Genomic DNA, 57671 nt, shown 5'->3' on the forward strand with positions numbered 1-57671 from the left:
AGAAGGCATTTAAGAGAAGACGGAAGCTCGCTCGGAGCGGGACCGGCCTACTTTTTATCGATGGTGAGAGGCGAACCGGAAGCTTAGTGAATCCGGGAAGCTCCGCTCCGGCAGCTGCCGGACTGGAGATCACCCGGCTGAACTTAGCTTTCGGGAGCTGACACCTGAAGATAAAAATAAGCCTTGCGTTTTCTGTTTCGTCTTTGGGGCAAGCCAAAGATGAAAACCCGTCCGGTAGGACAAAGTTCCTCTTTGATCAAAAGTAGAATAGAAAAAGCAGTAGGGATTGGAACAACGTTCACCAACACAGGTTTGTTACAAAATGAGCCTTTGCTTCAGGTTCGAGCTGAATCGCAATTGAAGGCATCCCCGATGCGGTTGGAAACCGCATCACCCGAAGGGACTTTCAGAAAAGCAAGGTGCATTTATGGGGCCGTATCATAAGCACCCGCCATTACAGCCCGATCTCAAATCGTGCGCGGATACCAAACTGAGGTGCATCGATAACCGATTGGGGTTGTACCCGCCACAGGGCTTCAATCCGGAACATGCTCAGAATATTTTCAACCCCGGCACCAAGCTCAATGTAGGGCTTGCCCATTTGGGAGATCGGATCCGGAAAGCTGATAATCTCCTGATGTTTATCGCTCAGCGAACCCACCAATGCTTTGGCGGATAGGACTTCCCGGAGGTTCGCTCGTTTTAGCAGCGGCACGCGACGGAAAAAGAAACCGTTTAAATGATATTCCAGGTAAGCATGCAGATACTTGTCGTGGACGTACTCCAGGTAATTCAACAAGTTGAAGTCGTAGCTGTACAAGCCAAAGGTTTCGTTTCCACGGGGGATGTCGAGCATGGTGTAGGGGAGTTTCCCGAAGTAGGCACCCGCCTCAATGGCATAGTCAAAACGGGTCATTCCCATATAAACTTCCTGCTTGATGGTCGAGGCCACACGTCCGTAGTACGAGCGTTGGTCGTTGTAATAAATCTGACCAGCCCCAAGGGTCAGGTGAATGATCGGAAATTCGGTTCCCATATAGAGTCGTAAAAAGCCCTTGTCGATCAGCTTTTCCTCGTGCGAGAAGCGTGTGTCCAGGTTGATCTCGGTGGCCGACACAGCCCCGACGGGCGATCCATTGCGCAGAAACGGGTAAAACTCGGGCGAATAATGTCGGGTGTAGGCGAGGGTTAATTTATTCGATAAGCCCGGGTACCATTCGTATTCGTATTGTGCGCGGACTTTTTCTTCCCGGTAAATTTCATCCAGCGGATCGTGTTGAAGCAGTTGGGAAACCAGGTTGTTTTCGGTTGCCGTAAAGGCGTTTTCGTATAAATACAGAATCTTTTCATTTTCCCCGTGGCGAATCATCTTGTCCTCGTAGTCCAGCTTCACCACCTGGCGGTTGATGGTTTTGAACCGATAACCCACGCCAAGCATCCCCGAAACTTTCCGGATGCGGGTACTGTAGCCCAGGCCTCCCCAGACCATCAGGTTTTTGCTGATTTCCTCGCTGGTGCGGGCTCCCATAAATACTTTGCTTCCTTCAACTTTGTTGGTGTTATAGAAGCTGGTAAACGGACCAATTTCAAACTTGCCCAAGTCGTAGTAGCTGGTCATCGACATGCGTGCCAGGTTGTTCAGAATATTAATCTGCCTGATATTGCTGATGGAGTCGACAACCTGCGCGAACATGATTTGCTTGTCGGTAAGTTGCGCCATGCGGTGTTCAGCCCAATAGGCCGAATCCCGATCGTAGGCATCGGGCAGGCTGATGGTTTCGTATTTCGACTTCGGTGCGCTTAGTTTTATTTCGTCCTTCGGGTTAATAACGACATCCTTAATTGTGGCGTTTTGCGTGTAGTATAGCGAAACCCGTTTGGTATCTTTCTTTGGCGTTTTAAACGGAATATAGTCGAACAGCGCGTCAATCTGGTTGCGTTTGTAAAAGGGAGTTGAGTCGTTTACAAAGTAATAATTGCTGTTTAGGTGAAGTCGTTTCAAAAAGTTCAGGTTGCTGGTCGACGACAGCTCTCCGTCGATCTCAACAATCGAATAGTATTTGTTTTCGGAAATAAAATAACCCTTAAAGGTATTTTCTCCTGCTCGCCGCGGCTGAAAATGAACCCGGTAGTGCATTACGCCATCTACCTTCGAGCTGTCGGCCAGGAAGTACTTATAATAATACCATCCGTTGTCGGCCAGTGGACTGACGAAGTTCTGTGTGAAAATGTTGATGAAGTTGTCGTAGAAATTCACCTCCATATCGAGTGCGCTGGTGTAGCCCGATATTTCCAGTTCATTCAGAATGCCCACACCATTTGTTCGGTCGGCCAACACGGTCGATTTTTTTTTGGCCGGTTCTTTCTGAATCTCGTTAAACACCAACTGTTCCGAGAAATAGAGTGGTAGAAACCGCGTGCTGTCCTCAGCGGTCTTAATAACATTGGGATTTTTACGAAAGGCTTTCGATTCGAGAATCTTGTCGCCCAGGTTCGTGATTTGGTACTCCCATTGCGAATATTTTTGATACGAATACTTATTGTACTGATCCGGATTGTTTGCTTTCTTCCGCTCCATGATGTGTCGGAAAAGCTCCCGCATGGGGCCTTCGTCGGGCGCAACCTGTACTTCGCTTATGTCGAATGTTTCCGGCTTTAGGGTAACCCCAATACGCAGCATATCCTCGCGCGGAAGAAGTTTGCTGACAGGGCTGTACCCGATTGCCGTGAAGTACAGCGTATCGGTTAGCGTGGGGAAACGCAAACTGAAGTTTCCCAATGTGTCGGTTGTCGTTCCCGTTGTGCTGTGTTTAATAACGATATTCACAAAAGGAATTGGCTGGCCTGTTTCCAAATCGGTAACAGTGCCCTTAAGCAATTTTTGCTGGCCATAGGCCTGACTCACAAGTATTGATGTGAACAGCAATAGTAGTACGAACGAGTAGCCCGACTTCGTTGTTTGTTTTAACATGTTCTGTTTTCTGTATCAGGTAATATCCTCCCGTACGACCGCTGCACTCATGGCTAAAGGTGAGCGATCGAAAATAAACGGTTTGTAAAAATGATCAAAAATTGGCTACGATCTCAGGTTTACTTATTTTTTTTGCTTTATAAGGACGAAAAATAACCAACAGAACAGAGGCTCGCAGCTTCGCGGCAGGTCGCAGAGTGCTTGCCGGTAACCGGTTCTGGCTGCGGATAAAAACCGATGCCGCGAAGGCGTTTGCTGTTGATTTTAAGTCGATTTGGTAATAATGTAGCACTTTGTTAAAGAGATTTTCCCGATATGATTTTTAGCATCTTATTTATTGCGTGAGTTTTTTTAAATTGGAGTATAATAATTTAGCTCTATGAGAATTGTACTGGAGAATATCAAGGAATTGGTGCAGGTTGCGGGCTGTGGTGTCCGTTTTAAAGCCGGAAAAGAGATGGCATCCTTGTCGGTGCTCAGAAATGCCTACCTGGTTATGCGCGACGGAATAATTGAGGGCTTCGGACCAATGAAAGATCTGAACGACGAAACATTGGATAATGATGTGCTGATTGAACTGGATTGCAGCAACCGGGTTGTCATGCCTTCTTTTTGCGATTCGCACACGCATCTGGTGTATGCCGCCTCGCGTGAACAAGAATTTACCGACCGGATAAAAGGCCTCAGTTACGAAGAAATAGCCAAGCGGGGAGGAGGAATTTTAAACAGTGCCGAAGCGATGGCTCGTGTTTCGGAAGAGGAACTGTACGACTCGGCCATGCGGCGCTTGCACGAAATAGCGATGCAGGGAACCGGAGCTGTGGAGATTAAAAGTGGCTATGGCTTAAGTACAGCAACGGAATTGAAAATGCTGCGTGTTATCCGTCGCCTGAAAAAAGATAGCCCGATGGTCATCAAAGCGACTTTTCTGGGTGCTCATGCCGTTCCTGAGAAATATGGCGACGACCGCTCGAAATATATCGGGAAGATTATTCATGAGATGTTGCCCGTAATTGCCGCAGAAGATTTAGCAGATTATATCGATGTGTTCTGCGACCAGGGATTTTTTACCCCCCTGGAGTCGGAGCAAATCCTGATGGCCGGCATGAAGCACGGCCTCAGGCCCAAGGTGCATGCCAACGAACTGGGTAGGACCGGAGGTGTGCAGGTGGGGGTGAAATACAATGCGCTGTCGGTCGATCATCTGGAGCATATCGGGGCTGATGAGATTGAAGCCCTCAAGGGACGGGAAACCATGCCAACCGTACTTCCCGGAGCCGCTTTTTTTCTAAATTTGCCTTATTCGCCCGTGCGCGAAATGATTGATTCCGGTCTGCCGGTCGCTTTAGCTTCCGACTATAATCCCGGTTCATCGCCATCGGGAAATATGAGTTTCATGGCGGCTATGGGCTGTATCAAATACAACATGAGCCCGGAGGAAGTGATCAATGCAACCACCATTAACAGTGCCTATGCCATGGGTGTAGATGGAATATGCGGGAGCATCTGTGCCGGGAAAATGGGGAACGTGTTTATCACCAAAGAAATTCCCTCGTACAGCAGCATACCCTATCACTATGCCACCAATTTAATTGAAACCGTAATCCTTGACGGACAAATTATATAAGTAAAAGCGATTTATGAGCCAATTGATAGAATGTGTCCCCAATTTCAGCGAAGGGCAGGACCTGAATGTAATTAAACAGATAACTGATGTAATAACCTGTATTGATGGCGTTAAACTGCTCAATGTAGATCCCGGAAAAGCGACCAACCGAACGGTTGTTACTTTTGTGGGGCAACCCGATGCGGTTGTTGAAGCGGCTTTTCAGGCCGTGAAAAAGGCTTCCGAAGTGATTGATATGCGTAAGCACCATGGCGAGCATCCTCGTTTTGGAGCGACCGATGTGTGTCCGCTAGTGCCGGTTGCCAACATAAGCATGGACGAAACAGTTGTTTATGCGCGGAAGCTGGCTCAACGTATTGGCGAAGAGTTAAACATCGCTGTTTATTGTTACGAGTTTGCTGCTTTCTCGGACGAACGTAAAAGTTTGGCTTCTTGTCGTTCGGGAGAGTATGAAGGCCTGCCGCAAAAGTTGAAGGATCCGAAGTGGAAGCCTGACTACGGTCCGGTTGAGTTCAATGTGCGGGCAGGAGCGACTGCTGTAAGTGCCCGTAACTTTCTGATAGCCTATAATGTGAACTTAAATACGACCTCTGTTCGGCGCGCTAATGCCATTGCCTTTGATGTTCGCGAGTCGGGGAGACTATTGAGAGAGGGTGATCCAATTACCGGTAAAATCGTGAAAGATCAGCAGGGACTGCCGGTTCGTATTCCAGGCTCGCTGCGAAAAGTCCGGGCTATCGGTTGGTATATTGAAGAATACGGAATTGCCCAGATCTCGATGAACTTGACCGATATCACGGTGACTTCGCTGCATCAGGCTTTCGAGGCTGTTTGTCGCAGTGCGCACGATCGCGGGATGCGGGTGACCGGATCAGAATTGGTTGGACTAATTCCCCTGAAGGCCATGTTGGATGCCGGCAAGTATTTTCTGAGGAAGCAGCAACGCTCTGTCGGCATTTCGGATGCGGAGATTATTAAAATCGCCATCAAGTCGATGGGCTTAGATGAACTGGGGCCATTCGATCCCCGAGAGCGAATTATTGAATATCGGCTTGAACAAGACAAAAAGCGGCTTACCGACACGAGCCTGTCCGATTTTATGTATGCGACGGCTTCTGAATCGGCAGCTCCCGGGGGCGGATCTGTTGCCGCTTATCTGGGGGCCTTGGGGGCTGCTCTGGGCGGCATGGTGGCCAACCTTTCGGCACATAAGAGAGGCTGGGATAACCGATGGGGTGATTTTTCGAATTGGGCAGATCAGGCGAAGGGCTATCAAACAACATTACTTCAACTGGTTGATGAAGATACAAAGGCCTTTAACCAGGTGATGGATGCTTATGCCATGCCCAAGTCGACAGAAGAAGAAAAGGCGTTGAGGAACGAGGCTATTCGCAAGGCCACTATTTGCGCTATTGAAAGCCCTTTGGCAGTGATGGAAGCTGCTTGTGCGTCGTTTGATGTGATCGCAGAGATGGCTGAACATGGGAATCCAAACTCCGTGTCCGATGCTGGTGTAGCTGCGCTTTGTGCCAAAACCGCGGTCCATGGTGCCTACCTTAATGTTTTAATCAATCTGAAAGAACTGAAAGATCAGTCGCTTTCCGAAAGCTATAAGCACCGGGCCGAAAAGCTGTTCTATCAGGCAGAGCTAAAGGAGCAGGAGATCTTACAAATTGTATACGGCAAGATTGGATTGTGAGCCACAACGCTTTTCACGAAATAGCGGGTTGTCTTTGTTGCCTTGTAATCTTTGTTGTCGTGGTTGTTACAAGTTGTCGTGGTTGTCACAAGTTTTCGGGTTGGCGCTTAAAACGCCATCAACTAGCCAGAAGGTCTTTTGATCAATGCCAAAAAGTCGGGAGTCGGTTGGCTTGGTTTATCAAGCATTACAGCCGATCTATAAACACATCGAAATCCCGGAGGGATGCAATTTGGGTAGCTTAGCGACGACAGGGGCAAAATTCCGTCCCATACGGGAAGGGAGAATCTCTTGTGTGGACGACATACGTGCTACTGATATCCTGTTGTCTTGGTTGTTACAAGTTGTTGCGTTGGCGCTCAAACAACATCAAAATCTTCTGGAGATCTGGCCTTTTGATGTTTGTTGATTTTCACAGGAAACCGCATAGCGCGGTGTCTTCTGAGGCATTAGCAGCGACATAAAAAAACCGCCCAAGCGACTTGGACGGTTCTTTATATCTGATATCTTCAAAAGCATCTGCCTGATAGCTCAGGATTTAGGCTTTCAATATTAGTTTTCTTCTTTCTTTGTTAATTTCTCTACGGTAGAAACTTCAAGGAAAGTTGAACCACCACCGATACCGAAGCTACCACCAACGTAAACGATTTGATCGTCACCTTGCAGGGTACCGTTTCCGGTGAGGGCTTTTAAACAACTGCGAACCATTTTGAATTTGTCTTTTTTAGGCTCGATTACATCCGCGTAAACACCATACGACAACGAAAGAATACGGGCAACGTGAGCTTCGTAGCACTGAGCATAAACTGGTTTTGTACCGCGGAAAGCAGCCAAATAGCGAGCCGTTCTACCTGTTTTGGTATTGGTAACGATCGCTTTTGTAGGAAGCTCATTTGATGCGTTAATCGCAGCTTCGGCCAAGAAAGCAGCAACTTCGTTTTCCACCAACGGAACAGTGATGTCGTTACGCTTGTCTTTGCTATGCTCAACTTCATTGGCAATGCTGTTCATTACTCTTACAGCTTCAATAGGGTAGTTACCATAAGCCGTTTCACCGCTAAGCATAATCGCATCGGCACGAGAGAAAATGGCATTGGCCACGTCACTAACTTCGGCACGAGTTGGACGAGGGTTGTCGATCATGGTGTGTAACATCTGTGTTGCTACGATAACCGGCTTCTTGCGTTCAACACATTTTTTGATCAAATGGCGTTGGATGCCAGGAATCTTTTGAGCAGGGATTTCAATACCCAGGTCACCACGGGCAACCATCACACCGTAAGCATGATCTAAAATTTCATCGATATTTTCTACACCATCCAGGTTTTCGATTTTAGCGATGATTTTGATCGGGCTATTATATTCATCCAGGATTTTTTGAACGGCTAACACATCAGCTGCATTACGCACAAATGAGTGGGCAATGAAGTCAACACCCAGTTCGGCAGAGAATTTGATGAATGCTTCATCTTTGGCCGAAATAGATGGTAATTGAACCGTAAATCCAGGTGTATTTACACTTTTTCTATTTTTGATTTTACCTTTGTTTTCAACGCGACAAAGCACAAAATCAGCTCCTTTTTCAACAACAGTCATGGCTGTTTCACCATCGTCAATCAAGATTTGTTTTCCGACAGGAATTTCAACGTGCATTTTGTCATAAGAAACGCTGAAAAAGGGGCGTCCTGCTTCGCTCTTTTCACGAAGAATACCAGACACTTCAACCATGTCGCCTTCTGCAAGCTCGATTGGTTCTTCGATGCCCATTGTTCTGATTTCCGGCCCTTTGGTATCTACCAAAATGGCAATTTTATCAGATACTGCGCGTACGTTGTCGATAAGTGGTTTGGCCGAATCAGGCGTCATGTGAGCTGTGTTCATACGAACAACGTTCATGCCCGATTCGTGCAGGGTTTTTAAAAACTCCTGATCACATCTTAGATCAGAGATTGTAGCTACGATTTTTGTATGTTTCATTTTTCGAACGATATAAATATATGGGGCCTCAAAAGTAGCATTTTTATTGAAGTGTTCTAAAACATTTTTGAATGGATGCAAGAATTAACGCAAACGTTAATTTTTAATAAAGCTTTCGATTCCCAAACGGTAGGAGTCCAGTCCAAAACCCATGATGCTTCCCCGGCATACCGGACCAATTATGGATTCGTGTCTGAAATTCTCGCGGGTAAGTGTGTTGGAAATATGAACCTCGACAACCGGAGTTGTTACCCCGGCAATGGCATCGCGGATGGCCACCGAGGTATGGGTATAGGCTCCGGCATTGAAAACAATGCCGTCATAATTATAACCAACTGCGTGAATTTTGTCAATCAGCTCGCCCTCAATGTTCGATTGGTAGTATTCCAATTCAATATGCGGATATCTGCTTACTAATTCTTTGTAATATGTTTCGAAACATGTATCGCCGTAAATCCCTCTCTCTCTCTTGCCCAGAAGGTTTAAATTTGGCCCATTCATTAACAATATTTTCATATTTATTTCACTTATTTAAAAAATATAGTAACTTTATGCTGTCGACACCGTATTGAAAATTATGTAATCTTGGGGAAGAAACTATTTTTCAATCGGTGCTGATTGAAAGACTTTTCTTTTTGAAGGTCGAAAGTATTGTATTTTGTTCTTACAAAAAAATTAATTTTTTTATTATGAAATGGGAAGATAGTAAAAAAGGTTTTGAAACTTTTCTGAGATTGGAGAAATCACTCTCTCAGAACTCAATCGCTGCTTACATCAACGATATCAATAAGTTGATGGCTTATTTGGATGAAAACTACAAGCGGTTAACGCCCGAAAAAGTGCGTATTAACCACCTGCGTGGTTTTATTGAGTACATTAACGATCGGGGTGTTAGTCCTCGTACGCAAGCCCGTACAATCTCCGGTATCAAGTCTTTCTTCAAGTATTTGCTGATGGAAGGAAAAATTAACAGTGATCCGACCACCTTGCTGGAGTCTCCGAAGATTGGCCGTAAGCTTCCGGATGTATTAACCATGGAGGAAATCGATCTGATTATTGACGGCGTTGATCTGAATAAAGCGGAAGGCCAGCGTAACAAGGCAATGCTCGAAACATTGTACAGCTGTGGCTTGCGCGTATCCGAGCTGGTTAACCTGAAGGTTACCAACTTGTTTTTCGATCAGGGATTTATTAAAGTAGAAGGGAAAGCCGAGAAGGAACGCCTGGTTCCGGTAAGCTCAAAGGCTATCGAAGAAATTACCAAGTACCTGCATGGTTACCGTAAGACTTTGAAAATTAGCCCGGAAAGTGAAAACGTATTGTTCCTGAACAGACGCGGTAAAAAATTGAGCCGGGTGATGATTTTTACCATTATTAAAAACCTGGCCGAAAAAGTTGGTTTGAATAAGAAGATCAGCCCGCATACTTTCCGTCACTCTTTTGCCACTCACCTGATTTCGGGAGGAGCCGATTTGAGAGCCGTTCAGGAAATGCTCGGTCACGAGTCGATCCTGACAACGGAAATCTATACGCACCTGGATCGTGATTACTTGAAAAACACAATCACTCACTTCCATCCACGTTCTTAATATTCTGTAATTTGCCCCGTTTCAAGCGGTGAAATAACATCTGAATATATGTTCTTTAAGACAGCATTTTTTTGAAAATGCTGTCTTTTTTTTTGTAGCTTGCCTAAGACTCTGGTAAACAGGCCGTGTTTTAGATTGATCGTTGATAGACCAAAAATATAGCACCCTGGTGGTGTTCTTTACCAATTAATAACTCAATCAATATGAAAAATCCGGATTTATCAAATTATGGAATTCAAAATGTAAAGGAGATTATTTATAACCCATCGTACGAATTGCTGTTTGAGGAAGAGACAAAAGCAGGTTTGACTGGTTTTGAAAAGGGACAGCTGACAGAGTTAGGAGCGGTTAATGTGATGACGGGTGTTTTTACGGGAAGGTCTCCCAAGGATAAGTATATCGTTTTGGACGATACTACCAAAGATTCAATATGGTGGACAAGCGAGGAAGTCCCGAACGACAATAAACCGGTGTCGCCTGCGGTATGGAAAGATCTGAAGCAGCTGGTGGCCGAGCAACTATCGGGCAAACGGCTTTTTGTGATGGATGCCTTTTGCGGTGCGAATCCGGATAGCCGGTTGAAAGTTCGTTTTGTTGTTGAAGTAGCCTGGCAGGCTCACTTTGTAAAGAACATGTTTATCCGACCCAGCGACCAAGAGTTGGCCAATTACGGGGAGCCTGACTTTGTTGTGCTTACCGGATCAAAAGCCACCAACCCCAACTGGCAAAAGCAGGGCCTCCATTCGGAGAACTTTACGGTATTTAATTTAACCGAGAAGATGCAGGTGATTGGCGGTACCTGGTATGGCGGAGAGATGAAAAAAGGTATTTTTTCGATGATGAATTATTATCTTCCATTACGAGGGATAGCCTCAATGCACTGTTCGGCCAATGTGGGCTACGATGGTGATACGGCAATTTTCTTCGGACTGTCGGGAACCGGAAAAACGACCTTGTCGACCGATCCGCACCGCAAACTGATTGGAGACGATGAGCATGGCTGGGACGATGAAGGTGTTTTCAACTTCGAAGGGGGCTGCTACGCCAAAACAATTCGTCTGGATAAAGAGTCGGAACCCGATATTTACCACGCCATAAAGCGGAATGCCTTGCTCGAAAATGTGACTGTTGACAAAGATGGTAAAATCGATTTCAACGACTCATCGGTTACCGAGAACACGCGGGTTTCGTATCCGATCTATCACATCGACAATATTGTAAAGCCGGTATCCAAAGGAGGCCCGGCACATAAGGTTATCTTTTTATCGGCCGATGCATTTGGTGTTCTGCCTCCGGTATCGAAACTAACACCCGAGCAGACTAAATATCATTTTCTTTCGGGTTTCACAGCGAAGTTAGCCGGTACCGAGTGCGGCATTGATGATCCGCTTCCCACATTTTCGGCTTGTTTTGGTTCGGCTTTCCTGAGTCTTCACCCCACAAAATACGGCGAAGAGTTGGTTAAGCGGATGGAGCAGAACCAGGCTAAAGCTTACCTGGTAAATACGGGCTGGAATGGAAGTGGAAAACGGATCTCGATTAAAGACACCCGTGCGATTATTGATGCCATATTAGACGGATCGATTGAGAACGCCGAAACACGAACTATTCCGATATTCAATCTGGAAGTTCCCGTTGCACTTCACGATGTGAATCCGGCGATACTCGATCCGCGTGATACGTACCCGCATTCGGACGATTGGCAGGAAAAGGCAATCCACCTGGCCGAATTATTTATCACAAACTTTAAAGACTATACGGATACCGAAGAAGGGAAGAAGTTAGTGAAAGCGGGGCCGCAGGTCGAATTGGTGAAATAGAAACCTGAGTTTTCAATATAACGTCTGCATAGCCGACGTTCGCTTTTTTTCGGAGGGCAAAAAATCGTTGGGCTACTTTCGGCAATTGTTAAAACAAAACCCTATCGCCAGGCTCGCTAAGGAGCCGAGCTCTCCGAAAGAAAAAACGAGCTTCCTGAAAAGGAAGCTCGTTTGTAATATATAGAATCGGATGTCCGATTACATTAAGAAGCTCAGCAAGATACCTGCCGCAATGGCCGAACCGATTACACCGGCTACATTGGGCCCCATGGCATGCATCAGTAAGTAGTTGGTTTTGTCGTATTCCAAACCAACAACCTGCGACACCCGGGCACTGTCGGGAACGGCCGATACACCGGAGTTACCAATAAGCGGGTTGATTTTGTTTCCGTCTTTCAGGAACAGGTTGATCAGTTTTACAAACAACACCCCGGCAGTGGTTGCTATCACAAACGAGAAAGCCCCCAGCAGGAAGATCCCGACTGATTTGATTGTCAGGAAGGTGGTGGCCTGTGTTGATGCACCAACGGTTAAGCCTAAAAGAATGGTAACAATATCAATCATCGGGCCTTTTGCAGTGTCGGCCAGACGCTTGGTAACGCCGCTTTCTTTCAGTAAGTTACCAAAGAAAAGCATCCCCAGTAGAGGTAAGCCGCTGGGCACAATAAAGGTGGTGAGCAGCATTCCCGAGATGGCAAAAATCAGCTTTTCCTTTTTGGAAACAGCACGTGGCGGCTTCATGCGGATGACACGTTCCTTTTTGGTCGTCAATAAGCGCATAATTGGCGGTTGGATGACAGGAACCAAGGCCATGTATGAATAAGCCGAGATGGCAATTGCCCCCATCAGGTCGGGCGCCAGTTTTGACGATATGAAGATCGCTGTCGGACCATCGGCACCACCAATAATGCCAATAGCACCTGCTTCAGTAGGGCTGAAACCCAGGGCTAATGCAATACAGTAGGCTCCGAAAATACCGAACTGGGCCGCTGCCCCAATCAGAATCAGCTTGGGGTTCGATATGAGCGCCGAAAAGTCGGTCATAGCACCAATACCCAGAAAGATCAGGGGAGGGTATACGCCTTGTGCGACGCCAAAGTAGAGATAATTCAGCACACTGCCGGACTCGTAGATACCAATTTTGAATCCGGGAGAGAAGGCAATGTTACCAACCAGAATACCAAATCCGATCGGAATTAACAGCATGGGCTCAAATTCTTTTGCAATAGCCAGGTAGATGAAGCCTAATCCAACAGCGATCATAATGAGGTGACCTACTGTCAGGTTCGCAAAAGCTGTAAATTGCAGAAATTGCCCAAGGTGCTCGATGATGAAATCCAGAAAAGATGTCTCCATGATTAACCTCCTTATTATTCAATGGTGATTAAGATGTCGCCTTCCATCACTGAGTCACCTTTTTGCTTATGGATCGCCGCAATCTTACCTGATTTGTCGGCCTCGATGTTGTTTTCCATTTTCATGGCTTCCAACATCAATACTTTCTGACCGCGCTGCACTTGATCTCCTTCTTTCACAAAAACATCGAGGATGGTGCCCGGAAGCGGTGATTTGATCGTACCCGAACCTTTGGGAGCAGTAGGACTGCTTGTTTTGGCAACCGAAGGATGCACGTCGGTTGACGGAACTGCTTTCTGACGAATCAGTTTCGGGGTTTTTTGTGTTTTGATTTCCTGGCTAAGTTCTACTTTATAGAGCGAACCGTTTACTTCAATTTCAGCGATATTATCTTCGAAGTTCAGGATTTCTGTCTCGTATTCGTTGCCGTTTATGGTAAATTTATATTTTTTCATAAGATGGGTTTATTGACGTGGATGTTTTCTTAGCGTATAAATTTTCGAACTCCAGGGTGAATAAGGTCTTGCGACCTTTTTGATGGTCAGAACTGTATTTTCAAAATCGTGCTGTTCGGCAAAGTGTAAGTGTAAGGCCATCGCAATTGCGGCATTAACTTCACCTGAAAGATGTTCTTCAGGGGCCTGCTTATGCTCGCCGGCAGCAGATTTGGCTTTCTTTTTGGCCTTGAATTTTCTGCCGACAAGTAAGTAAAATAAGAACAGAATGGCGAGTGCTGAGAATACAACCGACATGGCAACGATAACCATTCCAACCCCGATGGGGTCGTGTTCAACAAACCGTTCACCGGCTGACGCTTTATGACTGTGGTCATTGTCGGAGCGGGGAGTGGATTGGGCGGATGTAGCCCACTGGTCTGAGTCTATCGACTGGCGGTAGTACACCAGGTCGGGGGCCAGAACGTCGGGCAGTGTCACCTGGTCGACCAGCGTGCGCCCGTTTGCATCGTACAGATAGATTGATTTTCCAGCTTCCAGGTGAAAGTTGAGGTGGAAAATTCCGCGCGATGGTTTTCCATCAGCAAAGAAAACGATAAATCCACGAGGGGAGATAACAGTTTCCTGCGAGTTGTTTGGAATCCAGTATTTTTTCGGATTTTTCTGATCATCGGTTAAATAACATCCTCCGATGTTAACCTTACTGTAGGAAGAGTTCACAATCTCCAACCAGGAACTTCGTTGGCCATATTCGTCCATGAAGTTCGACTCGTTGTTTAACAGGATTTCATTAAACTTCAAATTCGTAGCCCCCTGCGCATAAAGCGCATGGGAGAAGGCTACGAATAGTAAAACAAAAATCCCGGCAAATAAAGCTTTGGATTTTCTTTGCATGATTTTGTTTTATAATGGAATATTGGTGTGCTTTTTCGGCGGCATCATGTCCTTTTTAGTTGCTAACGACTGCAAGGCACGGATAATCCGGAAACGTGTATTGCGCGGTTCAATAACATCATCAATATAGCCGTATTGAGCTGCATTGTATGGGTTCGCAAATTTATCTTTGTATTCCGCTTCCGCTTCGGCGATAAACTTAGCGCGTTCTGCCGGATCTTCGATTTCGCGAATTTTCTTGCTTTGAAGAACTTCAATAGCACCTTTAGGACCCATTACGGCGATCTCGCCTGTTGGCCATGAGTAGTTCAGGTCGCCGCGCAGGTGTTTCGAGCTCATCACACAATAAGCACCACCGTACGATTTACGCAGGATGATGGTCACTTTGGGAACTGTTGCTTCGCCATAGGCGAACAGCAATTTAGCCCCGTGTGTGATGATGCCGCCATATTCCTGTGCTGTTCCGGGCAAGAATCCGGGAACATCAACCAAGGTTACCAAGGGGATGTTGAAGGCATCGCAGAAGCGAACAAAGCGAGCTGCTTTACGCGACGCGTTAATGTCTAACACACCAGCCAGGTAGTTGGGTTGGTTGGCTACAATACCAACAGAAATACCGTTGAAGCGAGCGAAACCAACAACAATGTTTTGTGCATAGTTGCGGTGTACTTCCAGGAATTCGCCGTTGTCAACAATGGTGTGGATCACGTCTTTAACGTCGTAAGGCTTGTTGGGGTTGTCCGGGATTACCTCGTTCAGCGAGTCGTCCAAACGGTCGATCGGATCGTCGCAAGGCATGATCGGAGCATCCTCCAGGTTGTTTTGCGGCAGGTAGCTCAGCAACTTGCGGATCAGAGCGATACCTTCCTGTTCGTCGTCGGCGATAAAGTGTGAAACGCCCGATTTAGAGCCGTGCACGGTAGCACCTCCCAGTTGAGCGTCGGTTACGACTTCGCCGGTTACTGTTTTAACCACTTTGGGGCCGGTAACGAACATGTACGACTGTTCTTTGGTCATCATGATGAAGTCGGTCAGGGCAGGAGAGTATACTGCACCACCGGCACAAGGACCGAAGATGGCCGATATTTGAGGGATCACACCCGAAGCCATGATGTTACGCTGGAAAATTTCGGTATAACCCGACAGTGCTGTAACACCTTCCTGAATACGAGCGCCGCCCGAGTCGTTGATACCGATAACCGGAGCACCCATTTTCATGGCCATATCCATGATTTTGCAAATTTTTGCAGCGAATGTTTCCGACAAGGATCCACCGAAAACAGTGAAGTCTTGTGCAAACACGTAAACCAAACGACCATCGATTGTTCCCTGGCCGGTTACAACACCATCGCCCAGGAACTTGTTTTTTTCCATGCCGAAGTTGGTGCAACGGTGTTTCACGAACATGTCAAATTCTTCGAAACTACCTTCGTCCATCAACATTTCGATGCGTTCACGAGCGGTGAATTTACCTTTCTCGTGTTGCTTTTCAATTCTTTTTTCACCACCACCAAGCTTCGCTTCGTTGCGAAGTTCGATGAGTTGTTTTATTTTATCCTGATTGTTCATTGCTATTTCATTCAAAGATTAAGGAATCCGGAAATTATTCGCAGCAAAATTCAGTTAATACACCTAAGGTTGATTTTGGGTGCAAGAAACCGATGTTCAATCCTTCAGCACCTTTGCGGGCTGTTTTGTCGATTGTTGCCACCCCGTTTGCTTCAACTTCTGTCAATGCTTCGTTTACATTGTCAACGGCAAAAGCGAGGTGGTGAATACCTTGTCCTTTTTTCTCAACAAATTTACCGATTGGGCCTGCCGGATCGGTTGATTCCAGTAATTCAATTTTTACTTCTCCAACTTTGAAGAAAGCTGTTTTTACTTTCTGATCAGCTACTTCTTCGATGTTATAGCATTTCAAGCCTAACACTTTTTCGTAGTAAGGGATTGCCTCGTCCAGGCTTTTTACTGCGATTCCGATGTGTTCAATGTGAGATATTTTCATTTTTATTGAATAATTATGTGAATAATATTGAAATAGATATTCTAGCTAATTCGCTGTAATTGAAAGGCAAGCATCCGGGGAGTGCTTGCCTTTTCAAATACTAGTATTCTTTTTTCACAAAGTGGAAATGTGATCCGAAACGTTCAAAGGCTGCCTGATCCAAAGACTCCCGATGGTCGGGGTGGGCAATTGAAGTCAGCAGTTTGGCACGTTCCTGCAATGTTTTTCCGTACAGGTTAACCGCTCCAAATTCGGTCACCACCCAGTGCATGTTCGAACGGGTACTTACCACACCGGATCCGGGTAATAAGATGGGGGAGATTTTGGAAACTCCTTTGGCCGTTACCGAAGGCAAGGCGATAATTGGTTTACCACCTTTGGAATAACCGGCACCACGGATAAAGTCGATCTGGCCACCAACACCTGAATAGTGTTTAATACCGATTGAGTCGGCACAAACCTGACCGGTCAGGTCGATTGCCAGGGCTGAGTTGATCGCTGTCAGTTTGTCCAACTGACGGATCACGCTAACGCTGTTGGTATAGCCAACATCCATCATGGCAACACGAGGGTTGTCGTCGATGAAGTCGTACAATTTTTTGGTACCCATCAGGAACGAAGCAACCATTTTGCCTTTGTCCAGTTGTTTGCGTTTTCCGGTAACAACCCCTTTTTCAACCAACGGAAGGATTCCGTCAGCGAACATTTCGGTGTGTACACCCAAGTCTTTGTGGTTACCCAATTGGGCCAATACAGCATTGGGGATACCACCGATACCCATTTGCAAACAAGCACCGTCTTCCACCAGCTCGGCAACGTTTTTACCAATCTGGATATCGGTTTCCGATAACTCGGCCATTCCGTGCGCGTACAGTTCAATATCATCTTCAACAAAGATGTCGATGTCGTCGATGTTGATCATGGCATCACCGAAAGCACGGGGAACGTTCGGGTTTACCGCTGCGATAACAACGTCGGCAGTTTCGATAGCAGCCAATGTGGCGTCAACCGAAGTTCCTAACGATACATAACCATGTTTGTCGGGTACCGAACACATGATCATGGCGACGTTTACTTTGCAGTATCCTTCGCGGATCAGTTTTTGCGTTTCGCTCAGGAATACCGGAATATAATCGGCGTAACCGGCTTGAGTTTGTTTACGCAAGTTTGCACCAACGAAGAATTGCTCGGATACGAAAATCCCTTCAAACTCAGGATTCGCATATTCCAGGTTTCCTTCAACGTGGATGTGCTGAATTTTAACATCGTAAAGTTCTCCGTTACGACCGCGTTCTACCATCGGTTTAATAAGTGTGTGCGGAGTAACAGCCACACTACTAAGATGAACACGATCGCCGGATTTTATAACTTTTACAGCCTCTTCAGGCGTAACGTATTTGATATGTTTCATAATAAGGAAATAGTATATTTTGCTCTGAAATTTCGTCCGTAAAGATAAAAAATAACCGAGCTGGCTCGGGGAAAACAAGCTTATTTAAACCCGTTTTAATCAAGGATTGCTCGTATTTAAACTAAATGTTAAGAAATTGACGACGGATAGCGCAAAATAAAAGACGACGATATCTTTTATGCGTATTTTTTTATGACTTTCGACACTTTTTGTAGCTGTTGCGGGAAAATCAGTGGCAATTTTTCCCGATTGGTCGGTTCGGATCTGCTGGCTGAAGCCGGATCAATCATGCACATTGCTGTTGGAAGGAAATGGATGCACTGCAGTTTTGGGAGGAAGCAGTACCGATCGAATCGGGCGGAGCGACCCGATCGGTGTTTATCTTATTGGCACATTGTTAGGATTGTTTTCACCACATTACGGGCACCGATTTCAATCTGGTCGATGGTGGTGTCTAGCATGTAGCAGGGCGTTGTTACTACCCGGTAGTTACGGTCGATCACAATTTCGCCATCTGTTGTGCGGATGTGTTTTCCGCCCATCTTTTCAATGGCTTTGGCTGTCTGGGGATCGTCGCCGATGGTGACATCCACATTGCTTAAGATGCGGGTAATCACTGCCGGGGCAATGCACAAGGCGCCGATTGGTTTTCCGGCTTTAGCGGTTGCTTTTACTGCTTTTGTCACATCTTCGTTAACCGTACAGTTGGGGCCGTCGAAAGCGAAGGTGCTGAGGTTTTTGGCAGCACCAAAGCCACCGGGGAAGATGATCGCATCGAAGTTGGCCGGATTGTAGTCTTTCAGGTCCGATATTTGTCCCCGGGCAATTCGGGCCGATTCAACCAGCACGTTGCGGGTTTCCGGCATTTCCTGACCGGTGAGGTGATTGATTACATGATGTTGCGTGGTGTTTGGGGCAAACAGGGTATAGCTCGCTCCTTGTTTGGCGATGGCGAGCATGGTCAGCGTTGCCTCGTGAATTTCAGCACCGTCGTATACGCCGCAGCCCGACAAAACAACGGCAATTTTTTTCTGATTTGTCATTCCGGAAGATTTTAGTTTTGATTTAAAATTAGCGATTTTTTGGTCAATCGCTATAAGTTCCCCATGTCATCTACGATTCGGAAGTGGCAGCAACTGCAATTGAGGGGCGGTTTCCTATTCCTTTCGCCACAATTGGCTGCTCATGCCATGAGGACGAAAATGTTGCACAACAATTGGGCGCTCATGCCATGGGGACGAAAATGTTGCACAACAATTGGCTGCTCATGCCATGGGGACGAAAATGTTGCACAACAATTGGCTGCTCATGCCGTGGGGACGAAAATGTTACACAACAATTGGGCGCTCATGCCATGAGCACGAAAAAAACACCTCTGGATTGCTTCCCCACGCCATGAGCGCCGCCTACGATACCAATTGTTTTTCAACTTGAACGCTGAAAGGTAAAAAGCAAACCGAAAAGCTTCCGGCAATCCCGGAGGGATGCTATTTGGGTAGCATAACGACGACAGGGAGAAATTCCGTCCCGTACGGGACAATCTTCGTATTGACATACGTGCTTCGGATATGCTGTTGGCGTTGTTGTCAAGAGTTGTCGGGTTGTCGTTCCTCATCTAATGAAAACCAGTTGTTGATATTGCGCCTTAGCACCTTTGCGTGGTAGACTTTCAGAAAACCCACACACATGATTCCGGGGAATCACCAACAGGGATGAAAGTGGTGGAAGACAGCAGAAGGCATTTAAGAGAAGACGGAAGCTCGCTCGGAGCGGGACCGGCCTACTTTTTATCGATGGTGAGAGGCGAACCGGAAGCTTAGTGAATCCGGGAAGCTCCGCTCCGGCGGCTGCCGGACTGGAGATCACCCGGCTGAACTTAGCTTTCGGGAGCTGGCACCTGAAGATAAAAATAAGCCTTGAATTTTCTGTTTACTCTTTGGGGCAAGCCAAAGATGAAAACCCGTCCGGTAGGACAAAAGATCCGAATTGAGCAAAAGTAGGCGTGAAAAGCAGCCAGTTTTGGGGTGACTCTCATCAGTGCTGGTTTGCTACAAAAGAAGCTTGGCTACCGGTTGATGCTGAACCCCTGTTCAATACATGCCCGATGCGGTTGGAAACCCTGCCTACCGCAGGCAGGCGCATCACCCGAAGGGACTTTCACAGAAAAAAGCCTGCTTTGGTTGTCAAATCAAGCGAGGCTTTTGTATTTGTTATTGACCGCAGTTGATGCAGCCGATGTTTTATGAATTTCTACCGGATGTCGTCCAGATCGTATGGCGTTTGCTGATAGACGTAATAGTTGAGCCAGTTTGTGAACAGCAGGTCGGCAGCCGATCGCCAGCGAAGAATTGGTTTCTGGCTGGGGTCGTCATCGGGATAATAGTTGGCCGGAATTTCAATGGGAAGCTTTCTCGAGACATCGCGCTTGTACTCATCATCCAGGGTCATTCGCGAATATTCGGCGTGGCCGGTAATAAATATCTGGCGGCCGCCTTTGGCCATCACCATGTTTACGCCCGATATTTCGGAGCTTGCAATAATCTCGAGTCCGTCAACTTTGCTGATATCCTCGGCACGCACCTCGGTGTGGCGCGAATGAGGCACGTAATATTCATCGTCGAAACCACGGAAGATGGGGATCTTCCGATCAGAGATCCGGTGTTTGAATACGCCAAACATTTTTTTGTCGAGCGGGTGTTTGGGGATGCCGTAAAAATGAAATAAGGCCGCCTGCGAGGCCCAGCAAATAAATAAGGTAGAGGTGACATTGGTGACCGACCAATCCATGATTTCACGAATTTCGTCCCAGTAGGTAACTTCTTCAAAAGGAAGATGCTCGACCGGAGCACCGGTGATAATCATGCCGTCGAACTTTCGCGATTTTATTTCGTCGAAAGTTTTGTAAAACATTGCCATGTGCTCAGCCGAGGTGTGCTTGTGTTCGTGATCCTTTATTTTCAGAAACTCAATTTCGATTTGCAGCGGTGAGTTGGACAACACCCGAAGTAAATCCGTTTCCGTTGTAATCTTGAGCGGCATCAGGTTTAAAATCGCAATTCTCAACGGCCGGATATCCTGTTGCGATGCCCGTGTTTGGTCGATTACGAAAATGTTCTCTTTCAGCAGCATTTCAATAGCTGGCAATTTATCCGGAATATTTAACGGCATAATTCATTCCTCAGTTTAAAGATGCCCGGAGTGTGTGTTCCTCCGGGCTATGTGGTCATTCAATTTAAATTTTACCTAATGCCTGATCAAAGTCGGCAATAATATCGTCGATATGCTCCAGTCCCACAGATACGCGCAACAAGGACGGGTAAACGCCCGCGGCCAGCTGTGCTTCGGCTGACAGCTGTTGGTGGGTTGTTGCTGCCGGCTGAATGATCAGTGTTTTGGCATCGCCCACATTCGCCAGGTGGCTTACCAGTTGCAGGTTCTCGACCACCTTTTTGGCTTTTTCAACATCACCCTTAACAAGAAACGAAAGCATACCTCCGGCTCCTTTGGGGAGGTATTTTTGCGCCAGTTTGTAGGAAGGGTTGCCCGGCAGTCCCGGGTAGTTTACACGATCAACCTGCGGGTGGTTTTCCAACCATTCGGCCAGTTTTTGTGCATTTTCAACATGACGTTCCATTCTTAACGACAAGGTTTCCAGGCCCTGTAATAGTAAGAATGAATTGAACGGACTGATGGACGGGCCAAAGTCGCGTAAGCCTTCAACTCGAGCCTTAATAATAAAGGCAATGTTCCCAAACGGGCCGTCAAAGTTAAAAATATCCCAGAACTTTAGGCCGTGGTAGCCTTCCGAAGGCTCTGTGAAGCCCGGAAACTTACCGTTTCCCCAGTTGTAGTTTCCTCCGTCAACAATAACGCCGCCGATGCTTGTGCCATGGCCGCCAATCCATTTAGTAGCCGATTCAACCACAATATTGGCACCATGCTCAATGGGTCGGAATAAGTAGCCGCCACCGGCAAAGGTGTTGTCAACAACCAGTGGGATGTCGTATTTTTTAGCCACCGCGGCAATGGCGTCAAAGTCGGGGATGGCGAAACCGGGATTGCCGATAGTTTCGAAGTAGATCAGTTTTGTTTTTTCGTCGATCAACGCTTCAAACGACTCAGCCTGCAGATCTTTGGTCATGCGTGCCTCCCAGCCAAAGTTTTTGAAGGTTACGTTGAACTGGTTGTAGGTGCCACCATATAAATACGGCGAACTGACAATGTTGTCGCCCTGGCTTAATAAGGTGCTGCAAACCAAAAACTGGGCAGCGTGTCCGGATGCTACCGCCAAGGCAGCTACGCCACCTTCGAGTGCAGCAATGCGTTGCTCGAATACATCCGATGTGGGGTTCATAATTCGGGTGTATATGTTGCCAAACTCCTTCAAGCCAAACAGGTTGGCAGCGTGTTCCGAATCTTTAAACACATAGGAGCTGGTTTGATAGATGGGCACTGCCCGCGAGCCGGTCGTCGGGTCGGCTTGCTGACCTGCATGAAGCTGCAGGGTCTCGAATTTTAAATTTTTGCTTGTCATCGTTTTTTCTTTTTAGGTATTCTGAAAATCTTTTCCGTTCGGTTTAATTGAAGAAAGTCTTATGAATTTCTTTAATGGCTTTAAGTTTGTCGTTTTCGTTGATCACCAAATAGCTCACCAGGTCGGAGGCGCCGGATCCGCTCAGCAATACATTGATCTTATTGTTGGCTACGGCCGAAAAAAGTTGAGCCGAAATACCGTGATGAGCTTGCATGCCGTGACCGACAATGGCAATCAACGATACCTTTTCGTCAATCTCGAACTGATTGACTGATGGTAGCTTCAGCTCTTCGGTGAGTTGTTTAACCGTTTCCACAGCAGTTTTGTCAATGAGTATATTAATGCTGGTTTGTGCTGTGATAACAGATCGGATGTTAATATGGTTCTTATTAAATGCACCGGTTAGTTTAGCTAAGATGCCCGGCTTAAAGCCGACACCCGGGCCATTGAGTTTCAGAATAGCAATATCATCGGTGTAGGCAACGCTTTTGACGATATGGGGCGAAACGATGCTTTTGGAATTAATCCGTGTGCGGAGAATTTTCTGACCGTCTGCCAGATCGTAAACGAGAATCGGAATATGCTCGTTAATCAGGGGTTCAACAATGCGGGGATGAATGCCCGAATAGTTGAAGTAGGACAACTCAGAAGCTTCAGCATAAGTCAGGCTTTCGATGTAGTCGGCATTGTGTACAAATTTCACATCGGCTGTTTTAAAGGGCGTGCGAATTTGCCATAGTTCCAGCCGGTCGGAGTTGAATATGGCAGCCAGGGCAGCAGCCGTATAGTCGGCTGCGCGGTGTCCAACCCGGGCAATCTTCCCTTTTCGGGTTAAGCCAACCGAACCGGGGATCAGGGTGATAAGCCCCAACTGGTGTGCTTTAATGTTTGGCGCCGACTCGTCCATATAAATGCTGGCGTTACCAAATTCGTCGCTGACCAGCAAGCCCAACTCTTCGGGGAAAACAACCTGGTTTTCCAACTGGTTTTTTTGGAGAATAGCCGACAGTAGCAGTGTCGCAATTTTCTCGGCAAACGAAATAACCTGGTCCTGTAAGGCCGGCGAAAAATCACCGGTAAAGTGAATTCCTTTCAGCAGAATGTCCAGTTTGTTGATGGCTTCATTAAGCGGGGCACTTGCTGGTAGCTCGTAGGCCTGCTCAATCTTTTCAATTTCAGCTTTCACCCGGGCGATCAATAATTCGGGATCTCCTGAAGGCAAGCGCAATGGCTCGATTCCTTGAGTTAGTAAATCCTGAATTTCGCGGGGGGACGAAATGACTAACAGGTGTTTCTCGCTGGCATCGGTAAGTAATGTTACCAAGCTTTGAATTATTAGCGGTTCGTTTAAGTTATTACCGCTAAACCGTGCAATACATTCGGGCATAGCCTTCTATTTTTTTTTGAAAATAAAACGATAGAAAAATTGTGAAGAAAAATTTTGAATGCCTTCAATCCGTATTTTCCGAAATACCGAATGAAGGCTATCGCATGCACATGGACATGGATGGCATGAAGACAACAGAAGACATCATGGCGATGATGTTTGCGAAGAGCAGATATGTATGGCTGTTGTTCATCCTTAAAAGTAATATTTCAGCACAAACCTATAAAATAGTTTCAAAAATCGCAATCGATTTGTAAAAAACATTCCGGAGCAGAAAAGGAGCGATTAGAAGGGCGATTGGGATAAGGCTTGTTTTAATTCGTAGCCGGAAATCGGACCTGCTTAAAATCAAACTCCAGTGTTTGCTCGTCTACCGGGATAAAAAGTTTAATATGAGCAGCCTTTGGCGTTGCGGGGAAGAATACTTTGCCGTGCATGGCATAGCCTGTTTCCAGGCTTGTTTTTCGAATGGTGTTATTCTCCCAGGCTTGTTTAAGTTCGTTCAGATCCTGTGCTTCGAAACGCGCCCGGTCGCTGGCGGTAACAGCAGTGGCCATAATGCCTTCGGTAACGGCGTAGCGTAAGCCTTCTTTGTTGGGTTTGTAATCGGTCCCGATAATGGAATTGGCCGCAACGGCAGCACCAACACCGATTAAAACATTGCCCAGGTGGTTTTTCGCAACGGCTTCATCGTGTGCAATATCCATTTCGTATTGCAGAATCATTTTTTCGGGGTCGATGGCCGGAACAGCTTCGGTCGTTAATGGATTCATCAGGGCATCGAAAGCCTGGCTTTTGAAGGTCTCCGGATCGACCAGCAAGGGCATGTTTGAGCGGTTTGTGATGTGAAAATCGAAGAGATAGCAGTCGTCTTGCAGGCGGTCGAAGCCCAGTTCGTAGCTGATGCCGTAAATGGAATCAGTAAGCAGTGCCTGTCCGTAAAGCCATTTGTCGGCTTCTTGTTCCGGTAGCAGTTTGGTGATTGAGCGCGGGCCGGCACACGACTGAAGCAAAAGCATTGTTGTTGCAAACAGGACGCAGAGGATGAGGTTTTTTTTCATGACTTCGATTTTTGTGTTAGCCCGCAACTATTGTACCAGCAGCTAACTTTGACTTAACAGATTTCGGAGAACCACCGAGGCGATATGGCACCCGAACATGGGCGGCATATAGGAAATGGTGCCGACCGCTGATTTTTTATTTCGTCCTTCTTCAATTCGTACGCGCTCTTTATCGACCTCCTCGGGTGAAAAAACAACCTGTACACCTTTGCGAATGCCTAGTTTGTAGAGTCGCTTGCGCAGCATGCGGGCTAGTTTGCAGTTGTACGACTTGGAAATGTCGGCGTTTTGAATTTGTGCCGGGTCAAATTTGCCTCCGGCACCCATTGAGCTTACAATGGGGATGTTGTGCTGAACACTGTGGTAAATCAGGAATACCTTGGGCGATAGGGTATCAATGGCATCAACAACATAATCGTAGTGGTCGGCTTGCAGAATCTCGATCATCCGCTCGTCTTTCAGGTATTCGTTAATAACCGTGAGCTCGATATCGGGATTGATGTCGCGGAATCGTTCACCCATCACTTCAGCCTTAGCTTTGCCATTGTTGCTGAGGAGCGCCGGAAGCTGTCTGTTTCGGTTGGTGGCTTCAACAACATCGCCGTCAACGATGGTCATTTTACCGACTCCTGCGCGGCAAATCTGCTCTGCCGCATAAGCGCCAACACCTCCCAGGCCAACAACCAATACGTGCGCCTTTTTTAATTTCTCCAATCCTTCGTCGCCTAACATGAGTAGGGTACGTTCCTGCCAGTTTATCATCTTTCAAAAATTTGTTGGTAGTTGTTAAACACCTGCTTGCAAAGCGTCGGTAAAGGGATGTTTAACAGCTTGGCGGCAAAAATATAAATACTTTCAATATTTACGCTACTCTCATCGGTTTCGAAGAAGAGCTGCCGGCGGGGAATTGCCGCCAGACTGCGGTTGAGCTTTTCCTGATTTTTCAGCAAGGCCGCACCAATAGCGAAGTGAAAGTTGTACCGGACCAGCTGTTCGGTCGTCTGCTTGTTGCCTTGGTAGCCGTGAAGAATCCATGGGGGGGCGTCGGCTCGTTGCTTTTTTAGCTGAAGCAAGTCGGCATAGCTTCGTACAGCATGTAAAATCATCGGTTTCGAATGTTTCTCGGCAAGCTCGGCTTGCGCCAGGAAAAGCTCGGTTTGTTGGTCGACCGCTGTTTCCAGATGCCGGTCTATGCCGCATTCACCAATCGCCATTACCTGCGGGTGTTGCAACAATTGCTCGAGTTGCAGTAGCCAGCTGGTGCCCTTTATCGCATCCAAATCCCAGGGGTGCAAGCCGACCGAATAAAGCTGTCCTTTTTGAGGGCGAAAGGGAAGCAGGATGGAATGGTTGACCAGCCCAAGTTGGTTCTCGGGCAAACTGAAGTGGCTATGTAGGTTGACGAGTTTCAAGTTCTGATATCCAACGTTCGACGTGTTTGTGTTTACAAATCGGCCCAGATGCGTGCCAGCGAGAAGCCTGGGGCATCGATCTGCAGGTCGAGAAAATAGCCAAAGGGCGTTTGTGCGGTTTCGTATCCTGCATTTTGCAGTCGCTTCTCGGCCCGGTTAAACAGTTCGTGCGTAAAGGGTACCGATGCTTTCGATTCGGAAAGGTGCGCAAAGGAGTGGAGGATGATTCGTTGCGCCTGGTTTTTGCGGGCCGTCCATTTCAGGTGGTTTACCAGCTTTTTCTCGCGGCTGCCAACATCTTTGGCTTCATCTTTTTCTTCAACCTGAATGAAAGCCAGGATGGCATCGGTAAATTCCCGGGCCTCCTCCAGATCTTCGATACTTTCCAGGTTTTTTTCCGCTGTTTTGTAGCGAAAACGATTGACGTACATGACCAATACTTTCATATTCCTCAAAAATAAGGAAAGAAAAATGTTATTCGCATAATTTTTCCGGAACAAATCCGATTGTTTCTGCCCCGTTGGGGTGTGTTCTGCATGCCTTGTGAGCTAGCGACGGGTGGGGAGGGCAATTTGTGACGAAGGAGATGAACTAATCCGACTGATTTTTCTATTTTTGATAAAACCCATCACGATACTATGTTTGCCAAGTACCTCCCTCTGCTTTTTTTGTTGTTGACTGTAGTACCCGCCGCGGGACAACTGTCGCATGGCGGAAAGCCCGTTTCTGTTCCAACGGTTAAATCAGCGCGAACTGATGCTTTTCGCGAGTTGACCATCCCGGACGAAGAGTTGGAACTGGTCAGGCAGCTGCAGGCACAACAGAACTCGTTAAAAGCTTTTCGGTTTGCCTATGCCATTCCTGTTGATATGAATCTGCAAAATTCCGGTGAGTGGTTTACGGTCGGGAATCTTCGCGTTTGGCAGTTGCGTTTGTCGTCGCCGGGAGCTTTGTCGCTGAATGTGATTTTTGATCGCTATCGGTTGCCCCAGGGAGCACGGTTATTTCTTTTTTCGGAGGACCAAAACGACTTGATAGGTGCTTTCACCAGTGCAAACAACAAGGCCAATGGTCAGTTGGCAACCATGCCTGTGGCCGGCGATCGGTTGGTTGTTCAGTACGAAGAGCCTGTTGATGCTGAATTTTCAGGCGAGCTGCAGCTGAAATCGGTGAATCATGATTTTGTGGGGTTGAAGGCAGCAAACGGGGGGCGTCGTCCTTTGGGCGAGTCCGGCTCGTGTAATGTTAATGTGAATTGCGATTATCTGCAAGACTATCGGCAGGCTGCCAATGCGGTGTGCCGGATTTTGATTGATGGTACGGAGTTGTGCACCGGCAGTTTGCTGAATAATACCGATCGGGACGGAACGCCCTACGTTTATACAGCTCATCATTGTATTGTTGATGCCGATGAGGCAGCTGTGAGTGTTTTCCTGTTCAATTACGAATCGCCGTATTGCGGGAATATTGATGGCGAAGTTCAAAACTCGCTGAGCGGCAGTCTGCTGAAGGCCACCTCCGATGAGCTGGACTTTTCGTTGGTGGAGCTGTCGGTGGCCCCGCCCAAGAGCTTTCAGCCGTATTATCTGGGCTGGGATCACTCTTCGAAAGTGCCGGACTCAACGGTTGCCATTCATCATCCACTGGGCGACATCAAAAAGCTGGCTGTTGACCGCGATGCCCCAATCAGGGATTCATATACCAGGGATTATGTGGATGGTGCTTTCTGGAGAATTGCCGCCTGGGACGAAGGAACGACCGAAGCGGGTTCGTCGGGGGCAGCGTTGATTGATCCCACCATGCATGTTCGCGGATCGTTGGTGGGCGGCGATGCTACTTGTTCGAGCCCGGTTGACGATTATTTTTCGCAGTTCGCGTATGCCTGGGATTATTATGCGGAGAGCAGCCGGCAGTTGAAGGCTTGGCTCGATCCGTCGGGGACGGGCACGAGCGCTTTGTCGGGCTATAATCCGTATATTTCAGCCGATCAGTGCACCATGGTTACGAACTTATCCGATGAGGACGAGCTGGACGATGGATTGATTGATGCCGACGACGGCTATTACAGCGGAACGAACAGCTATGGTTTTTCAGCTTTCGCCGAGGCGTTTCGCTTTACTGATACCTGCAAAGTTCAGGGGCTGGCTCTGGGAATAAGCCGGGCGGTGATATCGTCCAATAATGCCCGGCTGACGCTCTCGGTGTATGCCGGAGAGAGCTTCCCGGAGGGCTTGCTTTACAGTCAGGATTTTGACCTTAGCGGCCTTGATGAGGGAGTGATGAATTATTTTCGGTTCGATCGCGAGGTGTCCACCAATGGCTACTTTTACCTGAGCTGGTCGGTCGAAGATTTAGGTGCTAACGATGAGTTTGCGGTTTATCTGGCTGATCGTACGAGCAGCACCAATAGCTTTTTTATTCGCGATGGCGAAGAGTGGTACAGTTATCCGCAGAAAGCCAACACCGCGGCAGGCTCAGCTGCGGTGATGGAAACCCTGGTTTGTTTTCATGATGACCAGGAAGAGTTTGATCCGTTTGTTGAGCAGGACGTTGCGTGGCTGGCTTATCCCAATCCATTGGCCTACGGGCAGGATTTAACCATTCATTTTGAAGCGGACGGTGAATATGGTAATGTGCAGGTGTTTGATTTGGTGGGTAAATCGCGGCCGGTTAACTACAGCATGGAGGGTACTGATCGTGTGCTCGTGAGTTTTGCCGGTTATAATCCTGGCATATACCTTGTTCGTCTCCGCAACGCCGCAACAGGCGAGCACTATCAATGCAAGGTGCTCTACCTGGGGAACGACTAAGTTTTTAAGAAAAGCACCGGCCGGCTGACGGTTGATGCTACTTCCACCAACGGATGATCACCAATTCGGCGATGGCAAAAAACAATGCCGCAAGCAGGAAGTATTTCCACAGCTCAATCAGGTTCGAGTCGGCATCGTACTGTCCCAGCCAGTCGGGGGCAGCCGTGTTGTAAAGCTGATAAGCGGGGATCTCAGCAATCATTTCGCGCAACTCATCCGAACTGTAAAAACGCATATCCGATTCATTCCGGTTATAGTTGAATGCCAAAGGTGCAATGATCTTTTCCCCTTGTGTTAAACGATAGAATCCGGCCGTGTGAATAAAATCATCCGGATTGAAACGAATTTGTGCGTTGTTAATGCTTGTTGCCGGAAGTTGAACATTGAAGCCGGAGGCATAATTGCTCAGGGAAATCGGCAAATCGGGTAGAAGCTTATGGTGCAGTGTTACGCTCAGGCTCTTCTGGTCGTACACCCGATACTGGATGGTCTGCGGGAAGTAACTATGCAGGGACATATTGTAAATGAGTGGCACAAAAAGCGGATGCTGGTAAAAGTTTGTTGCTTCGGTCGTCAGTGGGAAGTTGAACAGATACAGTCGTCCTTGTCCGGCTTCGAACTCGCGCAAGGCCACCGAGCCGTCATTCGTGGTCAGTACGGCCGATGAGGAACTCTGAACCGGCACTGATGATTGGTACGACGATCGGATTTCTGGTAAATCCAACCGATCATACTGGCGGGTAAAAACCTCGTTGAAAAGATGGTTCTGAAGGTTTAGCTGATCAATTTTCAATTTTGTTGTTTGCAGTTCTTCCAGGCGTGCCGCCTTAAGCGTGCTGAGGAGCCGGTTGTAGCTGGCCCGGTCGATCTCTCCACCCGGGAACATAACCAGGCTCCCGCCGTTGTTTACATAGCTTGAAAGCGCATGCTGCAGGCCGTCCGGAATTTCGGGGAGATTCAGTAAATAGATGCATTGGTAATCGGAAAAGCGACTGAGCTGCAGTCGATCTTCGTCCATTTTGTCCAGGGCAACTTCTTCGCCATCGTCGAATAGTTTTTCAAGCCATTGCGACGCTTCTTCGCCTTCGCGGGAGATGGCCAGCGCCCTGATCTGTCCCGATAGTTCATAGCTAAACAAAAACGTGTTGTCGTAAGTTATCGGGTAGTCGTCCAGTTCCACACGGCAATTTTGAATCCCTTCCTGTTGATTTTGATAGGACAGTTCCTGCTCCATACTTTCGCCGGCTTTCAGGTTTATCGCGGTCAATGCTTTCAGAGAGTCGTTTACATACAAGCGGAGCGGTACATTATTGCAGGCTTTGGCCGACTGGTTGGTAATTCGTACCGTCAGGCTTTCAAGCTGTTCGCTCAAACGCCCCGGAAAAGCAAGTTTGCAGGTGTCGATCCGTAAATTACTCATCTCGGATTGTTGAAAGGGCAACAGGTAAACCTGGGCTGCCGTGGCTGCGTCAGGCTGTCCAAGGTCGGCAAAACGCTTTTGAAAATCAGAAAGCAGATAGATTTGCAGGTTTGTTCCGGGAAAGCGCGTGAGCATCTCGTTTTGCAGCACCCGTATCGCCTTAGCCAGGTCCATGGTCGAGGCGCTGCTTTTTAGCTGTGCGATCCGGCTAACGAGCTGCTCTTTGTTTAGCGACAGGCGTTGGTTGGGGGTGTCCTTGTTGGTTAGCAGTAAAAAATTAGTGCCGGGCGAAAAACTATTGGCCAGTTCAATGGCTTTTGTTTTGGCCAATTCCAGTAAGCTGCCGTTTCCGCTTTGGCTATTCATCGAAAACGAATTGTCGATGTAGATTCCTACGGTGTTGTTGGTGCTGAGCGTTGCCGACGAATTGAGCGGTATATAAGGCTGTGCAAAAGCAAAAACAAGCCCAGCAAGCGTTAAAATTCGGCATAAAAGCATGATTAACTGCTTCAGGTTATTCTTCTTCCGCGATTCATTTAAGAGTGTTCTTAAAAAGTTAACCTGGCTGAAATAGACGGTTTTGTAGCGTTTGAAATGTAAAAAATGAATGAGTATCGGAATCGCTACCAACGAAAGAGCGTACAAAAACGAGGGATCGGCAAATTTCATGCGTTTGGTTTTAAGCTTCTTTTGACAACAAAAGTGAAATTCCTTCGAAGATACAGCTTCGTCGCTAATTGCGCTAATATTTTATTTGTTGTGGGGGGATCTTTTGTGCAAACAAAATTTGCGGCTATGCGTTAGTTTGAGTAGTTTGTTTAAGTTTTTAATCAAAAAACTAAACTTATAAGCGGTCTCATCCTTTAGCTGAGTTTTATTATGAATTACTATACCATCAAAGATTTAGAGATTATTTCAGGGATCAAAGCCCATACCATCCGGATTTGGGAGAAGCGCTATGGCTTTTTGGTTCCGGAACGCACCAGTACCAACATCCGTTTTTACACCGACGAAGAGCTGAAGCTGCTTTTGAATGTGGCGGCCTTGGTGAAACGTGGGCATAAAATTTCGAAGGTTGCCGCGTACGGCGAGCAGCGGATTCACGAGGAGGTGCTAAAGCTGAGTGAACAAAGCAGTTCGATGGACGACTACCTGGATCAGCTGGTGATACACATCATCAATTTTGATCATCTTAAGTTTGAACGCGTGCTGGATAGTGTGCAGGAAAAGCTTGGTTTTGAGAAGATGATGACCGAGTTGGTTTTTCCTCTGTTTCGGAAAATCGGGATTTATTGGCAAATCGGGAGTTTGTTTCCTGCGCAGGAACATCTGATTTCGAATCTGATACGGCAACGTATTATTGTCGAGGCGGCGCGTTGTTCGGTATCCGATCAGGCGCCAACAGCCTTGTTCTTTTTACCGGAGAATGAATGGCACGAACTCGGGCTTTTGTATAGCCGGTATTTGGCTGCCAAGGCCGGGGTAAATGTGATTTATCTGGGGCAGAATGTTCCGCTGGACGACCTTCAGGCGCTGTCGGATCAAATTGCCAATCGCCTGGCAGTGGTGGTGACTTCGTTTGTGAGTGCCATCGAAAAGGAGAAACTGGAAGATGAATTGCAGAAAATTGGGGGCATCTTTCCGAATATTCCCGTTGTCGTTAGTGGAATGCAAGTTCGGATCAGTGAACCACAGCTACCCGCTAATGTTCGATTTGTGCAGCATTACGATGAATTTCATGACTGGTTGTTGAAGAAAGCGCTCCCCGGCACTTTCGATTAAGCTGTTAGCTCACGGCAGTCTTGAGGAGTTACTTAACTGAACTCTTCAAGCGGTCTTTAAAGATTTTGCGGAATTTTTCGAGCTTCGGGATAATCACAAACTGGCAATAACTTTGCCCGGCGTTGTTGGCCAGGTAGTCCTGGTGGTAGTCTTCGGCCTTGAAAAAGTTCTTCCAGGGGCTGACTTCGGTCACCACAGGAGTGCCAAAAATATCGCTGTCATTCAGTTGCTGAATCACTTCTTCGGCAATTTGCTTTTGCTTGTCGTTGTGGTAGAAAATAGCCGATCGGTATTGTGTGCCCACATCGGCTCCCTGCTTGTTTAAGGTTGTGGGATCGTGTGTGGCGAAGAAAACTTCCAGAATTTCGGTAAAACTGGTTTTTGTCGGATCGAATTCAATCTCTACGGCTTCGGCATGGCCGGTTTGGCCAGTGCAAACTTCGCGATACGAAGGATTAACCACATCGCCCCCTGAATAGCCCGAGGTGACTGATAGAACGCCTTTCAGTTCTTTAAAAATTGCTTCGGTACACCAAAAGCAGCCGCCAGCCAAGGTGGCAATTTCTGTTTTTTCTACTTGTTTTTCAGCCATCGTCGAGAATGAAAAAAGGGTTATCAAAATAAGTGTTGAAAATTGTTTCATGGATTCCGGTTTTACTTCAGTTTAAGGCCAAAACGCCGCAGCATTTTTTTCTCGAACCGCCAAAAGAAGTGAAATTGGCCCAGCAGCGACCCGATAACAAGCAGGCTGGCCTGGTAAAGCGGAACGATGGTGAGCAGGTATATCAGTGCTTTCACCAGAAAAGGCCAGTCGGGATTTACATGAATGAATTCGAAGATAAATTTCCGGACAACCAGCGTTGAGCTACCACTGATTGAGAATACAAAAAAAATGATCGCCAACTGAAAATTACTATCGATTTGCCAGCGTTCCTTGAGTTTATTCAGCATCTCTGTTTATAGTTAATTATTCCACCGGGGTGGTTTGTTCCCCTGTATAAACAACAAAGAGCAGCGATGGTTTTACAGTTGGTGTGTTTGGAAGATGATATACCCGTAAACAGCGAAGCGCAGAACCCGAAAAAGTGCAAACATGCTGAAACGTTTTAGCGGGTATTCGGTCGACCCCACGAGCATGCTGATCAGTGCCCAGGGCAGTGGGGTTAAAGCAGCTGCAATAATCAAAGCAGAGCCAAATTTCCGGAACATCGGCCAGTATTTCATAAAGAATTTCCGACTCATGTACCGAAAGATGACGGTTCTTCGGAGGATTCGCCCGATTATAAAGGCCAGGTAGCCGGCAGCGTAGGAGACACCTGCAAAAAACATCAGGTTGAGCGTATAATGCATCGCTTCGCCTTTGTGATAGGCCCAGAGCATGAAAAACTCGGGTGGAAACAGGCCGAAGAATACTTCAGATCCAGTGTAAATGAGGTAGATTAAAAGCGTGTTATCGTAGAATTTTTTGAGCCATACCTCCTGATTTTCCGCAATAATGTACTCCTTAAACAGGTAGTAAGCCACGCCAATGACGATCGCGTAGATCAGGGCGCGGCCTAAGTTTTTTAAAAGGAATACGAGTTTGCTTTGTTCTGTCATGGCGTAGTGGGTGTTGAGGAAGTTAATTAGCCAGTTTTTGGAGGAGCCAGGCCATGTTTTCACCCAGGGTGTCGATGGTTTGGATGCCTTCCTGGTCGTGCAGTACATCGCCGGGATTTTTACCGTAGGCGAAGTTCCAGTACGACGAGCCGGGAACAATCATCTGGTTGATCAGAAAAAAGTTATTGATGGAGTCGAAGGCGTGCAGCTGCCCACCGCGGCGTACCGCGATAACCGCCGCACCAACTTTTCGTTTCAGCAGGTGACCGTTGCCCCGTGTTACATAGCCGGCCACATCAATCAGGGCTTTCATCTCGGTAGTTACATCGGCAAAATAGACCGGCGATCCCAGGATGATGGCATCGGCCTCAATCATCTTGGCTATACATTCATTCAGAACATCATTCTTGATGTGGCACCGCTGATCTTGAATCTCCCGGCATTTTCCACAGGCTGTACATCCGTGAACCGGTTTGCCGCCCAGCTGGAAAAGCTCCGTCTCAAAACCGGCTTCCTCCAATGGTTTAAAAGCTGTTTCGATTAATAGTTTGGTGTTGCCGTTGCGGCGAGGACTGCCGTTTATTCCTAGAATTTTCATAAATAACTTGTTTTAATTGCTGAAAACATACGATACAATATTGGCTCCCATCTTGAGGGCCTTTTGACGAATAGCTGCCGGATCGCCGTGCACCGCCGGATCTTCCCAGCCATCGCTGAGATCCGACTCGTAGGTGTACAAACAAACCAGCCGGCCATCGATGAAGAGTCCGAAAGCTTGTGCCCGTTTGCCATCGTGCTCGTGAATCTTGGGCAGGCCGCCCGGAAAATCAAACTGCTGGTGAAAAATAGGGTGACTGGCGGGCAGCTCCACAAATTCCTGGTCCGGGAAAATTTTTTTCATCTCGCGCCGGATGTAGGGATCGAGCCCGTAGTTGTCGTCGATATGCAGAAAACCGCCGGCTTCAAAATAGAGCTTCAGGTTGCGACACTCATCGGGCGAGAAGATCAGGTTTCCGTGGCCCGTTAAATGCACCATCGGGTAGTTGAAAAGCTCCGGACTTGCCGGTCCCACAATTCCCGGATCGGAAGCAAACTTGGTGTGCAGGTTTTGGTTGCAGAAACGCATCAGGTTGGGCAGGGCAGTGGGGTCGCCGTACCAATCGCCGCCTCCCTTGTATTTCATCAGGCCGATCTTCAGCGTTGCCTCCTGTGCCTGAGTAAGCAGGAGAACCCCCATAAGCAGTAAAGTTGAGAATAGTCGTTTCATAGCTTCCGGTAGAAAATCAAATATAAAAAGAATGCTGCGAACTTCGGGCAAGGCTGATGATTTTGCCGCGGTAATTAACAAATCAGCACAACCGGATTGTCTTATTTCCTTCCATATTGAAAGGAATGGTTTGTTGGGCTTTTATAATCATCGGGTGTTTTGTGTTTTTGTATGTTTGCGGGATGGCGTGGCAAAGCCCGCAAAATTAAGAGATTACAAATGTTGATCGTCTGAAGTCTGAAAATCGGACGATCTATAGAGAAGGACGACGAATAAAATACAAACCAATTCGCCACAAAGCTGTTATTTTTGCGGTGGCAATGGCAATTGTCACATCAAATTACCGATAAAAACAAAATTGAAGAATGGAAAAAAGTTTTACCACCCGGTCGCTGAATATCCCTTTCCCGAAGGACGATCCGCATCGTGCGTTGGATATGCCCATCTACGAGTCCATCGCTTTCGACTTTGCTTCTTCCGAGGATATTGCTGCGAACTTCCGCGGCGAGCTGCCCGCGCATGTGTATTCGCGCACCAGCAATCCAACGCTGGAGTATTTCGAGCGAAAGATGAAGACCCTGACCGGCGCTCATCAGGCTTTAGCTGTTGCCTCCGGTATGGCGGCAATTACCAATACCATCCTGTCGTTGTGTAAAACAGGCGACAATATTATTGCGGGCAACCATCTGTTTGGTCACACCTTTGCCTTGTTTAGCGAAAGCTTAACCAACTACGGATTGCAAACCCGTTTTGTTGATACCACCAAGCCGGAGGCGGTTGAGGCTTTGATTGACGCCAACACCCGGCTGATTTACTTCGAAACAGTGACCAACCCGCAACTGGAAATCGCCGATATTGAAGCCTTGGTTGCCCTGGCCAATAAGTATCATCTTGTGCTGATGATTGACAGTACTATTACGCCTCCGGTGGTGTTGAACTCGAAAAAACTGGGCGTTCATGTTGAAGTGATGTCGACCACGAAATTTATCTCGGGTGGGGCAACTTCGTTTGGCGGCGTCATCCTCGATAATGGTTTGTACGATTGGTCGAACAACCCTAATACAGCTGCTTTTGCCGCCAAGTTTGGTCCGGATGCCTTCATCTCAAAGCTACGCAAGAACTATTACCGCAACACGGGAGCTTCCATGACGGCACATACGGCGCATTACCAGATCATGGGGCTCGATATGCTCGAGCTGCGTGTTGAGCGATGCTATAATAATTGTATGGTGCTGGGCGAGTTTTTGCAAAAGCATCCCAAGGTTGTGAAAGTAACTTATCCCGGCCTTCCCGGAACACCGGGCTACGAGCTGGCCGTGAAGCAGTTCTCCGGCAAACCGGGAACCGTGATGACCTTCGATCTGGAATCGCAGGAGGCTTGTTTCAAGTTCATGAATCAACTCGGGATTATCCGGCGGGCAACCAATCTGAACGATAACAAGTCGCTGATTATTCACCCGTATTCAACCATTTATATTGAATTTCCGGAGGAAGAACGTCTTGCTGTCGGCATCCGGCCAAGCATGATGCGCCTGTCGGTTGGTATTGAAGGTGCCGCCGATTTAATGGCTGACATTGAACAAGCCCTGGCAAAAATCTAAGGCTTAGTCTTCATGGAGCAAATTACACGTGTGGCAGGCGACAAGGGCGGCGGTTTCGGTTCGTAAACGGCTTTCACCCAGGCTTACCGGAATGAAGCCCTTGGTTATGGCCTCGCTCACTTCGCGCTCCGAGAAATCTCCCTCGGGGCCAATCAGCACCAGGTTCGAAAGGCTTCCGGCTACTTCGTTTTTCAATTGGCGCTTGTCCTGTTCGTAGCAGTGGGCTACAAATTTCTTGCCCTCGAAATCGGCATTCAGCAATTCGCCGAGGGGTGTCAACGGGTTTAATTTGGGCAGATAGGCTTTCAGAGACTGTTTCATAGCCGAAACGATTACTTTCTCCAATCGGTCGTCTTTTATCACTTTCCGTTCCGAATGTTCGCACAAAACCGGGGTAATTTCATCAATTCCAATTTCGGTGGCTTTTTCGAGAAACCATTCCAGGCGGTCGATGTTCTTGGTCGGGGCTACCGCAATGTGCAGCCAGCTTTTGCGTTTGCCGTATTCGTGCCGGGTATCTACAATCTCAACAGAGCAGCGTTTGGGATGCGCATCGGTAATGCGGGCGTTGGAGAAATTGCCTTTCCCGTCGATCAGTTGTATGATGTCGCCCGCCTGAAGGCGCAGCACGCGAATGGCATGTTTCGATTCTTCTTCGGTTAAAGTATAGTTTTTCCCATTCAGGTCGGGCGTGTAAAATAAATGCATGTAAGTCTCTTTTTTTTAGCGGTAATTGCGGGGCTTCAGGTGCATCGTCAGCTTGCCTTCGCGCGACGAAATTTGGTTCCAGCGGTCAACCTCAAACTCGATAACGGCTGTTGAGCAGGTAGGGGTGTCGCTGTTGAAAAAACGAACCAGGTTATTGACCAGGTAGTGCACCGTTGGGTTGTGGCCGAATACAAAAACCGTTTCCATTTCGGCGGGCAGCGTATGCAGCATGTCAATAAAATCCATGGTCGTCAAGCCGTCGTACAGGTCTTCATCTTTCTGAATATTTTCTTTGGCGTAGCCATAAGTTTCGGCATAAATTTTTGCCGTTTTATAAGCTCGTTTTGCCGGACTGGCAATAATCAGATCCGGAGATACATACAGCTCTTTCAGCTTTTCACTCAGCAAGGCAGCGTCTTCTTTGCCGCTGTCCCGAAGCTTCCGGTTAAAATCATCGTCGTACCCGTAAGGAACGGCTTTGGCATGCCTGACAATTACAACTCGTTTCATTTATTCTGATTTTTGGGACTAAATTAAACTATTTTTAGGCGTTCGAACCAAAGGAAAAGATAAATAATGAAGAAGATTGGATTGATATCCGATACGCATGGTATGCTGAGCAATAAAACGCTGAAGTTTTTGAAAGATGTGGATGAACTTTGGCATGCCGGCGATATCGGAACTGTGGAATTGGCCGATCAGCTGGCAGCTTTTAAGCCGCTGCGGGCGGTCTACGGAAATATCGACGGGCACATTTTGCGCCGGATGTTCCCCGAGACCCTGCGCTTTTTTGCCGAGGAGGTAGATGTGCTGATGACTCATATTGGTGGTTACCCCGGACGATACGAAGCCCGCATGCGGCGCGAGATACAGCAAAAAGCTCCGCAGATTTTCATTGCCGGCCATTCGCATATTCTGAAGGTGATTTACGACAAAAAGTTCAATTGCCTGCATATTAACCCAGGGGCGGCGGGCAATAAGGGATTTCATAAAAGTTGTACGGCCGTGCGCTTTGTGATTGATGGCCGCGAAATTCGCGATCTGGAAGTGCATGAGTTTGAGCGGACGAAGTTCTGAGAATCGCGAATCGGCGGAAAACCCTTTCAAAGAGGTCAGTAAGAAGTCGTGCTGCGGGTTTCTGAACAAGCGGTCAATTTTAAATTCTTCCTAAAAAAAGTGGGAAGATAAGGTTTCTTGCTGCGACAGTGTTATTTTTGCAGACTAAACAAAGATCGCTAACAGACATTATTGAATGAACGAAATTATTAAGGTTGAAGTGTTTTCGGAAAATGTGGTGAAACTGGTGGTTAAGGCCCCGCGTATTGCCCGTTCCCGCAAACCTGGTCATTTTATTATATTGCGCATCGACGAACATGGCGAGCGCATTCCTTTGACGATTGCCGGAGCCGATGAAAAGGCCGGTACGATTACTCTGGTGGCCCAAAAGGTGGGCGTAACATCAACAAAACTTTGCGAGATGAAACCCGGCGATCAAATTCTGGATTTGGTCGGTCCGCTGGGAAAAGCAACACACATCGAAAAGGTTGGCACCGTGCTGGCCTGTGGCGGTGGTGTAGGGGTGGCTCCGCTGTTACCCATTGTTGAAGGTTTTAAGAAGGCAGGAAACCGCGTAGTCACGATTTTGGCCGCGCGCAGTAAGGATCTGATCATCCTCGAAGATGAAATCCGTCAGTGGTCGGACGAGGTGATTATCATGACGGACGATGGCTCCTATGGCCGCAAAGGTTTGGTGACTGCCGGAGCCGAGGAAGTTATCCGACGCGAACAGGTCGATGAGTGTATTGCCATTGGTCCGGCAGTGATGATGAAGTTTACTTCGCTGTTAACTAAAAAATACGAGATTCCGACCCAGGCCAGCCTGAATGCCATTATGGTTGATGGTACAGGAATGTGTGGTGCCTGTCGGGTCAGCGTAGGCGGTCAAACCCGCTTCACCTGTGTGGATGGCCCCGAGTTTGATGCCCATCAAATCGATTTCGACGAGTTGATGCTTCGCCTGGGATGCTACCGAGAAGAAGAAAAAGAAGCTTTTGAACGTTATCACCAATCAGTAAACGCCTAATCATGCAGGAATACCTCAAACAACAACGAGAACAAGCGTGGCGGGTTGAGCTGCGTGGAAAAATTAAGAATAAAGAACGCGGTGAAATCCAGCGTGTAAAGATGCCGGAGATGAATCCGTCGGAGCGGGTGTGCTACCAAAACCGCGAAGTAAACCTGGGGCTGACCGTTGAGCAAGCCGTGAAAGAAGCACAGCGCTGTATGGACTGTGTGAACCCAACTTGTATCGAAGGCTGTCCGGTAAGCATTAACATCCCGAAATTTGTTAAAAATATTGAGCGCGGCGAGTTTATTGAGGCCGCCAAAACACTGAAGGAAACATCGGCACTGCCGGCTGTTTGCGGCCGGGTATGCCCGCAGGAAAAACAGTGCGAGGCCAGCTGCTTCTATACCTTAAAATTGAAGAAAGTGCCCGTAGCTATTGGCTATTTGGAACGTTTTGCCGCCGACTTTGAGCGCGAAAGCGGACAGATGACGGTGCCGGAAACAGCTCCGAAAAACGGCATGAAAGTAGCGGCTATTGGTTCCGGTCCGGCATCGCTGGCTTTTGCCGGCGATATGATTAAGCTGGGCTACGAGGTTACCGTATTTGAAGCGCTGCACGAAATTGGCGGTGTGTTGAAATACGGTATCCCGGAGTTTCGTTTGCCGAACAAAATTGTTGATGTTGAATTGTCGAACCTCGAGAAAATGGGCGTTCGCTTTGAGCGGAACTTTATCGTGGGGCGCACGGCCAGCTTCGACGATTTGAAAGCAGAAGGTTACCAAGCCTTTTTCGTGGCTAGTGGCGCGGGTTTACCGCGTTTTATGAATATCCCGGGCGAGAACTACAATGGTATTCTTTCTTCCAACGAATACCTGACCCGTGTGAACCTGATGAACGCGTCCGATCCGGATTTCGACACGCCGGTATTGCGCGGTAAAAATGTCGCGGTAATTGGCGGCGGGAATACTGCGATGGACTCGGTGCGTACAGCCAAGCGTTTAGGTGCCGAACGGGCCATGATTATTTACCGTCGTTCGCGGGAAGAAATGCCTGCCCGGGTTGAGGAAATTCATCATGCCGAAGAAGAAGGTATTGAATTTATCAACCTGACCAACCCCACGGAGTATTTTGCCGACGACAAGGGACGTGTAAACCGCATGCGCGTGCAACGCATGGAGCTGGGCGAGCCTGATGCCTCAGGTCGTCGTCGTCCCGTAGTGATCGAAGGCTCGGAGTACGACATCCCCGTTGATGTGGTTGTGGTGGCCGTTGGTGTGTCGCCAAACCCCTTGGTGCCTTCAGAATTGCCTCAGCTGAAGGTAAGCCGCTGGGGAACCATCGAGGTGGATGCCGAGACCATGCAAAGCTCGATGCCTGAATTGTTTGCGGGCGGCGATATTGTGCGTGGTGGTGCAACGGTTATTCTGGCTATGGGCGATGGTCGTCGTGCCGCTGCCGGAATGCACAACTATTTACAGGGAAATTAAAGTTGTAGCAGGATTTTGATCCTGCTGCTTGTTATTCTATTAAAACTGATACGAACTTAATACAGATCTTATGGCGAATTTATCAACTCGTTTTTTTGGCTTAGACCTGAAAAGCCCCATTATTGCTGGAAGTAGCAGCTTAACTGCGAAAGTCGATCAAATTGAGAAAATAGCAAAAGCCGGTGCCGGTGCGGTCGTGTTGAAATCGCTGTTCGAAGAAGAAATTCATCTTCAGTTTGAAGCTGAGCTGAATAGCCCAAATGAGTTAGCGCCCGACCCGGAGTACTTCGACTATTTCGACTATGTGATTAAGGAAGAAAGCCTGAAGCGCTATCTGCAACTAATTACCGATGCAAAGAAGGTGGCCGATATTCCGGTGGTGGCCAGCGTAAATTGTACCACTTCAACGGAATGGGTGCAGTTTGCCCGCAAAATTGAAGAAGCCGGAGCCGATGCGCTGGAGTTGAATCTATTTATTGTGCCCTCGAACGAAAACAGGAGCCACACGGCTAACGAGCATTTTTATTTCGACACCGTGCAAAAAGTGCTGCAAGTGGTGCATATTCCAGTGTCGGTGAAAATCAGTCATTATTTTTCCAATCTGGCCAAAGTGGTCAGCGAACTGTCGCAAACCGGCATTGCCGGGATAACGTTGTTCAACCGTTTCTATTCGCCCGATATCGATATTGATGCGGAAGATTTGGTGACCTCGGAGATTTTGAGCAGTGGCAACGAGTACTTACTGCCCTTGCGCTGGACAGGCATTCTGAGCCCCAAATCGGCTTGTCCGCTGGCCGGAACAACAGGGGTGTTGACAGCCGAAACGGCCATTAAGTTTTTACTGGCCGGAGCAAATGCCGTGCAGGTTGCATCGGTTATTTATGAGAAAGGCCCCGGTGTTATTGAGAAATTCAATACTGCCATTAGCCAGTGGATGGATCAAAAGGGCTATCAGACAATTGATGAGTTTAAAGGCAAATTGAGCTTGAAAACCAAGGAGATTGATGCTTGGGAGCGCGTTCAGTTTATGAACTATTTTGGCGGTTTTAGCTATTAGCAGTTATTCGGTCGACAACGGCATATTTGTTGCTGTTGCCGAATAAACAGGAGCGCAAATCTTGAAAAAAACGAACATGAAATATTCTTTTTTAGTGTTAGGTCTGCTTTTATACGGGGGATTTACCGGGGCGCAGCCGAAACCGGAGGCGACCAAATATGTAAATTACACGGTTAAGCAGGGGGAGACACTGTATTCGCTGAGTAAAGCATTCGACCTGAGCCAGACGGAGTTGATTGCTGCCAATCCGATTCTGAAAAACGGTTTAAAACAGGGACAGGTGCTAAGTGTCCCGGTTGTCGGCAAACCATTGGCACAGGAGGAATTGCCCTCATTCTATACCTATAAGGTGAAGAAGGGAAACACCTTGCATTATATTGCCAAACGTTTCGGAGTGACGGTCGACGATATTCTGAAATACAACCCCGAGGCGCGCAACGGAATACGTAAAAAGGATGTTTTACGCATACCCGACAGGGCCGATCTGGAGCGAATACGCCGCAAAGCTGAAACAGCTCCCAAAACAGAACTGGTTCGCGAGCCCGTGACGGTGGATCACCAGGTGAGCCCCGGCGAAACACTTTACGGCATTTCTCGTCGGTACAAAGTCGCCATTTCCGAAATTATCAAGTTGAACCCTCAGGCCGGTGAGCGGCTGACCGTTGGGATGAACCTGAAGATACCGGTGCAACCGGCACAGGAGACTGCTGATACAACGCCAAAAGCTACAACTGAAATGGCTGTCGAAGCCGGATCTTTTTTTGTTCATCTGGTACAAAGTGGTGAAACTTTCTGGAGCCTTGAGCAAAAGTACAAGACTACCAAAGCCGAACTACAAGCTTATAATCCGGCTTTGCAGGAAGGCTTGAAGGCTGGTTTGCGCATTCGCATTCCCTATAAGAATGTTCCCGATTTTGAGGTGGTGCCCGAGAACAAAGCGGCCTTCAGCCAATACACTGTTCAGCGTGGCGAAACCGTTTACGGCCTGGCAAAACGTTTCGATTTAACTATTGCCGAGCTGAAACAGGTGAACCCGGTGTTGGAATACCGCGGTTTGGTTGAGGGAGAGACGATTCTTATTCCGCGCGAAGAGCAACAGCCCGAAACAACAGATAGCACCGAAGCCGGCCAAACATCCAACTTCACCTATGCCACTCCCGAGCTTGACGATCAGGATGAACAGGAAAACTACCGCTATTCGCTGGCTTTTAGCCCGGAGGATGCACCGGCTGTTTGCCAGCCCAATCCGGCTGCCCGCTTCGAGCAGTATGATGTGGCGTTGTTGTTGCCGCTCTACCTCGAAGCCAACGATACGGTGAACCGCGTCCGCGTGTTACCCGATCCGAAAGCCGAGGATTACGAAGAACAGTTGGCCTTGATGACTGATTCTTTTACAATCCGCGAGAACCGCATTGTTTATCCTCGTTCGGAAAGTTTTCTGGAGTTCTACGAAGGGGTTTTACTGGCTGTTGACAGCATGAAACGGGCTGGGATGAACATCCGTCTGCATGTGTTCGACACCAACCAGAGTGCTGCCAAAATCAGCTCGATTCTGTATCAGCCCTCCTTCAAGGAGGTCGACCTGATTATCGGGCCGGTGTTCCCCGAGCTGCAAGGGCCGGTGGCCGACTACGCCAAAATGCGCGGAATACCGATGGTGTCGCCGCTATCGTCGTCGGGCAATTTAGAGGAAACAAATCCTTTTTATTTCAAGATAAACCCGACCAAAGAGTTCCTGATTCAGAAGACAGCCAACTATATTGCGGATGAATATTTCGATAAGAATCTCATTGTTTTGTCGATGGGTAATTATCAGCATCTGCCCGAAGCCAAACTGGTGGATCTGACACGCGAAAAGTTTTTCTTTTCGCCCTATCGCGATCAGAGCAAGCAGGTGTTGTTCCATGAGTACAACCTGGAGCGCGAAGGTTCGCTGGGCCTTTCACGGATCTTGAGTAAAGATCAGGAAAATGTATTTATCATTCCCTCGGCAACTGAAGCGCAGGTGAGTGTGGCGGTGACCAACCTAAATGCGGTGGCCGAAAACTACCCGGTAAGTTTGATTGGGCTGTCGAATTTTCAGCGTTATAAAAGCATTCAAACCGAATATTACCACCATCTGCAGATGAACTTGTTGAGCCCTTACTATGTCGATTATAGATCGCCGGTGGTGAATCGTTTTCTGCCTCGGTTCCGGACCAACTTCAACGCCGAACCCTCGCAGTTTAGCTACCAGGGCTACGATGTTGCTTTCTACTTTATGTCGGCTTTATACAACTACGGAAAAGATTTTATCGGTTGTTTGCCCTACCACCAGGTGGATTTAACACAGGGCGAGTTTCAGTTCGAAAAGGTAAACCGCGATGGCGGTTATATGAATAGCGGTTTATTTATCTTGAAATACCAACCCGATTATTCGATCCGAATGAACGGAGTTATCGGACGCCCGCTCTACCAGATCAGCGGAACAAACTAATAACAATGAAAAGGGGAACAAGCTAGACTGGTTCCCCTTTTTATTTCTGAAAGTCTAACCACCCAGAGGCGCTTAGTTGCAATGCCAATAACTGGTTTTGATGAGAGGTGGAACGACAACCCGACAACTTTTGACGACAACTACAACAGCATCGTCAAAACATACCAAACTTCCATTCTTGTTGGTGATTTCCTCCGAATCATGAATGTTTTTTCTGAAAGTCGCTCCGGGTGATGCGATTTTCAACCGCATCGGGAATGCTTTGAATGTCGACTCTGCTCCAATCAAAAACCACGACTCATTTGGTGGCAAACTTGCGTTGGTGGGCGTTGTTCCAAACGCGACTGCTTTTTCTATTTCTACTTTTGATTAAAGAGGAACTTTGTCCTACCGGACGGGTTTTCATTTTTGTAGTGACACAAAAACGAAACAAAAAAGTCATGGCTGATTTTTATCTGCAACCGCCATCTGCCGAAAAGCTAAGTTCAACCGGGTGATCTCCAATCCGGCAGCTGCCGGAGCGGAGATCACCGGATTCTCTAAGCTTTTCCTTTGATCTCGGCCTCGATAAAAATAGGCCAACCGCCTCCCGACTTATTCTCATTTATCGAACGTTATTCTTGCTGGTTAATGCTTCTGAGGATGACAACCCGCCAACTTGAGACAACCACGACAACAGGATATCCGAAGCACGTATGTCCAAACAGCAGATGTCCCGTCCCGTACGGGACGGAATTTTACCCGCGGAAATGTCAAAGCTACCCAAATGTCATCCCTCCGGGATTTTTCGGAGCTTTTCGTTTGATTTCGGTCTCTTAAGAAACATCACTCTGTTTCTTATCTTTATAGCATTTTCGAATGTGAACTCTTGATAAAAATAGGCCACTCTGTCCCAACTCTTCCTCATTAATCAAACCACCTCCTTGCTCGGTGATGCTGTTTTGGACAACAACTTGATAACTTTTGAAAACCACGACAACAGCCTGGTCGAAAAATCGTAAGCTTTCCTCCCTGTTGGTGATTCCCAAAGAATCTCTGAAAATTGTCTCTTTCAACTTGTCCATTCCTCCGGGGCGCAATGAGCATTGTCCCCGGGCTTATTTTTCTTTCGGATACTCGATGCGGACATGATAGATGTTCATCAGCTTTTCGAGCAGGGTTTGCTTGATGATGGTTATTTCCCGCAGCGTTAAGGAGGCATTGTCGAGCTGTCCGTCATCAATTTTGGCCTGTACCATCTTTTCAATGACCTCGCGTATGGTATCGCGGTTTTTCTCCTTCAGGGCACGGGTGGCAGCTTCAATGCCATCAATAATCATCACAACGGCTGTTTCCTTACTTTGCGGCCGTGGTCCGGGATAGGTGAAATCTTTCGGATCGGCGGCCTCTTCGGGATGTTCATTCTTATAAAGCGTATAGAAATATTTGGCCTGCATGGTGCCGTGGTGCGTGGTGATAAAATCAATGAGCACCTCGGGCAGTTTGTGGCGCCGGGCCAGCCGTTCGCCATAGGTAACATGATCGATAATCACCCGGGCACTATCCTTGTAGCCCATATTGTTGTGGGGGCTCATGCCGGCCGATTGATTTTCGATGAAATAGACGGGTTGGTTGGTTTTGCCAATGTCGTGATACAGAGCACCGGCATAAGCCAGGAAAGGGTTGCCGCCGATACGGTGAATAACCGCTTCGGCTAAGCTGGCAATTTGCAGCGAGTGCTGAAAGGTGCCGGGAGCTTCCTCGGCCAGCTTGCGCAGCAAGGGTTGGTTGGTGTTCGACAGCTCAATCAGGGTAACATCGGACACGAAACCAAACAGTTTCTCAAAGATATAGATCAGCGGGTAGGCCAACAGAATGAGCATTGCATTGCCGGCAAACCACTCCAGGTCGTTCCATTGGATGGCTTCAATATTTCCTTCCTGGATCATCTGCAGCGCAATGAAAAGCACACTGTAAGTGATAAATACCCACAGGGCTGTGAATACCAGGTGCGACCGGCGATGCAGCTTGTCGAGGCTGAAAACAGCGATGAAGCCGGCGATGAGGTTTAAAAAGATAAATTCGTAATTATTGGGCGCAAAATAGCCAATCAGCAGCGAGGTGACCAGCAACGAAAAGATGGCCGTTCGGGAGTCGAAAAATATGCGCAGCAAGATCGGCAATATCGCAAAAGGTACCACATAAATATTGATAAAATCGTGCTGAAGAATAAAACGGTATGTGAAGGTCATCAACACGATCATCATCAGGATAAAGGTTAGATGCCGCTTTTCGTTGAAAATCTCGGTTCTGAAATAAGCCAGGTAAAGAATCAGCATCAGCATACAGGCGATGACAATGATTAATTTGCCGCTGATCAGCAAATAACGGTCGATGTTTTGTCCCTGTTTGGTTTCGTAGCTTCTCTTTAGCGAGTTCAAAATTGAAAACTTGTCAGGCGTAATTATGTCGCCTTTAAAGATGATTCGTTCTCCGGCCTGTACCATCCCCTGAGTTTCGGAAACGGCCATGAGCGCTTTGTCTAGCTCCTGCTGGTTGTATTCCTCGCCATAGTTCAGGTTGGCCTGAATGTAGTTGGCCAGGTTGGTATTTTGGTTTAGCAGGTTATAATCGTCCTTCAGCAACGAACGGGCAGTGTCGCTTAATGCCTGAAAAGCAGTTTTCAACGAGTAGAGGGAATCGATCAACACCTCCTGGATAATTTTATCCTGCACGACAAACATTTTCTTCCGATCCTTTAAAATGGGATGCGTTTCCGGCGACTGAGCGATCACTCCGGCCTGGTAAATTTGCTGAAGGATCCTGACAATTGCCCCGGTGTTTTCCGCATTTAAGCCGGCAAGTTCGCCACTTAAGCCTTGCAGCTCCAGCTCCAGGTTTTTACATTGCTGAATGCTCACCAGGCTGTCTTTTAAATAGTAGGGGACGAACTGTTTTTTTACAGAATCACGCTCGGCTTTCACCAGATCGTCGGCTTTATAAATGGCAAAATTGAAGGGCGCAATTAAGGTTTCGTGCCTCCAGGGAGCATTTTTCTGGAACTCGTACCGGAAACGACTCTCGCCCGGAACAAGTAGAAACAACATGAAAATGGTGGCCAAAAACAACAGGCCGATCAGAAAAACATTGTAGTATCGACCAAGACGGGTTAATAACTTTTTCATAAATACCTATTTATAGATCAAGCTAGCGGTTTTATCTAAGCAAGTAGTTGCTATCTTTGAAAATTAAAAATAATAATTTCTTTGATGAAACGCCCCATTGGCATTGATTTCTGCGGGGATGGCAGAGCGAAAAAGGGCGTGTTGTTTTTGTAAAATTGTAATTGATAGATGAATTACGGGATTTCGGGTTTAAGTATTATTCCGGTTCGCAAAGAACCATCGGAACGAAGCGAAATGGTCACTCAAATACTTTTTGGTGAGCATTTTTCAGTACACGAACAGATGATGGGCTGGTGTCGCATTGTTCTGGCTTATGATGGTTACGAAGGATGGGTGGATTTGAAGATGATCACCCCTCTTGCGGAGCGTACTTTCGAGAAAATAGAAAAAGCACCGGTAGCTGTTTGTATCGATATTTTTAACCTGATTCCGGTTGACGATGAGCAAAATATCATGATTGTCGCCGGAAGTTCCTTGCCCTGCTGGAGGCCTTACAAACATGAGTTTTCCATTGGTCGCGAAACCTTTAAGATGACCGGTAAATTCAGCTATCATCAGCCCGCCGAGCTGCGCAAGTTCATGATCCGCCAGGCACTGATGTATTTTAACGCTCCTTACCTGTGGGGCGGGCGGTCGCCTTTTGGTATCGATTGCTCAGGCTATTCGCAGATTATCTACAAGATGGTCGGTATCAAATTGCCCCGCGATGCCAAGGATCAGGTCCACCTGGGCGAAGCACTGACCTTTGTCGAAGAAGCGCAACCCGGCGATTTGGCCTTTTTCGATAATGACGAAGGGCATATTGTGCATGTGGGCATCATCTGGGAAAAGAACAAAATTATCCATGCGTCGGGCAAAGTGCGTATCGATAATGTTGATCAGTTTGGAATCTTCAATGTCGATACCAAGCAGTATTCGCATAAGATGCGGGTGATGAAACGTATTCTACCTTAAACCTGAATTTGATGTATAGCTACAAATATCCACGTCCGGCACTAACGGTTGATGCTATTGTGCTGAAGGCCGAAAGCAAGCAGTTGTTGTTAATCCAGCGCGGTAGTGCACCCTTTGAAGGGCAGTGGGCGCTTCCTGGCGGCTTTGTCGACATGGATGAACGTCTGGAGGATGCCTGCCGGCGGGAACTGCAGGAAGAAACAAGCCTGGAGCTGTCAAGGTTGGAGCACTTTATGGTTGCCGACAAGGTTGATCGTGATCCGCGCGGGCGGACCATCTCGGTGGTATTTTATGGCTACGTACACGAGGATGCACTGGTGCAGGGAGGCGACGACGCGAAAAAAGCAGCCTGGTTTGCACTGGATCGGTTACCCGAGTTGGCATTCGACCATGCCGAGCTGATTGAGCTGTTTCGCCAGCGTGTGTTAACCGATTAATTCACCATTCGATAAGCGCAGCCTGCCTGGGCTATTCTTTAGTCCCCTTATCGGGGGATGCTGCGCAAAATTGTCTCATAACTTTCCGATCCGCAGTTAAAAAGCAAATCGATGATACTCAGGTTGGGGGTAAAGCCGTGTTTATCGTCGAATACCTGCGTATAGTGTGCTGCTTCGAAGGCCGGATCGGGCAGGGCTTTTTGCTGCTTGGGGTGGATGGCCTCTCTGAAATTCAGGCAATCTTCCGGAATCAGTTCAAAATCGTTGGTGAGCGAAATTGTCGGATCGATCTCCAGAATTCCGAAAATAGTATCCAGAATTTCCCGGTTAAAATCGAAAAGATAGTCGTAGCGCTTTTCGAAGAAAGGTCTGAAATCAGCTTCCAGAATTTCGAAAAAGGGGGTGGAGTTGTAGGCCGACACAATCGAATTCCAATGAATATGCTGCCAGTTGGTATCGTACGAAATCTTCAGATCGGTAATTTTCTGCTTTTGGCTTCGTCCCTTTTCAGTGGGAATAATCAATGATTCGGGGCCATTGGCCGCCATAATAACAGCCCGGTTTCGGAAGGTCTGTTTTACAAAGTGCTCGTGAGCTTCCAGCCAGATGTGCTCATGTTTGATGAACTTGCTGATATATTGTACCGGCGGCAAATAGGCCGTACTTAAAAGGATCGGATTTTCTTGCATGAAATACTAGACGTTGAATAAGTCATTGTCGGAACCACCTTTCATCTCAATACCTTCGGGGTGATCCTCTTCTGCTGCTTCTCTTTGTTTCGCTTTGAGTTCTGTAAGCTCTTTTTGCAAGGCCTTGATTTTCGACTTCAGCGACCAGATCTTCGGGTAGTTCAACAGCGCTGCAATCAGGAAGCCGGTGATAACGCAAACCACCAGGGTAAGTACCAACGGAACATCCGAAAGCTGCCAAAACAGTAGTTTAAGGTCGATGGCAACACTGTTTTGAAGCGTGAAGATAACCAGCAAAAGTGCCAAAACAAGTAAAATGATAATTCCAGCAGACATGGCTTATTTTTTCAGGTAAAATAATGAAAAAAAGGATAATCAACCTAATGGCGGATTATCCTTTCGTGTTTAAACTCTAAAATATTTATCAATGAACAAAGGAGAACAGACGTTTCCAGCGAATGTTTGCCGGGAAACCCTTCTCTTTGTCCAGGGATAGCCAAATGAAAACAGCCTTGCCCACAATGTGATCTTCCGGAACGAAGCCCCAGTAGCGCGAGTCGGCCGAGTTGTGGCGGTTGTCGCCCATCATCCAGTAGTAGTCCATAGCGAAGGTATACTGGGTGGCGGCTTTGCCGTCGATGTAAATTGTGTTGTCCTTAACTTCGAGCTTATGCCCTTCGTAAGTCTCAATGATACGATGGTAAATGGGCAGGTTATCAATAGTCAGATCTACAGTTTGCCCTTTTTTCGGAATTTCAAGCGGTCCGAAATTATCCACATTCCAGGGATATTTTTCGCTAAACGGGAAAATGTTGTGATCCCAGTTGCCGGCAGCCATATTTACCCGTTTCACCGATGTTACATTGCTCAGCTTTTCAATCTTCTGAACCTGCTCATCCGTCATGGGGAACAAAAACTGTGTGCCGTTGAAGGCTTGCTGATCCGAGCGGGAAATGCCGATATCTTCCAGCGTTTTGCGGTTGATGGAAATACCGTTGGTCGTCACAATATAGTCGTATTGGATACCTGCGATTGGAGTTTGAGGACGCTCATTCACATAAACTTGTCCGTCTTTTATTTCCAGCACATCGCCGGGGATGCCGATACAGCGTTTAATGTAGTTTTCCTGTTTGTCAACCGGACGGCTAACAATGTCGCCAAAGGTACGTTTGTCGCTCCAAACCCGCTCGCGCCCATAGTTGCGCACCAGGTAATAGTAGCTTTGCGTTTGCATATTGGTGGCTACCGTATCGCCTTCGGGAAAGTTAAACACAACAACATCATCGTTTTTCACCTTTCCGAAACCGGCCATCCGGCGGTAGTCGTTTTCAATCCATGTTAAGTACGAAGGTGTATTTTTGGTCATCGGCATGGTATGATGAACAAAGGGAAACGACAAGGGGGTGTTGGGAATTTTAGGTCCGTACGATGTTTTGCTGACAAATAAAAAGTCGCCCACCAACATCGATTTTTCCATCGATGGCGTCGGGATGGTGTAGGCTTCAATAAAAAACATCCGGATAAAGGTGGCAGCAATCACCGCAAAGATGATGGCATCAACCCATTCAACAACTTTGGTTTGTTTGCCTCCCGGTGGGTTTTTCTTTTTCCAGAATGCCCAATGTACTTTTTGCGTTACATAGATGTCGAAAATGATGGCCAGTCCGATCAGCCACCAGTAATTTTCAAGCCATACGACCCACAAGCTGTAGAGAAGACCTACCACAGCGAATTTGAACCATCTGTTGGTCAATATTTTTCTCATGAATTATAAGTTTAAAAGATCATTCATGTTTAACATGCCTTTTTTGTCGTGGCTGTATTCGGCAGCCAAAACAGCCCCTAAGGCAAAACCATGCCGGCTTTTGGCATCGTGTTCAATCAGGATATGATCTACTTCTGATTCATATTTTATGCGGTGAATCCCCGGAACTTGTCCTTCGCGGATGGCCTCGATGTGCATTTGTTCGGCCGATTTGGGGGCTTCCAAAGTCCAGCTTGTTTTGGCCGGGTAGTTTTCAAACAGGTCTTCGGCCAGCGAGATTGCTGTTCCGCTGGGAGCATCGAGCTTTTGGGTATGGTGTACTTCCACCATGCTAACATCGTAACCTTCACGGCCGGCCATTAGCTTAGCCAGCTTCTTATTCAGGGCGAAGAACAGGTTTACCCCCAAGCTGAAATTGGATGCATAAAAGAAGGTGCCGTTTTTAGCTTTCATCAATTGTTCCACTTCCTCTTTATGTTCCAACCAGCCCGTGGTGCCACTGACTACGGGAGTGCCTGCTTCGAAACAAAGTTTATAATTGGCAACTGCCGATTTGGGAATGGTAAACTCGATGGCAACATCTGCCTTTTTGAGGTTTTCTACTGTCAAGTCAGCTTGATTGGAGATGTCTATTTTTAAAACGATTTCATGTCCACGGTCGAGTGCAATTTGCTCAATGGTTTTGCCCATTTTTCCGTAACCAATAAGTGCAATCTTCATAAAAATCTAATGTTATTTAGTGCGGTGTGATTGGAATCTGTTGTATCCAAACCGCTTTGTTATTTTTGATTCAAGGTTTACAAAGATAAAAATTACACTACAAAACTATCACGAATGGCTGTTTAAGCTTCAATTTTTCGGTAAACTGCCGGATGTAGCGGGCAACCGGCTTTTTATTTGTGTAATATGGGAACAGGGCATTGCCATGCCGGGCCTAGGTGTTTGCCTGTTTGCTGCTGAGCTTTGCGCGACTTTTGTGCCCGTTTTTGCGGTTCGAATAGAGCGGACTTTTGTATTTTTAGAAAAATTTTGAACGATGAAAAACCATTTGCAGCGTGTTGCGGCCATTCACGACCTGAGTGGCTTCGGGCGCGCTTCGTTAACCGTTGTCATTCCCATTTTATCATCTATGGGCGTGCAAGTATGTCCGTTACCAACGGCGGTACTTTCCTCGCACAGTGCTTTCCCCGGCTTTAGCGGGCGCGAGCTGACCAACGAGCTGCCACAGATGATTCAGCACTGGAAGGAATTGAATATTCAGTTTGATGCCATCTACTCGGGCTACCTGGGGGCTGTGGGGCAAATTGACCTGGTGAAGGACTTTATTGACGATTTTGCCGTTGCCGGACAGCTGGTGATTGTGGATCCGGTGTTGGGTGATAATGGCAAATTGTATGCTGCCTTCAACCCGCCGATGGTGGAAAAGATGAGAGAGCTGGTGTCGAAGGCCGAGGTGATTACGCCAAACCTGACCGAAGCCGCTTTTTTGCTCGGAGAACCGTACCGCCCCCAAGTGAGTATTGCCGAGCTGAAGAGCTGGTGTGTTCGTTTGTCGGAGCTGGGGCCGCAGCAAGTTATTATCACCAGTGTGCCCGAAGAGGCTCTCCCCAATAAAACATCGGTGATAGCCTACAACGCTGAGGATAAGCGTTACTGGCGGGTAAGCTGCGACTATTTGCCGGCGAACTACCCCGGTACGGGCGATGCCTTTGCCAGCGTGATGGTTGGCGCCTTGTTGCAGGGCGACAGCCTCCCGATAGCACTGGACCGTGCGGTGCATTTTATTTCGATGGGCGTTCGGGCAACTTTTGGCCACGATCATCTTCCGGCCGAAGGAATATTAATCGAGAAAGTATTGCCCTCGCTGAATGCGCCGGTGCAAATAAGTAGTTATCAATTGTTAGATTAAGCAGACGAAAGATCATGGATTACAGAAAGAAAATAGCTTTGGTGGCTACCGACCTGGACGGAACCTTGTTGCGCAGCGATAAATCCATCAGCAAGGAAGATTGGGCGATGCTCGAATTTTTAGGCGAACATGGCATCTTACGCGTGGTTGCCACGGGGCGTGATTTCCGGAAAGTGAAAGAAGTGATTCCGGATCATGCGCCATTCGATTATGTGGCCTTTTCCACAGGGGCCGGCATTTACGATTGCCGGAACCAAGAGCTGCTGTATAAAAAGAATATTGAACAGGCTACTGTGAATCAGATTATTGATGTGCTGGTTGAAAAGCGCTTCAATTTTTATGTTTTTCGGGGAATTCCCGAAAATTCGTATTGCTGGTATTATCGGGGCGAGCATCTGTGTCAGGAGTTTGAACGTTATTATTCGTTCCACCATCAATATGCCAGCTTGCTACCCGAAACGGGACAAATTGATACGGATGCTTGTCAGTTTCTGGTCATCTTTGAGCAGGCTGAAGATTTTGACCGGTTAAAAGCAGAGTTGGAAGAGCATTTTGACGACATCAAAGTGTTGCGCGCCAGCTCACCTTTGGAAACCGGCTATGTGTGGATGGAGATCTTTCATAAATCCGTATCCAAAGGAAATGCCATTCAATATTTATGTAAGCTGCACGATATCCCGCAAAACTCAACCTTTAGCATTGGGAATGACTACAACGATTTGGAATTGCTCGATTTTACGTCAATCTCGTATCTGGTTGAAAACAGTCCCGAGGAGCTGAAGCATAAATATTTGAAAGCACCCAGCAACGAAGAAAGTGGTTTTAGCAGTTCTGTCGGCAATCATTTGTTCGACTAATAACGAGGCCGGGGAATTTGTTTCTTGCGAAATGAACGCCGTTTCACATTCTTTAACAGCATTTTTTGCTTGCGACCATTAAACGCACAACAAACTGCTTAGTCAAACTGTCGACTTTCAATCAAAAACGCATTTTGAAATAATATTGAATGAAAATTCATCGAGGAAATGCAGAAAGCTTATAAACTTAAAAGTGAAATTTATGAAGAAGTTATTCGTTATCGCAGTTTTGTTTCTTGGCTTGCTTAGCGTAGCCGAGGCACAACGGGGGAGTGGTCAGCGTCCGTCAAAAACCGAACAAGGCCAGCGTCCGCACCGAATGAATCCGGAAGAGCGGGTGGAAAATCAAACTGCCCGTTTGCAGAAACAGCTGGAGTTATCCGACGAACAAACCGCTAAGGTAAAGGCATTGCTAACGGCCAATATGGAGAAGCAGCAAGCCGAGTTTGAACAACGCCGCGAAGAAATGCAAAAAGCTCGTGAAGAAGGACAGCAGATGGATCGCGAAAAAATGCGCGCCGAGATGCAAGCCCGCATGACGAAACAGGACGAACAAATTAAAAACCTGTTGACAGAAGAACAAAAGGCTAAGTACGATCAGATTGTTAAGGAGCGTGCTGAGCGGATGAAAGAACGCCGGCCGGGACCTCCTCCCGGGGAAGGACAAGAATAAATGATGAGCTCAAAAGTTAAGCCGCTTCCTTCCGGGAGCGGCTTAACTTTTGACATTTTAGCGCCGGTTCTAACTAATCAGCGTCCAGACTTCGTACCAACTCTTCGGCCTGGCTTAGTTCGCTTATTTTACCCAGGTCCATCCAAACAGACGATGAATCAACAAAGGCGCGGATGGTGTGTTGCCTGGCCAGTCGCAGGTACAAATCAATGATCGCAAATTTGCCGCTTTCGGTAATTTTATCCAGCAACTGCGGCTGTATGAGGTGAATGCCGCTAAAGGCGAATTCTTCGGCCTCCGCAATCTCCCCGGGGCGGGAAACTTTTATTTCTCCGCTTTTTTTGTTTTCCCATCCAACCAAAATTTGCTCTTTAAAAAGCAGATAACGCGATGTTGAGCGCCGTCGGACAACCAGGGTCGCCAAGGCCTTATTCCGGAGGTGATCGTCGAGCAGTGCCTTGAAATTCAGATTGGTCAGGATATCCACATTGATGAGCAGAATCGGCTCACTGCCGGTTAGCCAGGGCTTGGCTTTTAGAATTGCTCCTCCGGTATCCAGCAAAGCATCGCGCTCGTCGGAGATGGCTATGGAAAGACCGAAGTTCTGATGTTGTTTCAGGAAATCTTTAATCTGATCGCCAAAGTGATGAATGTTGATGACAATGTCGCGGATGCCGTTTTCTTTGAGCTGGTTTATGCAGCGCTCCAGAAGGGTGATCCCTCCAATTTCAACGAGCGCTTTGGGTTTATTGTCGGTGAGTGGTTTTAACCGGGTTCCTAAACCGGCGGCAAAAAGCATGGCTTTCATCCTGCGGTAGTTTGTCAGATTAAAGAAAAAGAGGGTGTCCAAAAAAAAGTCCAGTGCGTTTTTTTCGGTACTGTCAAATTGCAAGTCCAGCCCAAGTTGCTGACCCCTAAATCCCCTAAAGGGGACTTAAGCCTTCCGGCAGAAGCCGAAGATGTTTGCCCGTCTGCCGGTGGGTAGGAAGGGGTAAATGAAAAATTGACTAACGATTTTAAGTCGATAAAATCGGGAATCTCCGTTTTTGGACAACCTCTTGTAATTATTTCAATTCGTTTTTCAGAGCAACCATCTTGATGGCGGTAACAGCAGCTTCGTCGCCTTTATTCCCCAGACGACCTCCGGCACGGTCGAGTGCCTGTTGTTCGTTGTTGGTTGTCAATACTCCAAAGATAAACGGCTTGTTGTACTTCAGGTTCAAATCGGTTGTTCCCTGTGTAACACCATCACAAATAAAATCGAAGTGACGGGTATCGCCCTGGATCACACAGCCAATCAGGATGATGGCATCAACCTGCGTGTATTCAGCTAAAAACTGACCGCCCAGTGGAAGCTCGAAGGTTCCCGGTACGTGCTTCAGCACAATATTACTTTCTTTAGCGCCATGTTTGATGAGGGTATCCATAGCTCCCTGGGCCAATGCTCCAGTAATCTCGTAGTTCCATTCGGCGACTACAATTCCGAACTTCATTTGCTCCGCTGAAGGTACGGAAGCCAAATCGTATTCTGATAAGTTTTTTGTTGCCATTGTCTTGTTTTTTGCAAAAATAAAAAATCCCCTGCAATGAGGGGATTCTTCAAAAATATTTTCGATGATCTTATTTATTCAATTCCATTTCGGCGCGCGCAATGTACTTGTCAATTGTACGAGCTTCGGTCGATGCGGGGTAGTCGTCTTTAATTTGTTGGTACACTTCCAGAGCATCGCTGTATTCGCCTTGTGTTTCCATCAACTGGCCGGCTTTCAGTAAATAAACCGGAGTTGTAAACTCATTTTCAATTGAATAGGCCTTTTTGTAGGCGCTCAGTGCTTTATCCGCCTGATTCAGTTCTGCGTAACAATCGCCTTTAGCGCCTTCCAGTACAGGAGCCAAAACCAGATCGTCGGTGCTGAAATCATTCAAATAGTCCAACGCTTCTTCGTATTGCCCAATGTGCAGGTACGAAATGCCCACATAGTAATTGGCCAAATTGGCTGCCGGTGTTGCGCTGTAATCTTCAATGATATCCAAAAAGCCCGGATTTGTTCCGTCGCCGTTAATCGCCAGGTTGAATGAGTCTTTCTCGAAGTATTGTTCTGCAAAGAACATTTCTTCCTGTGCTGCTTTCTCTTTGGGTGCCACATATAATTTTGTGAAACCAAGGTAACCCGCGATAACAACTATGATAGCGCCGACTACGATGCTCAAAATTTTCTGGTTATCTTCAATAAATTGCTCTGATTTTGTCAGTGCATTTTCAACTTCCATCAGGTTGTCGTCTTGCTTGTGATCTTTGTTTGTTGCCATATTTTAAGTATGATTATTCCATAATGTTTGTGACGCAAAAATATACTTTTTTGCAAAACATGAACCAGAAATCTTTTATAAAATTTCATATTAATCAACAGCTTGCTGTTGGTTATTTTTCGGAAGGCTGCCGGTTTTTATGTCAGGCTGGGAACGGAGTGGACATGGGGCTGATAACCAGCCGGAGAATGTTGTTGCTGGTCTGGTGGCCGTGGGCTGCGACCGATAATCTCGGGCTGGCACCGCAGATGCTGCCGGTAATTTATTAGTTTTGCTGTTTGAAAATTCAGAACGAATGTATCTCGAGAGTTTATCGCTGTTAAATTTTAAAAATATCGAAGAGGCTGATCTTCAGTTTTCTGCTGATTTGAATTGCTTCATTGGGAATAATGGTGCCGGCAAGACCAACCTGATGGACGCGATTTATTATTTGTCGTTTT

Annotated in this window: 55 protein-coding genes (1 of these 55 running past the window's edge); 21 read left to right on the top strand and 34 right to left on the bottom strand. The window is 47.3% G+C overall.

Annotated features, from left to right (window positions below):
- Nucleotides 1–454 precede the first annotated feature (454 nt).
- Entirely contained in the window at nt 455–2971 is a 2517-nt protein-coding gene (locus C8N47_RS15475; protein WP_107823479.1) for a DUF5686 family protein, read from the bottom strand.
- A 379-nt stretch (nt 2972–3350) separates the two neighbouring features.
- Between C8N47_RS15475 and hutI the strand changes: the two genes are divergently transcribed.
- Nucleotides 3351–4598, top strand: a complete 1248-nt coding sequence (hutI, locus tag C8N47_RS15480; RefSeq protein WP_107823480.1) for an imidazolonepropionase — start codon at nt 3351–3353, stop codon at nt 4596–4598.
- Between the two features lie 13 nt (nt 4599–4611).
- Complete coding sequence (gene ftcD / locus C8N47_RS15485; protein ID WP_107823481.1) at nt 4612–6297, top strand: glutamate formimidoyltransferase; 1686 nt, start codon at nt 4612–4614, stop codon at nt 6295–6297.
- Nucleotides 6298–6849: 552 nt separating this feature from the next.
- Here the strand turns inward: ftcD and pyk are convergent.
- Both pyk and aroQ read right to left on the bottom strand, forming a co-directional pair.
- On the bottom strand, nt 6850–8274 hold the full coding sequence (gene pyk, locus C8N47_RS15495; protein ID WP_107823483.1) for a pyruvate kinase: 1425 nt from the start codon (nt 8272–8274) through the stop codon (nt 6850–6852).
- A 96-nt stretch (nt 8275–8370) separates the two neighbouring features.
- On the bottom strand, nt 8371–8790 hold the full coding sequence (gene aroQ / locus C8N47_RS15500; protein ID WP_107823484.1) for a type II 3-dehydroquinate dehydratase: 420 nt from the start codon (nt 8788–8790) through the stop codon (nt 8371–8373).
- 173 nt (nt 8791–8963) lie between these two features.
- On the opposite strand from aroQ, the gene xerD reads away from it, so the two are divergent.
- Together xerD and pckA are read left to right on the top strand one after the other, a co-directional pair.
- Nucleotides 8964–9863, top strand: coding sequence for a site-specific tyrosine recombinase XerD (gene xerD, locus C8N47_RS15505; protein WP_107823539.1), 900 nt, complete (start codon nt 8964–8966; stop codon nt 9861–9863).
- A 203-nt stretch (nt 9864–10066) separates the two neighbouring features.
- The gene (gene pckA, locus C8N47_RS15510) at nt 10067–11683 is read left to right on the top strand and encodes a phosphoenolpyruvate carboxykinase (ATP) (protein ID WP_107823485.1); all 1617 of its coding nucleotides are present in this window, start codon (nt 10067–10069) and stop codon (nt 11681–11683) included.
- 198 nt (nt 11684–11881) lie between these two features.
- Here the strand turns inward: pckA and C8N47_RS15515 are convergent, their stop codons facing one another.
- From C8N47_RS15515 to C8N47_RS15565, 10 genes are all read right to left on the bottom strand, one after another.
- On the bottom strand, nt 11882–13039 hold the full coding sequence (locus C8N47_RS15515; RefSeq protein ID WP_107823486.1) for a sodium ion-translocating decarboxylase subunit beta: 1158 nt from the start codon (nt 13037–13039) through the stop codon (nt 11882–11884).
- Nucleotides 13040–13053: 14 nt separating this feature from the next.
- Nucleotides 13054–13494, bottom strand: a complete 441-nt coding sequence (locus C8N47_RS15520) for an acetyl-CoA carboxylase biotin carboxyl carrier protein (protein WP_107823487.1) — start codon at nt 13492–13494, stop codon at nt 13054–13056.
- A 9-nt stretch (nt 13495–13503) separates the two neighbouring features.
- Nucleotides 13504–14388, bottom strand: a complete 885-nt coding sequence (locus tag C8N47_RS15525; protein ID WP_107823488.1) for an OadG family transporter subunit — start codon at nt 14386–14388, stop codon at nt 13504–13506.
- Nucleotides 14389–14397: 9 nt separating this feature from the next.
- Entirely contained in the window at nt 14398–15957 is a 1560-nt protein-coding gene (locus tag C8N47_RS15530; protein ID WP_107823489.1) for an acyl-CoA carboxylase subunit beta, read from the bottom strand.
- Nucleotides 15958–15991: 34 nt separating this feature from the next.
- Complete coding sequence (gene mce, locus C8N47_RS15535; RefSeq protein WP_107823490.1) at nt 15992–16393, bottom strand: methylmalonyl-CoA epimerase; 402 nt, start codon at nt 16391–16393, stop codon at nt 15992–15994.
- A 100-nt stretch (nt 16394–16493) separates the two neighbouring features.
- Entirely contained in the window at nt 16494–17804 is a 1311-nt protein-coding gene (locus C8N47_RS15540; protein ID WP_107823491.1) for an acetyl-CoA hydrolase/transferase family protein, read from the bottom strand.
- Nucleotides 17805–18187: 383 nt separating this feature from the next.
- On the bottom strand, nt 18188–18847 hold the full coding sequence (gene elbB / locus C8N47_RS15545; RefSeq protein WP_107823492.1) for an isoprenoid biosynthesis glyoxalase ElbB: 660 nt from the start codon (nt 18845–18847) through the stop codon (nt 18188–18190).
- 1207 nt (nt 18848–20054) lie between these two features.
- Entirely contained in the window at nt 20055–20972 is a 918-nt protein-coding gene (gene metA, locus C8N47_RS15555; RefSeq protein WP_107823494.1) for a homoserine O-acetyltransferase MetA, read from the bottom strand.
- Between the two features lie 64 nt (nt 20973–21036).
- On the bottom strand, nt 21037–22338 hold the full coding sequence (locus C8N47_RS15560) for an O-acetylhomoserine aminocarboxypropyltransferase/cysteine synthase family protein (protein ID WP_107823495.1): 1302 nt from the start codon (nt 22336–22338) through the stop codon (nt 21037–21039).
- 43 nt (nt 22339–22381) lie between these two features.
- The gene (locus C8N47_RS15565) at nt 22382–23725 is read right to left on the bottom strand and encodes an ACT domain-containing protein (protein WP_107823496.1); all 1344 of its coding nucleotides are present in this window, start codon (nt 23723–23725) and stop codon (nt 22382–22384) included.
- Nucleotides 23726–23766: 41 nt separating this feature from the next.
- On the opposite strand from C8N47_RS15565, the gene C8N47_RS15570 reads away from it, so the two are divergent.
- Nucleotides 23767–23982, top strand: coding sequence for a hypothetical protein (locus C8N47_RS15570; protein WP_107823497.1), 216 nt, complete (start codon nt 23767–23769; stop codon nt 23980–23982).
- Nucleotides 23983–24039: 57 nt separating this feature from the next.
- Here the strand turns inward: C8N47_RS15570 and C8N47_RS15575 are convergent, their stop codons facing one another.
- The 4 genes from C8N47_RS15575 to C8N47_RS15590 are packed head-to-tail and all read right to left on the bottom strand — an operon-like array spanning nt 24040 to nt 26644.
- On the bottom strand, nt 24040–24786 hold the full coding sequence (locus tag C8N47_RS15575) for a hypothetical protein (RefSeq protein WP_107823498.1): 747 nt from the start codon (nt 24784–24786) through the stop codon (nt 24040–24042).
- A 42-nt stretch (nt 24787–24828) separates the two neighbouring features.
- Nucleotides 24829–25548, bottom strand: coding sequence for a tRNA threonylcarbamoyladenosine dehydratase (locus tag C8N47_RS15580; protein ID WP_107823499.1), 720 nt, complete (start codon nt 25546–25548; stop codon nt 24829–24831).
- Nucleotides 25545–26198, bottom strand: a complete 654-nt coding sequence (locus C8N47_RS15585; protein ID WP_170111420.1) for a TatD family hydrolase — start codon at nt 26196–26198, stop codon at nt 25545–25547. Before C8N47_RS15585 ends, C8N47_RS15580 begins: the two co-directional genes overlap by 4 nt.
- Before the next feature lie 32 nt (nt 26199–26230).
- Nucleotides 26231–26644 (bottom strand): threonyl-tRNA synthetase editing domain-containing protein, encoded by a 414-nt coding sequence (locus C8N47_RS15590; RefSeq protein WP_107823501.1) that lies wholly within the window; start codon nt 26642–26644, stop codon nt 26231–26233.
- Between the two features lie 192 nt (nt 26645–26836).
- On the opposite strand from C8N47_RS15590, the gene C8N47_RS15595 reads away from it, so the two are divergent.
- Nucleotides 26837–29008, top strand: a complete 2172-nt coding sequence (locus C8N47_RS15595) for a T9SS type A sorting domain-containing protein (protein WP_107823502.1) — start codon at nt 26837–26839, stop codon at nt 29006–29008.
- Between the two features lie 37 nt (nt 29009–29045).
- On the opposite strand, the gene C8N47_RS15600 is transcribed toward C8N47_RS15595, so the two are convergent.
- A complete protein-coding gene (locus C8N47_RS15600) occupies nt 29046–31097 on the bottom strand; it encodes a vWA domain-containing protein (protein ID WP_107823503.1) in 2052 nt (683 codons plus the stop codon).
- A gap of 210 nt (nt 31098–31307) precedes the next feature.
- Here C8N47_RS15600 and C8N47_RS15605 point away from each other — a divergent pair, with 210 nt between their 5' ends.
- The gene (locus tag C8N47_RS15605) at nt 31308–32210 is read left to right on the top strand and encodes a MerR family transcriptional regulator (RefSeq protein WP_107823504.1); all 903 of its coding nucleotides are present in this window, start codon (nt 31308–31310) and stop codon (nt 32208–32210) included.
- Nucleotides 32211–32238: 28 nt separating this feature from the next.
- On the opposite strand, the gene msrA is transcribed toward C8N47_RS15605, so the two are convergent.
- From msrA to C8N47_RS15630, 5 genes are all read right to left on the bottom strand, one after another.
- A complete protein-coding gene (gene msrA / locus C8N47_RS15610; RefSeq protein ID WP_107823505.1) occupies nt 32239–32853 on the bottom strand; it encodes a peptide-methionine (S)-S-oxide reductase MsrA in 615 nt (204 codons plus the stop codon).
- Nucleotides 32854–32864: 11 nt separating this feature from the next.
- Nucleotides 32865–33161, bottom strand: coding sequence for a DUF6787 family protein (locus C8N47_RS15615; RefSeq protein ID WP_211316172.1), 297 nt, complete (start codon nt 33159–33161; stop codon nt 32865–32867).
- A 72-nt stretch (nt 33162–33233) separates the two neighbouring features.
- Nucleotides 33234–33809 (bottom strand): hypothetical protein, encoded by a 576-nt coding sequence (locus tag C8N47_RS15620; protein WP_107823506.1) that lies wholly within the window; start codon nt 33807–33809, stop codon nt 33234–33236.
- 22 nt (nt 33810–33831) lie between these two features.
- Entirely contained in the window at nt 33832–34407 is a 576-nt protein-coding gene (locus C8N47_RS15625) for a flavodoxin family protein (RefSeq protein WP_107823507.1), read from the bottom strand.
- Between the two features lie 12 nt (nt 34408–34419).
- Nucleotides 34420–35076, bottom strand: a complete 657-nt coding sequence (locus C8N47_RS15630) for a DUF4159 domain-containing protein (RefSeq protein WP_107823508.1) — start codon at nt 35074–35076, stop codon at nt 34420–34422.
- Nucleotides 35077–35441: 365 nt separating this feature from the next.
- Between C8N47_RS15630 and C8N47_RS15635 the strand changes: the two genes are divergently transcribed.
- The gene (locus C8N47_RS15635; RefSeq protein ID WP_107823509.1) at nt 35442–36677 is read left to right on the top strand and encodes an aminotransferase class I/II-fold pyridoxal phosphate-dependent enzyme; all 1236 of its coding nucleotides are present in this window, start codon (nt 35442–35444) and stop codon (nt 36675–36677) included.
- Nucleotides 36678–36680: 3 nt separating this feature from the next.
- Here the strand turns inward: C8N47_RS15635 and C8N47_RS15640 are convergent, their stop codons facing one another.
- Entirely contained in the window at nt 36681–37385 is a 705-nt protein-coding gene (locus C8N47_RS15640) for a 16S rRNA (uracil(1498)-N(3))-methyltransferase (RefSeq protein ID WP_107823510.1), read from the bottom strand.
- A gap of 15 nt (nt 37386–37400) precedes the next feature.
- On the bottom strand, nt 37401–37895 hold the full coding sequence (locus C8N47_RS15645; RefSeq protein WP_107823511.1) for a SixA phosphatase family protein: 495 nt from the start codon (nt 37893–37895) through the stop codon (nt 37401–37403).
- A 66-nt stretch (nt 37896–37961) separates the two neighbouring features.
- Here C8N47_RS15645 and C8N47_RS15650 point away from each other — a divergent pair, with 66 nt between their 5' ends.
- The 6 genes from C8N47_RS15650 (at nt 37962) to C8N47_RS18800 (ending at nt 44846) form a co-directional block, all read left to right on the top strand.
- Nucleotides 37962–38462 (top strand): metallophosphoesterase family protein, encoded by a 501-nt coding sequence (locus C8N47_RS15650; protein WP_107823512.1) that lies wholly within the window; start codon nt 37962–37964, stop codon nt 38460–38462.
- Nucleotides 38463–38637: 175 nt separating this feature from the next.
- Nucleotides 38638–39468 carry a sulfide/dihydroorotate dehydrogenase-like FAD/NAD-binding protein gene (locus C8N47_RS15655; protein ID WP_107823513.1) on the top strand — a complete coding sequence of 277 codons (831 nt, stop codon included), beginning with the start codon at nt 38638–38640 and terminating at the stop codon, nt 39466–39468.
- A gap of 2 nt (nt 39469–39470) precedes the next feature.
- Nucleotides 39471–40940: an NADPH-dependent glutamate synthase gene (gene gltA / locus C8N47_RS15660; protein WP_107823514.1), complete on the top strand. Its 1470-nt coding sequence runs from the start codon at nt 39471–39473 to the stop codon at nt 40938–40940.
- Nucleotides 40941–41010: 70 nt separating this feature from the next.
- Nucleotides 41011–41997, top strand: coding sequence for a dihydroorotate dehydrogenase-like protein (locus tag C8N47_RS15665; protein ID WP_107823515.1), 987 nt, complete (start codon nt 41011–41013; stop codon nt 41995–41997).
- Between the two features lie 76 nt (nt 41998–42073).
- On the top strand, nt 42074–44473 hold the full coding sequence (locus C8N47_RS15670) for a LysM peptidoglycan-binding domain-containing protein (protein WP_146161548.1): 2400 nt from the start codon (nt 42074–42076) through the stop codon (nt 44471–44473).
- A 205-nt stretch (nt 44474–44678) separates the two neighbouring features.
- Complete coding sequence (locus C8N47_RS18800) at nt 44679–44846, top strand: hypothetical protein (RefSeq protein WP_170111421.1); 168 nt, start codon at nt 44679–44681, stop codon at nt 44844–44846.
- 442 nt (nt 44847–45288) lie between these two features.
- Here the strand turns inward: C8N47_RS18800 and C8N47_RS15675 are convergent, their stop codons facing one another.
- Entirely contained in the window at nt 45289–45528 is a 240-nt protein-coding gene (locus C8N47_RS15675; RefSeq protein WP_170111422.1) for a hypothetical protein, read from the bottom strand.
- Nucleotides 45529–45570: 42 nt separating this feature from the next.
- On the bottom strand, nt 45571–47637 hold the full coding sequence (locus C8N47_RS15680) for an HD family phosphohydrolase (protein WP_107823518.1): 2067 nt from the start codon (nt 47635–47637) through the stop codon (nt 45571–45573).
- Between the two features lie 168 nt (nt 47638–47805).
- Here C8N47_RS15680 and C8N47_RS15685 point away from each other — a divergent pair, with 168 nt between their 5' ends.
- Nucleotides 47806–48591: a C40 family peptidase gene (locus tag C8N47_RS15685; protein ID WP_107823519.1), complete on the top strand. Its 786-nt coding sequence runs from the start codon at nt 47806–47808 to the stop codon at nt 48589–48591.
- An 11-nt stretch (nt 48592–48602) separates the two neighbouring features.
- A complete protein-coding gene (locus C8N47_RS15690) occupies nt 48603–49028 on the top strand; it encodes an NUDIX domain-containing protein (protein ID WP_107823520.1) in 426 nt (141 codons plus the stop codon).
- A 47-nt stretch (nt 49029–49075) separates the two neighbouring features.
- Here C8N47_RS15690 and C8N47_RS15695 read toward each other — a convergent pair whose 3' ends face one another.
- The 4 genes from C8N47_RS15695 to dapB form a co-directional block, all read right to left on the bottom strand.
- Complete coding sequence (locus tag C8N47_RS15695; RefSeq protein WP_107823521.1) at nt 49076–49717, bottom strand: WbqC family protein; 642 nt, start codon at nt 49715–49717, stop codon at nt 49076–49078.
- Between the two features lie 6 nt (nt 49718–49723).
- Nucleotides 49724–50053, bottom strand: a complete 330-nt coding sequence (locus C8N47_RS15700; RefSeq protein WP_107823522.1) for a LapA family protein — start codon at nt 50051–50053, stop codon at nt 49724–49726.
- Nucleotides 50054–50141: 88 nt separating this feature from the next.
- Nucleotides 50142–51482, bottom strand: coding sequence for a signal peptidase I (lepB, locus tag C8N47_RS15705; RefSeq protein ID WP_107823523.1), 1341 nt, complete (start codon nt 51480–51482; stop codon nt 50142–50144).
- A gap of 3 nt (nt 51483–51485) precedes the next feature.
- Entirely contained in the window at nt 51486–52202 is a 717-nt protein-coding gene (gene dapB / locus C8N47_RS15710; protein WP_107823524.1) for a 4-hydroxy-tetrahydrodipicolinate reductase, read from the bottom strand.
- Between the two features lie 316 nt (nt 52203–52518).
- Between dapB and C8N47_RS15720 the strand changes: the two genes are divergently transcribed.
- From C8N47_RS15720 to C8N47_RS15730, 3 genes are all read left to right on the top strand, one after another.
- Nucleotides 52519–53391, top strand: coding sequence for a pyridoxamine kinase (locus C8N47_RS15720; protein ID WP_107823526.1), 873 nt, complete (start codon nt 52519–52521; stop codon nt 53389–53391).
- A 14-nt stretch (nt 53392–53405) separates the two neighbouring features.
- On the top strand, nt 53406–54248 hold the full coding sequence (locus C8N47_RS15725) for an HAD-IIB family hydrolase (protein ID WP_107823527.1): 843 nt from the start codon (nt 53406–53408) through the stop codon (nt 54246–54248).
- Nucleotides 54249–54450: 202 nt separating this feature from the next.
- Nucleotides 54451–54921, top strand: a complete 471-nt coding sequence (locus C8N47_RS15730; protein ID WP_146161549.1) for a Spy/CpxP family protein refolding chaperone — start codon at nt 54451–54453, stop codon at nt 54919–54921.
- A gap of 73 nt (nt 54922–54994) precedes the next feature.
- Here the strand turns inward: C8N47_RS15730 and C8N47_RS15735 are convergent, their stop codons facing one another.
- The 3 genes from C8N47_RS15735 to C8N47_RS15745 form a co-directional block, all read right to left on the bottom strand.
- The gene (locus C8N47_RS15735; protein ID WP_107823541.1) at nt 54995–55729 is read right to left on the bottom strand and encodes a nucleotidyltransferase family protein; all 735 of its coding nucleotides are present in this window, start codon (nt 55727–55729) and stop codon (nt 54995–54997) included.
- 256 nt (nt 55730–55985) lie between these two features.
- Entirely contained in the window at nt 55986–56471 is a 486-nt protein-coding gene (gene ribH / locus C8N47_RS15740) for a 6,7-dimethyl-8-ribityllumazine synthase (RefSeq protein ID WP_107823529.1), read from the bottom strand.
- 70 nt (nt 56472–56541) lie between these two features.
- Nucleotides 56542–57231, bottom strand: a complete 690-nt coding sequence (locus C8N47_RS15745; protein ID WP_107823530.1) for a tetratricopeptide repeat protein — start codon at nt 57229–57231, stop codon at nt 56542–56544.
- A 50-nt stretch (nt 57232–57281) separates the two neighbouring features.
- Between C8N47_RS15745 and C8N47_RS15750 the strand changes: the two genes are divergently transcribed.
- Complete coding sequence (locus tag C8N47_RS15750) at nt 57282–57500, top strand: hypothetical protein (protein ID WP_146161550.1); 219 nt, start codon at nt 57282–57284, stop codon at nt 57498–57500.
- A 26-nt stretch (nt 57501–57526) separates the two neighbouring features.
- Nucleotides 57527–57671: the 5' portion of a DNA replication/repair protein RecF gene (recF, locus tag C8N47_RS15755; protein WP_107823532.1), read on the top strand. It continues 974 nt past the right edge of the window; only the first 145 of its 1119 coding nucleotides appear in the window; its start codon is at nt 57527–57529; its stop codon lies off the right edge, out of view.

Origin of the sequence: Mangrovibacterium marinum, assembly GCF_003046625.1 — a bacterium.
Taxonomy (GTDB): domain Bacteria; phylum Bacteroidota; class Bacteroidia; order Bacteroidales; family Prolixibacteraceae; genus Mangrovibacterium; species Mangrovibacterium marinum.

Coding starts and splice junctions, on each gene's coding strand:
- C8N47_RS15655 (WP_107823513.1), top strand. CDS start 38,638: ATGAACGAAATTATTAAGGTTGAAGTGTTTTCGGAAAATGTGGTGAAA.
- lepB (WP_107823523.1), bottom strand. CDS start 51,482: ATGAGAAAAATATTGACCAACAGATGGTTCAAATTCGCTGTGGTAGGT.
- C8N47_RS15575 (WP_107823498.1), bottom strand. CDS start 24,786: ATGAAAAAAAACCTCATCCTCTGCGTCCTGTTTGCAACAACAATGCTT.
- C8N47_RS15725 (WP_107823527.1), top strand. CDS start 53,406: ATGGATTACAGAAAGAAAATAGCTTTGGTGGCTACCGACCTGGACGGA.
- aroQ (WP_107823484.1), bottom strand. CDS start 8,790: ATGAAAATATTGTTAATGAATGGGCCAAATTTAAACCTTCTGGGCAAG.
- C8N47_RS15605 (WP_107823504.1), top strand. CDS start 31,308: ATGAATTACTATACCATCAAAGATTTAGAGATTATTTCAGGGATCAAA.
- C8N47_RS15600 (WP_107823503.1), bottom strand. CDS start 31,097: ATGAAATTTGCCGATCCCTCGTTTTTGTACGCTCTTTCGTTGGTAGCG.
- C8N47_RS15475 (WP_107823479.1), bottom strand. CDS start 2,971: ATGTTAAAACAAACAACGAAGTCGGGCTACTCGTTCGTACTACTATTG.
- msrA (WP_107823505.1), bottom strand. CDS start 32,853: ATGAAACAATTTTCAACACTTATTTTGATAACCCTTTTTTCATTCTCG.
- C8N47_RS15595 (WP_107823502.1), top strand. CDS start 26,837: ATGTTTGCCAAGTACCTCCCTCTGCTTTTTTTGTTGTTGACTGTAGTA.
- C8N47_RS15615 (WP_211316172.1), bottom strand. CDS start 33,161: ATGCTGAATAAACTCAAGGAACGCTGGCAAATCGATAGTAATTTTCAG.
- C8N47_RS15700 (WP_107823522.1), bottom strand. CDS start 50,053: ATGTCTGCTGGAATTATCATTTTACTTGTTTTGGCACTTTTGCTGGTT.
- C8N47_RS15540 (WP_107823491.1), bottom strand. CDS start 17,804: ATGAAACATATCAAATACGTTACGCCTGAAGAGGCTGTAAAAGTTATA.
- C8N47_RS15720 (WP_107823526.1), top strand. CDS start 52,519: ATGAAAAACCATTTGCAGCGTGTTGCGGCCATTCACGACCTGAGTGGC.
- C8N47_RS15515 (WP_107823486.1), bottom strand. CDS start 13,039: ATGGAGACATCTTTTCTGGATTTCATCATCGAGCACCTTGGGCAATTT.
- C8N47_RS15650 (WP_107823512.1), top strand. CDS start 37,962: ATGAAGAAGATTGGATTGATATCCGATACGCATGGTATGCTGAGCAAT.
- C8N47_RS15590 (WP_107823501.1), bottom strand. CDS start 26,644: ATGAAAGTATTGGTCATGTACGTCAATCGTTTTCGCTACAAAACAGCG.
- C8N47_RS15630 (WP_107823508.1), bottom strand. CDS start 35,076: ATGAAACGACTATTCTCAACTTTACTGCTTATGGGGGTTCTCCTGCTT.
- C8N47_RS15695 (WP_107823521.1), bottom strand. CDS start 49,717: ATGCAAGAAAATCCGATCCTTTTAAGTACGGCCTATTTGCCGCCGGTA.
- C8N47_RS15635 (WP_107823509.1), top strand. CDS start 35,442: ATGGAAAAAAGTTTTACCACCCGGTCGCTGAATATCCCTTTCCCGAAG.
- C8N47_RS15670 (WP_146161548.1), top strand. CDS start 42,074: ATGAAATATTCTTTTTTAGTGTTAGGTCTGCTTTTATACGGGGGATTT.
- ftcD (WP_107823481.1), top strand. CDS start 4,612: ATGAGCCAATTGATAGAATGTGTCCCCAATTTCAGCGAAGGGCAGGAC.
- pyk (WP_107823483.1), bottom strand. CDS start 8,274: ATGAAACATACAAAAATCGTAGCTACAATCTCTGATCTAAGATGTGAT.
- C8N47_RS15525 (WP_107823488.1), bottom strand. CDS start 14,388: ATGCAAAGAAAATCCAAAGCTTTATTTGCCGGGATTTTTGTTTTACTA.
- C8N47_RS15560 (WP_107823495.1), bottom strand. CDS start 22,338: ATGACAAGCAAAAATTTAAAATTCGAGACCCTGCAGCTTCATGCAGGT.
- C8N47_RS15640 (WP_107823510.1), bottom strand. CDS start 37,385: ATGCATTTATTTTACACGCCCGACCTGAATGGGAAAAACTATACTTTA.
- xerD (WP_107823539.1), top strand. CDS start 8,964: ATGAAATGGGAAGATAGTAAAAAAGGTTTTGAAACTTTTCTGAGATTG.
- C8N47_RS15620 (WP_107823506.1), bottom strand. CDS start 33,809: ATGACAGAACAAAGCAAACTCGTATTCCTTTTAAAAAACTTAGGCCGC.
- ribH (WP_107823529.1), bottom strand. CDS start 56,471: ATGGCAACAAAAAACTTATCAGAATACGATTTGGCTTCCGTACCTTCA.
- C8N47_RS15530 (WP_107823489.1), bottom strand. CDS start 15,957: ATGAACAATCAGGATAAAATAAAACAACTCATCGAACTTCGCAACGAA.
- elbB (WP_107823492.1), bottom strand. CDS start 18,847: ATGACAAATCAGAAAAAAATTGCCGTTGTTTTGTCGGGCTGCGGCGTA.
- gltA (WP_107823514.1), top strand. CDS start 39,471: ATGCAGGAATACCTCAAACAACAACGAGAACAAGCGTGGCGGGTTGAG.
- C8N47_RS15730 (WP_146161549.1), top strand. CDS start 54,451: ATGAAGAAGTTATTCGTTATCGCAGTTTTGTTTCTTGGCTTGCTTAGC.
- C8N47_RS15690 (WP_107823520.1), top strand. CDS start 48,603: ATGTATAGCTACAAATATCCACGTCCGGCACTAACGGTTGATGCTATT.
- C8N47_RS15520 (WP_107823487.1), bottom strand. CDS start 13,494: ATGAAAAAATATAAATTTACCATAAACGGCAACGAATACGAGACAGAA.
- mce (WP_107823490.1), bottom strand. CDS start 16,393: ATGAAAATATCTCACATTGAACACATCGGAATCGCAGTAAAAAGCCTG.
- hutI (WP_107823480.1), top strand. CDS start 3,351: ATGAGAATTGTACTGGAGAATATCAAGGAATTGGTGCAGGTTGCGGGC.
- metA (WP_107823494.1), bottom strand. CDS start 20,972: ATGCCGTTAAATATTCCGGATAAATTGCCAGCTATTGAAATGCTGCTG.
- C8N47_RS15745 (WP_107823530.1), bottom strand. CDS start 57,231: ATGGCAACAAACAAAGATCACAAGCAAGACGACAACCTGATGGAAGTT.
- C8N47_RS15680 (WP_107823518.1), bottom strand. CDS start 47,637: ATGAAAAAGTTATTAACCCGTCTTGGTCGATACTACAATGTTTTTCTG.
- C8N47_RS15665 (WP_107823515.1), top strand. CDS start 41,011: ATGGCGAATTTATCAACTCGTTTTTTTGGCTTAGACCTGAAAAGCCCC.
- C8N47_RS15645 (WP_107823511.1), bottom strand. CDS start 37,895: ATGAAACGAGTTGTAATTGTCAGGCATGCCAAAGCCGTTCCTTACGGG.
- dapB (WP_107823524.1), bottom strand. CDS start 52,202: ATGAAGATTGCACTTATTGGTTACGGAAAAATGGGCAAAACCATTGAG.
- C8N47_RS15685 (WP_107823519.1), top strand. CDS start 47,806: ATGAATTACGGGATTTCGGGTTTAAGTATTATTCCGGTTCGCAAAGAA.
- C8N47_RS18800 (WP_170111421.1), top strand. CDS start 44,679: ATGTTTTTTCTGAAAGTCGCTCCGGGTGATGCGATTTTCAACCGCATC.
- C8N47_RS15735 (WP_107823541.1), bottom strand. CDS start 55,729: ATGAAAGCCATGCTTTTTGCCGCCGGTTTAGGAACCCGGTTAAAACCA.
- C8N47_RS15565 (WP_107823496.1), bottom strand. CDS start 23,725: ATGCCCGAATGTATTGCACGGTTTAGCGGTAATAACTTAAACGAACCG.
- C8N47_RS15625 (WP_107823507.1), bottom strand. CDS start 34,407: ATGAAAATTCTAGGAATAAACGGCAGTCCTCGCCGCAACGGCAACACC.
- pckA (WP_107823485.1), top strand. CDS start 10,067: ATGAAAAATCCGGATTTATCAAATTATGGAATTCAAAATGTAAAGGAG.
- C8N47_RS15580 (WP_107823499.1), bottom strand. CDS start 25,548: ATGATAAACTGGCAGGAACGTACCCTACTCATGTTAGGCGACGAAGGA.